The following is a 57,671-nucleotide window of genomic DNA, read 5'->3' as shown; positions in this document are numbered from 1 at the left end:
GAGATTGCAACTTTATCAATAATAGTCTGACCAAATCTATAATAACTCCTGTATATTCCCAGAATACTTTTTACCACTGAATACCCTCGCCTTTTATGAAAATAATAGTAGCTGGATTTTGTACTTTTTCTAGAGAATAGACAAAAATAAGCTGCAACAAAATATAATAAGAAATACGCTGAAAGTAATCCTAGTTTCTTAATACAAAAGACAAATATCCTGTATCCCAAAACAGAACCTCCGGATTTTCCACTCCATTCGGCAGCCATTATTAATTCTTATTTTTTAACTTATTTTTTTTTCGATCAGATCGTAAAAATTTTGAAGAGTTACTACATCTATAAAATCTTCTCCTACTAATTTCACTCCAAAATTAGCTTCAATAGCCACCACCAAATCAACAAAATCCAAGCTATCTAACTCTAGTGTTTCTGTTAAATTCGCTTCTGGTGCAATGTCATCAACCTCAACTTCGAATTCATCTATAAGAAAGTTGTTTATTTTTTCAATAATAACTTCTTTATCCATCTTCTAACTTTTAATATTTTTTTATTATTACTGCTGAATTTGTTCCCCCAAATCCAAAAGAATTTGACAAAAATACATCAATTTTTTTATCTAGAGTTTTGCTCACCAAATTTAATTGAGAAGCCTGATCATCAGGGGTTTCCAAATTAATGTTTGGAGCTACAAAGGAATGTTGCATCATCAACATAGAATAAATTACTTCACTTGCTCCAGCCATCCAGCATTCATGACCGGTCATTGATTTTGTAGAACTAACATAGGGACCATCTTCTCCAAAAACATCAAATATAGCTTTGGCTTCATTAGCATCTCCTACCGGAGTAGAGGTAGCATGCGCATTTACATAATCTATGTCAGACGTTTTAATTTCTGCCTGTTGGATAGCTTTTTTCATGGCTCTGGATGGTCCATCAACATTTGGAGTAGATATATGCTCTCCATTAGAAGAAAATCCATATCCAATAATCTCTCCGAGAATATTTGCTCCTCTTTTAATTGCTGATTCATAGCTTTCTACAACGAGTGTAGCTCCTCCTCCACTAGGCACCAGCCCATCTCTATTGGTATCAAAAGGGCGAGATGCTTTTTGAGGGTCTTTTTCATTTACAGAAAAGACGCCTAAACCGTCAAAACTTCCCATAGCAAGCTCATTTATTTCTTGAGCCCCACCACAAATGATACAGTCTTGCAGTCCGCTTTTTATAAGCTGGTAGGCCATACCTATAGCATGAGATCCACTAGCACAAGCAGCGCTAATAGTAAAATTTATCCCTTTAAGTTTAAAGATGGTAGATAGATTCATGGTTACCGAAGAGTTCATCCCTTTAAAAATGGCTCCAGAACCAACCAAGGTTGTATCTTTCTTTTCTCTAATCTTATCCACTGACTCAATAACAGATTTTGCTGTGCTATCATTACCATAAAGTATGCCAACTTCATTCTGATCCAAAAAAGATTGATCTATATTAGCATTCTTGAGTGCTTCGAGTGTAGCAACATAAGCATATGTTCCTTCTTGCCCCAAACTAATACGTTGTCTTCTAGATAATAATTTCTTCAAATTAGGTTCTTCCACCATCCCAGTTAAACAAGAACGATATCCAATTTTTTTCCTGCCTTCATCAAAGATTATTCCTGATCTCCCATTATATAGTGATTCTTTTACTTCCTCAAGGTTTTTACCTATACAAGAATATATGCCCATTCCCGTGATTACAACTCTTCTCATGTATTCAGAATTAGTTTACGAGTAAATTCCGCCATTAATATTTATAACTTCACCTGTAATATACGATGCTTTTTTAGAGGCTAAAAACGACACTACATGAGCAACTTCTTCTGCTTCTCCAAATCTATTAGCAGGAATTAGTTTTTTTAGTTCTTTTTCATCCAACTCACTAGTCATATCAGTTTTGATAAACCCCGGAGCTACGGCATTTACCGTAATATTTCTCTTAGCCACTTCTTGAGCCAGTGCTTTTGTAGCCCCTATAACTGCTCCCTTGGCCGCAGAATAATTAGTTTGCCCTGGTGTTCCTTTTAATCCAGAGACAGAAACCATATTTATGATACGACCATATCGATGAACGAGTAATTTTTGTATCAAATGATTAGTTACATTAAAAAAGCCGTGTAGGCTTGTATTGATAACATTAGTCCAATCTTCATTCTTCATCCACATGAATAATCCATCTTTTGTAATTCCCGCATTGTTAACTACAACTTCCACAATAGCATCTTTGTGACTATCATGCCATGTATCAAGTGTTGTTTTTACATCATTTTCATCGGCTACATCAAATTGCAGCAACTCTCCTTTTCCTCCTGCTGCTATTACCTGTTCTAATGTTCTGTTAGCGGCATCTATATTGCCTTTATAATTAATTAAAATCTGATAATCTGTATCTTTAGCCAACTGGATACATATAGCACTTCCTATTCCTCTGGATCCTCCAGTTATTAATGCGTATTTTTTAAGTTCTTTTTTATCTTTTTTCATGTAAATGATAATCCTACAATACTATTACTTATTCTTTAATTGCTCGATGGGGTTGAGTATAGAAAATATGTTTAAAATCCAATATACTGCAACACCTCTTAAGAGCTTATATTTTCGTTATTTATAATAAAATCTTTTACCTTATTTACATAGGGATACATTACTACATCATCTGTAAATATAGGAACTATATTTCGTATAGAATCATACATCTTTTTGGTGTTAACAGAAACCTCATCTTTTAGATCTAAATATTCAATTGCCTGAATAATAGTTATCAACTCAATTGCCACAACTTCAAACCCATTTTCAATAACTTTTTTTGTGATCATTGCGGCATTTGTTCCCATACTAACAATATCTTGATTATCATTATTATTAGGAATACTATGTACATACATTGGATTTGACAACATTTGATTCTCGGCAGTTGTGGATGTTGCAGTAAACTGTACTCCTTGCATTCCAAAATTTAATCCTAATTTGGCAAGGTTCACAAATGGTGGGAGTATATTATTCAATTTTGAGTTAAGCAAATAGTTTAATTGACGTTCTGCCAGCATTGTCATTTTGGTCACTACAATTTTTAGCTTATCCATTTCTAAAGACACGTAATCTCCATGAAAATTCCCTCCGTGATATACATGTTTCTCTTTTACGTCTATAATTGGATTATCATTTGCAGAGTTAACTTCTTCTATTAAGATTTTCTCTACATTATTTAATGTATCCAGCACAGGACCTAATACCTGCGGAACACAGCGTAGAGAATAATATTCTTGTACTTTTTCTTTAAAAACATCAACTTCGGTCTGATCATTATACAAATATTCTTCTCTTTTTCTGATCAAAGAGCTGTTTTCTAAATGCGTTCGCATTTGTTTGGCTATCTGCTGTTGCCCTATGTGCTTTTTGGCATGATTTAATTCATATGACAAATGATCATCATACGCTTTTACAATTTCATTAATGGCGCAAGATGCAGAAACCATCCAATTCAATAATCTTCGCGTATAAATTGTATTAACTAGTCCAACTCCTGTCATTACTGAAGTACCATTCATTATCGCGAGTCCTTCTCTTAATGCAACTGTTATTGGTTCTATACTTTCTTGTTCAAAAACTTCTTTGGTAGATTTTCGTTCTCCCTTATGAAACACTTCTCCTTCACCAATAAGCGTTAAAGCCAAGTGCGCTAATTGCACCAAATCTCCACTTGCTCCTACGCCTCCGTGTTCATAAATAAGAGGAGTGATTTTTTTATTAATCATAGAAATCATCACACTTACTACGGACTTATGAACTCCAGAATTCCCTAAACAAAGTGTATTCAAACGAGCTAACATTGCTGCTTTTACATACATAGAAGGGATGGGATTTCCTGTTCCAGATGCATGACTTCGAATCAAATTATACTGCAATTGATTTCTTTCTTCATCATTGATTCTATATTGAGCCATTGGTCCAAAGCCAGTATTTACCCCGTATATAATTTTGTTCTCAGAAAATTTTTTTAAAAAATCGAAACTCTCTTCTACAGTTGCTAACACACTATCGTCTATCTCAATCGATTCATCTTGAAATATGATTTTATAAAAATCTTGTATTTCTAATTTTCCTTTAAGTACTGGCATTTATATTTTCCTCAAATTTTTAATAAATAATATTTTAATAACTAAAAGTAAAATAGTTATTTTGGTTTGCAAATTTATAATAATTAAGGAGTCTATACTATAGTAGTGCTATGAATGATGAATCTATTGATGTTTTAATAGTCGGCGCAGGACCTTCCGGCTGTGTTGCTGCCTCTTATTTACACAATAATGGTTATCGCATAAAAATCGTAGAAAAGAGTCTTTTCCCCAGATTTGTTATTGGCGAAAGCCTTTTACCAAGGTGCATGGATCATTTTGAGGAGGTTGGATTACTTGATTGCTTGAAAAATATTGGCTTTGAAGTAAAATCAGGAGCTCGTTTTATAAAAGGGTCCCAAGTTTGTAATTTCGATTTCAGTAAAAAACATACCAAAGGCTGGGATTGGACCTGGCAGGTGCCACGTGCAGATTTTGACCATACGTTAGTAAAAGAACTCAAAACAAGAGGTGTAAATATTGCTTTTGAAGAAGAAGTGATTGCGGTCGATTTTGAAGATGAGATTTCTAAAACAACAATTAGAGATAAAGAAGGGAAGCACAAAGTGATTACAGCAAAGTATATTATAGATTCTAGCGGATACGGAAGAGTGCTCCCACGGTTATTAGATCTAGAAAAACCTTCTGAGCTTCCTAAACATTCTTCGATTTTTACTCATGTTAAAGATATTTACAGACCAAAAGGGAATGAGGGAACACTTATTACCTTTGATGTAATAGATACGCAAACCTGGTTGTGGGTAATCCCCTTTTCTAATGGTGTTACTAGCATAGGCTATGTTGGACCAACAGAGTTTCTAGATTCTTTTGTTGGAGATACCACAGAAAAGTTGACACAGATGCTCAGACATTCTGATTATTTTTATAAACGATTTGAAAATGTTGAATTTTTATTTGACCCTATACATATTAAGAATTATTCAAAATCTGTAAAACAGTTATACGGAAAAGGATATGTATTAACAGGAAATAGTGCTGAATTTTTAGACCCTGTATTTTCTTCTGGAGTAACATTTGCAACTGAGTCTGCTTTACTCGCGGCAAAACTAATCACTAAAGAATTACAAAAAGAGACTGTAAATTGGGAACAAGAATATACAGAACACATCAAAAACGGTGTCAATGTTTTTGCTTCATATGTAAGAGAGTGGTATACAGGAAATCTTCAAAAGTTGTTTTTTCATCGACCAGAGAATCCTCAAATAAAGAAGCAAATATGCGCTGTTTTAGCGGGTTATGTTTGGGATAAAACCAATCCTTTTGTTACCAAACATAATAGACTAATTAAAACTGTTGCACACCTTATCGATATGGAAAACGATACCATAATAGAGGATTAAAACTCAGGTATCATTTTAATTTTTTGAGTATTTTTTTTGCTGTTTCGTATTTATAGTTTCCAGGGTCTTTTATAAGTTCCTGCAATTGCTCTTTTGCATCATCTACTTGATTCATTTTTAGGTAGGCTAATGAAATGTACCAATACGCCTTAGTAGCGTCCAGAGAATCGCTATGCAGCAACGCTCTAAAACTTTGCAAAGCATCTTCATTTTTATCAAGTTCTAACTGAGAGATACCTATATATAGTACAACCTGCGAGTTTACACTACTGACCTTATCTTCTGATTGATATTTCAAAAACAAGTCTAATGCTTCCTTATATTTTTCTTGCTTAAATAATTTTTCTGCCTCTGCTAGATCAGTATTAGAATTCCTTAAGGTCAATGAAGGCAAATCACTCCAATTTTTGTACTCAGCATACAAATTTTCGCTTTCAAAATTTTTATTTAATTGAAATACTACAAACAATCCTATTACTAAAATAGCTGCAATAGATCCGACATATACAATAAACCTCCTCATTTGGTTAGAAGGTTTACTATCAAAATATTCATCTTCTACATTCTGAATACTATTTGCAATAGACCTCCCCTTTTCACTTTTTAGAAAAGTTTCGTATTCATTCACCTTTCTATTTTCAATATTAGAATCAGTAATTTCCCAATCTGCATCATCATATAAGACATTCATCTCTCGATATAGTGCTATTTCTCTTGCCAATACCGAATCTGTTGCTATTTCTTTCTCAAAAGCCCGTAACTCCTCACCTCTCATTTCTCCTCTTAGGTAGGCTTCAATTTCTTTCTCTTGATTATTCATAACTCCTTTAATTCATTATAACGAGAATCCGACTGTATAGCTTCTTTAAGCTTCTTTTTGCATTTAAAAATACGTTGACGCACCGTATTTTCAGTGGCATAATCCATTTCATCAGCTATTTTGGCATATGGTATTTTATTGAAAAAAAACTTCAATACTTTTCTACAGTTTTCAGATATCTCCTGAAGTTTTTCCTGAAAAAGTTCCCATTTTTCTTGCTCAAATGCCGCAAGTGCTATTTCTTTTTCTTCATGAATAAGATCAATAACAGCATCATTTGTTACCCTTGATTTTGACATTTTTACTTCACGTCTCCACACATTTTTGCATGTAGTAAAAAAATAACCTTCAAAACTAGATGTTATAGAAAACTCTTTTACTTGCGCTCTAACTGATAATTGTAATAATGCTTTTTGCATTACATCCTTTGCATCATCCTCTGTCCCATCATGTTTACAAACATATTTAAAAACCTTTGGGTATATCTTTTTATAAATCTCTCTAATTCCAGATTCATCACCAGTTACAAGGCTCTGTAATAAGTAATCGTCGTACTTTTGGTCAGTCATGTAGTATTAAAGTTGGAATTTTAGATTACAAAGATGATCGATGATACAAAACTAGCTAATTTTTCAGACTTGCACAGGGGGAAAAACCCTCACTTTTTAAAAACGAAAGTGACACTACTCTTTCATTTCTCAAAATTATTATTTCTATAACCTCCCTCTAATATTTGTTTTCTTCGCTTCAACAATCTACATACATCCCTAACAATTAATGAGGCATTATAAACATGAACACTAGTAGCTGGTATCTGATTTTCAGTTTACCTAAACTTTACAGGTCAAATATTTATATCGAAAAGTAGGGTAACATTTTATTTGTTTTTTGCTCCTGTTGGTAAATATTTATAAACCAAGGTGTATCAAAGCCTAAAAAAATACGCTTTGATGTATCAAAAAATTTAAACCCATGAAAAAAAAATATTCTTTACAAAAACAATGGTTGTTATGCGCGATTATTTCATTGTGCTTTGTAATCGAGTCTATCGCACAGCCTGATTATCGTTGGGCACATTCTATAAACGAAATAACATTTGGTGGTCAAGGAGTAAGTTATGGTGAAGGAATCAATATGGATACTCAAGGAAATATAATTTCTACAGGGTTTTCATTAGGAAATTTTGATTTCGATCCTAGTCCAACAAATCAAATCCCTTCTAACGGAGATAATTCGGCTAATATTTATATACAAAAGTTAGATGCTGGAGGAAATTATATTTGGCACAGGTATTACAGTAATAATAGTACTAATTTTGGTAATGCAGTAGCGACAGATAATAACGACAATATATATGTTGTAGGAACATTTTCTGCAAAATTACCATTTAGTTCAAATGTTACTATTACTTCAAATGGTTCATCAGATGCTTATGTCCTAAAATTGGACCCTAATGGAAATGTATTATGGGCTAGAAATTTTGGACTTTCCGGATATGATGAAGGAAACGACATATTCTACAACAAAAAAACTAATGAGTTGTACATCACAGGTACCTATGAAACTACTCAACTATCTTCTTCAATAACAAAAGACTCCTTTTTATACAAACTGGATCCAGTTACAGGAAATGATATTTGGGTAAGAACATATGGCAGCTACCGCAATGAAAGTGGTAATGGTGTTGCTGGAGATGACCTGGGTAATGTATACATAACCGGAACTTACTTTAAAAAATTAGATTATCGATCTTCCTCTGCGAGTACAATCAATAATTTACTAACAGCGCCATCTGGTGAAGGTTCGAATGCATTTATATTAAAAATCAATAATGCCGGAAACGTGATTTGGGCTAAAGGGATCAATAGACATACTGAAGAAAAATATCGTGGTGCCACTGGCATAGCTATCGCCATAGACGGTAATCGAAATGTCTATGTAACAGGAAATTTTAACACTACTATAGATTTTGACCCTGGTACGACAAATTTTACAGCTTCAAATCAAGGTCACAAAGACACTTACATTGTTTCTCTAACAACTTTGGGGAATTTCAGATGGTTTCAACGTATAGTTGGTAGTACTACAACTGCATATGATCGCGCAGAAACTATAGCAATAGACAATCAGAATGGTGTTCTTACTGGAGGAATAACTTCTACCGGTGGATTGTTTATTAGTCGACATGCTACAGCAAACGGAAATCTAGACTGGATTCACAAAGGAGGAGAAGGAGATGTAGGTGGAATAGTTGTTGGCACTTGTAATCAAATTTACGCAACTGGAGGACTGTATAGTAATATCGGCAATGATTTTGATCCAGATTCAAACACTACAGTCCCTTTATCTGTTGTAGGTCATACAAACGCGTTTAACCTAGCCTGGGGATCAGCAACACCTCCTGTACTAGATCCTTCGTTTACTTATGAAGTATGCAGTAGTACATTAATGGTTAGGGGAGTTAATCAACCCACAGGGGCAAATCCAAATTCTGACTGGTACCTAATAGAGTATTTCCCGGGAACGAGTACCGAAATTATTAGAGATACCATATACTGGTGGCAGCAACCTGCTCCTTATGTGTACAACACTAATCCTATTACTTTTAATTATCAATTGCAATGGGGAAAATTCTATTACGTAAAACATGGCATGTATCTGAATGATTGTTCACCATGGAAAGAAGCTAGAAAATATGGTATAAAACCAAACAACTTACCTTGCCCAGAAAACTTTATCTCTGAAGTTTCAAAGCAAAAAAACACAGAACCCACCTTATCCAATCAAAATGAAATAAAAATTTTTCCTAATCCTACAAATAGGGTATTAAATTTAAAGGTGGAAAACATAGAAATTACCTCATATTCTGTCTTAGATCTTTCAGGAAAACGTATTTTAGAAAAAAAGTATAGAGAAAATGTCATAGATGTATCTGATCTAACCTCAGGAAACTACATTCTTAAGATCAACACAGCTACCAAAACGTATTTTAAGAGATTTATAAAAAAATAAAACATATAGAGAAAAACAAGGTATGAGAACCCTGTTTTAAAATTATCCATCAAGAGGTCATCTAAAAAAACACCTTAGACGACCTCTTCAAATCAAAAAAAAAACAAAAATAACGATGTTATATGGGGTAACATTTTATTTATTTTGTGCTCCTGTTGGTAGATATTTATAAACCATAAACATCATAGCTCTTGGGGAAGAAATAATACGCTTTGATGTTTTAAAAATTTTAAAACTATGAAAACAAGTAAGGTATTAATAGGAATATGTTTGTTAACATTATGGGGGTGCTCTACAGACGAAGGGGATTTTACAGAAAAGGATACTAATCAAAGTATTGAAAAAAACACAAGTTCTGTTCCTACTCACGAAATCATTAAAAATGAAATTGTAATTCAATATAATAGGAAAAACTTAAGCGAAGAAGACAAACTGTTCATTGTAAATCAATTTGAAACTGATTACAAATTCAAAATCACAGATAGAAAAACTTGTGACTGCGACAATGACAATTTAGAACTATGGACTGTGAATTTAACAAACTCTAAGTTTGTCAAAATCGAAGAAACGATCATGAACCTAAAAGGTGATGAACCTAAAGGAGGTGTAGAAGCGAATCTAAACTTTTATTTTCAGATCAAAAATGATCCCATCTCAGGAAATCAAACTTCTACGCTAATTGAAAAAACGGTAGCTATGAATAATGATGATGCTGTAAACATTGCAATTCTGGATACGGGAATAGATTATGATTTCTTTCCAGAACCTTTTTTATACAATAGCAGTAATACAAGTGGATGCTCCAATGAAATCTCAGGTTGGGACTTTGTGAACCATGATAATGACCCTAGAGATGATAATGGTCACGGTACTATTGTTACCAAAATCATTACAAACCAATTAGACAGATACAATATTCCCTATGAGATCATGCCTGTCAAAGCTTTTGATCACAATGGTCGTGGATCATATTGGGCTAGCGTTTGTGGGATCAACCATATTGCCAAAAAACAAGATAATTTTATTGTAAATACCAGTTTTGGCTTTTATAAGTTAACCGAGCAGAATATTTTCAAAAACATTATTGATGATGCGAGTGATCGCTTGCTCATATTAGCATCAGCTGGGAATCTGGGAATCGATACCGATATTCCTGGAAATGAACATTACCCATCGGGATATAACTCTGCAAATGTGTTAACTGTTGGAGGATACACCATAAAAGATTTTTTTGGTGCACCTATACATGGAAGTCCTTATGTTAGCGGGTTGTCTCGCGCAGAAGGTTCCAACTACGGAAAATTAAACATTGATGCTCTGGCTCCTTTTGACGATCATGAAGTAAAATTAACAACATATCCAAGAAACTTAAATGACCCTATAGTAGTATTTGCCGAAGGCACTTCATTTGCTAATGCAGAAGTTACAGCAAGAGCAGCACAACTATTTAATGAGACCAACGGAACTCCTCTAGCTGTAAAAAAGAGAACATTAGACTCAGGATATAAACAATTAGGACTCAATGGCTTCATTGACGAGGGAAAAGTTATTGTAAGAAACATTATTAATTCTAGCAACCCAATACCAGTGCACTACAACAACCCTTCTAATCCGCAATAACCTTTCTAAAAAGATCAGAAAAGACTTTTTTCACAAAACATTATCAAGTACTCGATAATTCCTATTTTTGGGTATGAATTATCGAGTACTTATTTGGTGTTGTATCTTAGCAGTTTTTCCTTTATTTGGGCAAAACGAATCTTATAAAAGGTTTAAAGAAATTCTGAATTCAGATATAGAATTTGAATTAAAAGAAGATCAATCAAATACTTTTTTAAAAAAAAACATCTCAAATATATCTAAAAAAGAATTAGCCGATTGCTATCATGAATATGGAAAATGGTACTTTTTAAATAGCCAAAAAAGTAACCAAGGTCATCTCATAAAAAAAGCTATCCTTCATACTAATCATGCTGCTAGTATAAAAAAAGAAATACCTGACTTAGACTCTTATTCATTGCTTAAAACCTTGTTCAATTTGGGCTATTTTCATACCCTGAATAACAGATTTTTTGATGCGATTAACAGCTACTCAGAAATTGTAAAAATCAATAAAAGCTTAAAAAAAACTTTACAATCGTATATTGGGTTGGGTAAAGTATACATCAAAACAGGAGATATCCACAAAGGACTACACAGTTTTAATCAAGTTATCTACCTAGCAAAAAAAGATACTTTATATAGAAACAGGCTAATTGAAGGGTACCTTGGTCGTATTGATATATACTCCTTAATGGGTTATAAAAAGTACTCTGATAACATAAAAGATGATTTAACAAAAATCGACTCTACCCTTAATGTTTCAAACCTCAGCAAATATACCAAACATAAGTACAAGAATAGATTATATCAAATTGAAGGCAACCGGCTTTTAAAAACCAAACAATATCAAAAAGCCAACATTTACTTTCATAAAGTCTTAAATGGTCTACATCCTCATGACTCTATTAATCTGGCTAGAGTTCATAATAGTATTGGGGTTTCTTTCCTTCATTTAAAAAAACTCGATAGTGCTCAGCTTTACATCCAAAAATCTATTTCTCTAAACCATAAATTCACTAACGCCTATGAAAATCTAGGAGACCTACACATCCATAATCAAAAATTCATCAAAAGTCTAAAAGAGTATCAAAAAGCGATTAGCCTATCTATTTCACATAAAAAGCAAGTACAATTTGACGATTTAATAACCACAGCCGAATTAAAAGTTGCGGTTAACAAATATTATCTCTTAGGTCACCTTACTCAAAAAGCGAATTGTTGGATACAATATTACCATTATGACAACAATAAAGATCACCTATTACAGGCTTTAAAAACATTTAAAGTTGCCGATCAATTGGTAGATATTATTCGTTTTGAAAGTACAGCATATAAATCCAAACTCTTTTGGCGCGAACAAGGAGCCTCTTTATATATGAAAGCAGTAGAAACATGCTACCTGCTTAATAAACCAGAAGAAGCTTATTATTTTATGGAAAAAAATAAAGCACTTCTATTACTAGAAGATATCACTAATGAACAAGCTAAAGAAAATGCTAAACTTCCTGTAAAAATTGCTCAGCGAGAATTTGAATTAAAACAAGCAATTCACTTATCAGAAAACACCCTTAATACTGCAAAAATCTTATCTCAAAAAAATATACAATCGATAAAAGAAGAAATATACCAAAACAAACGTAATCATGAGAAGTTCGTAGATTCGATATCCCCGATATATCCAGAATACACTGCTAGTAAAAAGAAAATAGTAATACTCCCGTATTCTAAATTTACCACCCAATACATTTCGGACAAAGAAGTGGTATTACAATATATTCTTAACAAAAATCAAGGGTATGGAATACTAACCACAATGAATCAATCCATGTTTTTTGAAATTAACAAAACAAACCAACTTCACAAGGATATATCTGATATGCAAAAACAAACCTCTCAATGGTTTTCTAACCGGACACAGTTAAATGCATATCATGAGGTTTCTAATCGGGTTTTTCAAAAAATAATACCATCAGAAGTTTATAGTCTCATTAAAGAAAAAAAACTGATTATACTACCTGATTACACCTTACAACAAATTTCTTTTGATGCATTAATCACCTCTAATCAATCTCATAGTTATTTGATAAAAGATACAGAGATCAGGTATGCTTATTCGATGTCTTATCTGGATCAAAATAATCAAATTCAGAGAAATCCAAAATATGGATTTCTTGGTTTTGCCCCAATAACATTTGATTCCTCCGAACTAAGCGACCTACCCTATAGTGAACAGGAGACATCTACTATATCAACTATATTTTCAGGAGAAAAATTATTAAAAGAAGAAGCCACTAAATCTAATTTTATAGACACTATCCAACACTACAAAATAATTCACCTTTCTACTCATGCCGGTGCAGGCGACATTACTGGTCCCTGGATAGCTTTTAAAAACGAAAACATATCCCTAAATGAAATTTATGCCACCAAAAATCAATCAGATATGATTGTTCTAAGTGCTTGCAAAACCTCTGTAGGAGAACTTAAACAAGGTGAAGGTATTATGAGTCTTGCAAGAGGCTTTTTTTACTCTGGCACTAAAAGTGTTGTTTCTTCGCTATGGTCTACAAATGATAAATCTAATCAAGAATTAATGATTGATTTCTATAAAGGAATTGAACATGGAGAAACTAAAGCATCTGCCTTGCGCAATGCCAAACTAAACTACATAAACTCACATACCGGTAGCGAGTTATCCCCTTTTTACTGGGGATCCTTGATACTTATAGGGGATAATAACCCTATTAGTATACCCTCAAACCTATATTATTGGTATTGGATAGGGGTAATTACAATTTTAGGGCTAAGTACTGGTGTTATATATCTTAGAAGAAGAAAAAGAAATATACTTTTTTCATCAAAACGGGCATCTTAAATAAATAGAACTAACCATCGTATAACAAAAGTCCGCTATTTACATTTTTTATTTTTAATTCTGGGTAACTTTTCCTTTCTTTTTTACTCCCTATTCATACAGAAGCAATTGCAACTGGGTTGATCACCCTATTCTATTAAAAATTCACATGTATTGTGATCGCGAAAACCGAAAAGCGAAAGAGTAGGTACACAATTAAAATTACTAAAAAATGAAAAGCACACTAATAAAACTACTATTTATATGCATAGTATTTTTTGTAAGCTCCTGTGATAAAGAGGAATTAGAGAACGACTCAAATAAGCAAACAACATTTCTACAAAAAAACAACAATATCAATCCTGCGAACCCAGAAAATCCCTATGATGATATAGGAGTTACTCACAACAAAGCTTTATCCTATTTAATGAGTCATTACGACCTAAACAAAGCGGAAGAACTTGACTGGGACCTAAGTATGGAAATTATGAATCGCTATATGAAAGAAAATGGATTTTATAATTACGAAATGATAAACAGAAAAGTTCTGGAAGACACTTTCAAACAAAACTACACACTTACTGTTGAAGACCATAAATACAATTCTTTTATATCCCAAATGAACGAAGCCTTACTGGCATCTGACTTAAATTTTGACGACAGTAAAACATTACTTGATTTTATTGAACGAATTAAAAAAATTGAAACCCAAATAGAAGGTACAGAATTCAATACTGAATATGGTAAAAACCTAAGTTACATTTCCTTGTCAGTAGTTCGTCATTCTGCTCATTTTTGGCATCAAGTACACAATACCCCTAATTCTGGTTTCCAAGGTATTTTCAGTAAAAAAGGCGGAGATCCAGCAGCGATTGCAGCTGCAGATGGCGGTGGTGCTGTCGCTGGTTTCTGGGGAGGTGTCGTGGGAGGCTTCCACGGGGTTGTCGTAGTGTACTTTAGGGGCTATTGGGGCTTCCTGGGGAGAATTAGCACGTCAGGTAATTTATGATGGAATAACTAAATAATACGATTACAAAATGAAAAATACAACATCAATATCAGCAATTATACTAATCACTATTAGTTTCTTCTCTTGTTCCAAAGACAACGAAGAAGTATTACAAGGCAATCCAAATTCGACAAAATCTACACAAGAGATCATAGCCTCCGATTCGTTTAATGAAATAGGGCTTAAACACAATGAAGAACTTAGGTACATACTACAAAACCTACCTAAGGACATCTCTAAAGACAATGTTTTGGAAAAAACCATCAAAGTACTTTCTAAAAAATATCCTGTAGAGAATTTACAAAAACTAGATTGGTATACCGATTACAATAATGCTTCAAAAATGTTCCAGGAATTATATGATAAGGGGCTGATGAGTTATGACTTGTACGAAGTTGGTCTACGAGATTTTAGAGATCTAGATAATTTTGAGAATTATGGCTCTATAGATGATTTTATAATTTCCAGATTAGAATTAACTCATCACCTATCATCAAAGGATGATCAAAAATACAAGAACTTCCTGTCTGTTTTAAAACATTCTTTTAGGTTTTGGGATCCAAATGGAGAAAACGGAGCATCTTATCTTCACTTATCAAAATCACATTCCAAACATCTGTATGACGACCTTAGAAAAATAGTAGGTATCGCTGCTGCAGATAGTGTTAGTAATTTTGTTACTATTGATGGACAAAAGATCCCAACTTCCACATTTGATGCAGTACAATCATTTTTTTATCATGTAGATGCATATTTTTTATAGTTTAGACAAAAAAAGGCTAAGATGTACATCTTAGCCTTTTTCTAGTACTCGAGGTGGGAATCGAACCCACACTCCCGAAAGAACTGGATTTTGAATCCAGCGCGTCTACCAGTTCCGCCACTCGAGCATATTTGGATGGCAAAATTAGCAAAATATTTGTTTCATACCACCAAAATAAGTAATAAAATAAGTGATAGAGTTGAAATAAATTTTTAAATTTGCACCTTGTTTTTAAAAAATAAGTTTTAACTCATTACAATACAACATTTTACCCTATGCAAACCGGAGTTACAGAAGCCAAATTTTTTGCGTGCGGACAAAGCACAGAACTTGCAGAAAAAATAGTAGCTGCCTATGGCGCTAAATTGGGTAATGTCATAACGTCTACATATAGTGATGGAGAATTTCAGCCTTCATTCGAAGAATCTGTAAGAGGATCTAGAGTTTTTATTATTGGATCTACACATCCCAGCTCGGATCACCTTATGGAAATGTTATTGATGCTAGACGCGGCAAAAAGAGCCTCAGCAAGACATATCACAGCAGTATTACCATATTATGGTTGGGCACGTCAGGACAGAAAAGACAAGCCGAGAGTTCCTATTGCTGCAAAACTAGTCGCAAAAATGCTCGAAACTGCTGGAGCAACTAGAATTATAACAATGGATTTGCATGCAGATCAAATTCAAGGATTTTTTGAAAAACCAGTAGATCATTTATTTGCCTCTACTATTTTCTTACCATATTTACAATCATTAAAACTTGATAATCTAACTATTGCATCACCAGACATGGGTGGTTCCAAAAGAGCTTACGCATATTCTAAAGCCTTAGAAAGTGATGTAGTAATATGTTACAAACAAAGAGCAAAAGCCAATGTGATTTCACACATGGAATTGATCGGTGATGTTACAGGAAAAAACGTTGTTTTGGTAGATGACATGGTAGATACCGCCGGAACACTCACAAAAGCAGCAGATTTAATGATCGAAAGAGGAGCAAAAAGTGTTAGAGCAATCTGTACACACCCCCTTCTTTCTGGTAACGCTTATGAGCGACTAGAAAATTCGAAATTAGAAGAATTGATCATAACCGATTCTATTCCTCTAAAACAAAAAAGTAATAAAATCAGAGTAGTTAGCTGTGCAGATTTATTTGCAGATGTTATGAACAGAGTTCACAACAATAAGTCGATTAGCTCTAACTTTATAATGTAAATAATAATTAATTAAATTTTTAAAATGAAATCATTAACGATCAATGCATCTCATAGAGAAAGCGTAGGCAAGAAAGCAACAAAAGCCTTACGTAATGCTGGACAGGTACCTTGTGTTATTTATGGTGGAGACACTATTGTACACTTTGCAGCACCAGAAATTGCTTTCAACAAATTAGTGTATACTCCAGACGTTCATACCGTGGTAATAGCGTTGGATAATGGTACAAAAATAAATGCTATTTTACAGGATATTCAATTTCACCCTGTAACAGATAGAATTTTACATATTGATTTTGTTGAAATTTTTGACGACAAACCAATCACAATGGAAATCCCTTTTAAAACTGTAGGAACTTCTAGAGGAGTTCTTAATGGAGGGGTTCTTAGATACAACCTAAGACGTATTAAAGTAAAAGGTCTTGCCGCTAAGCTTCCTGATGTAATCGAAGGAGATATCTCCAAATTAAGAATCGGAAACAAACTATTAGTTACTAGTGTCGCGAGTGAGGATTACACTATCCTACATCCAGACAACACAGTAATCTGTATGGTTAAAACTTCTCGAACAGCTGTTGCTGATAGTGATGATGAAGATGAAGAAGCTGAAGGAGCAGAAGCACCAGCTGCTGAAACACCAGCTGCTGAAGCTTAATTTTGCGGTTTTAGTATAATATAAAAGCATTCTGAAATAGTAATCAGAATGCTTTTTTTTTATTTTTACATAAATTTAAAAAACACCTTGATTATAGCAGAGGTTGGACTACCTATTATAGTATTTTATAAAAATAACCTATATGCTTTCTGTCTTCAGAAAATTATTTTCAAAACAAAAAGTAGAAGAAACTCAAGAAGAGCTCATGAAAAAATTTCTTGTTGCCGGTCTAGGTAATATCGGTCCCAAATACCACAATACCCGTCATAATATCGGTTTTAGGGTTTTGGATTCTCTTGCCAAAGAAGAATCTCTTTCTTTTGAAACTAAAAAATTAGGCGACCTCACTACATACAAGCACAAAGGAAGAACAATTCTACTACTCAAACCAAACACCTATATGAACCTTAGTGGAAAAGCCATTAGGTATTGGTTAGAAAAGGAAAAAGTACCATTAGAAAATCTTTTGGTTATTACAGATGACATTAATCTTCCTTTCGGAACTATCAGGCTTAAAACCAAAGGAAGTGCTGGTGGTCATAATGGTCTTAAAGATATCGAAGCTCAATTAAACACATCAAAATATAGTAGATTTAGATTTGGAGTTGGTGATAAATTCAATAAAGGAAGGCAGGTAGACTATGTATTAGGAGAATGGAATGATGATGAAGAAAGAACGATGCCAGAACGCATAGAAAAAGGAGTAGCTCTTATCAAATCTTTTGCAACAGCAGGAATCGCCAATACAATGAATACCTTTAACGGAAAATAAAGAAATGTATCCAAACAATTTTTTATTTTTACAATTGCTTTAAATTTTGCTTCTAGAAACGAGTTATAATAACCGAATCAATGCTAATTACAACATTTATTGGCAAACTTCATCTGACAATTAAAAATAAATAAAAAGCAGATGAAACGCTATACAGACGCCAAAACATACGATAACAAAACACCATCTGTAGTTACTATAGGTACTTTTGATGGCGTACATATTGGTCATAAAAAAATTATTGAACGCCTTATTGAAAGTGCTGAAAGAAACGGGTTAGAATCAGTGATTCTTACATTTTTTCCGCACCCTAGAATGGTGTTGCAACAAGATTCTGAAATTAAACTCATCAATACCATTGATGAACGGATACAAATTTTAGAAAAAACAGGGCTTTCTTCCCTGATAATCCATCCTTTTACTAAAGAATTTTCCCGACTTACGGCAGAGGAATATGTAGAACAAATGTTGGTTGATCACCTTAATGTACGACATGTTATAATAGGATACGATCACCGTTTTGGTCGTAATCGCAACTCTAATATCACCGACCTAGCTTCTTATGGCATACAAAATGATTTTACCGTAGAAGAAATTTCTAAACAAGATATTGATGATGTTGCAGTAAGCTCTACAAAAATAAGAAAAGCTTTATCCGAGGGGAATATTATCAAAGCCAATGCATATCTTGGATATGAATTTATGTTAACCGGAAAAGTAATAAAAGGGAAAGAGTTAGGCAGAAAATTAAATTACCCAACTGCCAACTTACACATCAAAGAAGAGTATAAACTTATTCCAAAAAATGGGGTGTATGTGATACAGTCTAAAATTGATGACCGAACCTATTTTGGAATGATGAATATCGGCACAAACCCTACGGTTAATGGCACAAACCAGTCTATAGAAGCTCATTTTTTTGACGCATCTTTTAATTTATACGACAAAAAGATCCAAATCAAAATGCTAAAACGCATCAGAGATGAGAAAAAATTTGACTCTCTTGAGCAATTACAAGATGCCATGCAACAAGACGAAGATTTCTCTCGTGAATACATAAATTCTCTAGTATGATTAATCGTTGGTTATTTACCCATATAGACAATAGCCCTCTTATTGTTTTTAGAGTTTTTTTTGGATTTTTAATTGCCGCAGAAGCTATAGGCGCCATTTTTACAGGATGGGTTACCAGAGTTCTTGTAGAACCAAAATTTACTTTTAATTTTATCGGTCTTGATTTTTTGCAACCCCTACCGGGTAATGGAATGTATTTCTACTTTGCCATTATGGGAACCCTAGGATTACTAATAATGGTAGGGTTTAAATACCGCTGGAGCATGATTGGATATACTGTGATGTGGGCAGGAGTATATTTTATGCAAAAATCATCTTATAATAACCACTATTACCTCCTCTTATTATTATGTATAATAATGAGCGCGCTACCAGCAGGAAATTATTTTTCGATAGATGTAAAAAGAAATCCATTGCTTAAAGAAATTTCTATGCCCAGATGGTGCATACTACTTATTATTGCTCAACTCTGGATAGTCTACACCTATGCATCTGTAGCAAAATTTTATCCAGATTGGTTAGATTATACAGTAGCAAAAAATCTCATGGCTGGTAGAGCACATTATCCTTTTGTAGGAGATATTCTTCAAGGGCATTGGGCGCATGTAACTGTTACCTATTTTGGGATTTTATTTGACCTCCTTATCGTACCTCTTTTACTATGGAAAAGAACACGGTTCGCAGCATTTTGTATTAGTATATTTTTCCATCTTTTTAACTCTATAGTTTTTCAAATAGGAATATTCCCTTACCTATCGCTCGCCTTTAGTGTGTTTTTCTTTTCTAAAGAAAGAATTCATCATCTATTTATGAAAAAGAAAGAATTCTATACCAAAAATGAACTCATCCTACCTTCATATCACAAATTACTATTCCCTGCACTAGTAGTATGGCTTTCTATACAGATAGTACTACCTATTCGTCATTGGATCATTCCTGGAGATGTTCTATGGACAGAAGAAGGACATAGACTGAGTTGGCGCATGATGCTTAGAGGCAGATCTGGCAACACTAATTTCTATATTGTTGACAATAATGATCCTAAAGCTCAACGAAAAATAATAAACAAAAAAGACTACCTCTCCAAAAAGCAAATTCGACTAGTTTCCTCAAGACCAGATGGAATATGGCAATTTGCGCAACATCTTAAACAACAATACTCAACTAACGGAAAAGATATTGCTGTGTATGTAAAAAGCAGAGTATCTGTTAATGGGGAAAAATACAAAACACTTATCGACCCCGAAGTTGATCTCGCAAGTGTACCCTGGAATTACTTTACTACCAATCCCTGGGTGATCAAATATGAAAAAACAGAGTAATACAACTCTTTTAAAAGTTTCAAAAAGTTATTTTAACTGATACCAGTTCGTATTTGCTATGCTCAAAAAATTATCAAATGAGAATTATCATGTATTGTTTTTGTATAAACAAGAATAAAATACAGGAATTTTTACTAATCTATAGTATTTCATTGTAAAACCTTATGTAGTTTTGTATGGTTTAAAATCAAGGGAATACGATTTCAACATGAATTACACATTGTAATTCACACCTATACATGACTTTGGTCTCATCAAAATTATCAAAATGCATCGATATTTAACGAAAGGAATTTTTAGCATACTCATATTGTCCACAATCATGTTGTATAGTCAGGATAATAGAGAAACTATTTCATATTCTGCTTTTGGTATTACACCCAACACTGTACCACTGAGTTTATATAGAAAACTTAAGAATAGCCCTGATGCTAATACCACTTTACAGCTTATTGAAAAAATCGCCCAAATTCATACACTTGCCGGCAATACTGATTCAATAACCTACTACGGAGAACTTTTAAAATCAGAAACCCTTAAAGAAAATGTAGCAGACAAACAATTGTATCTTTCTAAAGCCAATAATATTATTGGTTGGGGAAAACTTAAAAATGGGCTCTTTGATGGCGCTATGAAGCACTTTCTTGAAGGGATCTCTAATTCTTCTATTACAGAAATGCATATGATGCACTATAAGCATCAACTAGGACTGGGAGTAGTATATTTGGAACAAAAAGAATATGATACTGCATTACCGATTTTTGAATCTTGTGTTACAGAATCTTTGGATATCGAAACGGTTATTCTTGCCAAAAAATTTTTAGGAGATATCTATCTAGACCAACAAGATACAGAAAAAGCCACATCGTATTATTTGGACGTTCTTAAAAACATACCCACCGATGTCCCCAACAAAATTAATATGGAGGTACAGATCAACCTTGGCATAATAGAGCTTTTTCATGATCGAACTATAAAAGCAATGGAGTATTTTGTACCCGTAAAAGAAAAAGCTCAAGAAAACCATTTTTATGACTTATACATTGATGCTGTATACCAAATTGGAAGAGTGTATTTTAAATTAGAACAATATGATGCCGCAGAAATAATACTAAACACTGCATATATCAATGCAGTACAATGGAATAGATTAGAGCTACAAAGAAAAGTAATCCAAATGCTCAAAAATCTATATGCCTCTAGAAAAAAATATAAAAATGCCTATGCATTAATGACCCAATATGTAGACATTACTCAACAGATTAACACAAAACAAAACAAAAAAATTGTAAAGGAGCTAGAAGTAAAATACCAAACACTTGAAAAAGAAAAAGAAATACTATCCCTTAAAGAAGAGCAAATTATAAAAGAAAGTGAGCTTCAAAGGCAACGCACGATAAAGAAAGCTTTTTTGATAGGTTTTCTCGTTGTACTCCTGCCAATAATTGGTCTTCTGGTTTTGTATTTTCAAAAACTAAAAACTCAAGTGGCTTTAAACAAATCTCAGGAAGAAGTAAATACACAAAAAGTATACGGTCTAATGAAAGACCAGGAGTTAAACTTGATCAAAGCAACTATGGATGGTCAGGACAAAGAAAGACAGCGTCTTGCTCGCGAACTACACGATAGTGTTGGAGGTAATCTAGCTAGTATAAAATTACAACTTTCTAATACAGACAAAACCGATCAACAACAGATTAATATCATTAAACAGGTAGATGAAACCTACAATCAGGTAAGGGATTTTTCACATAACCTCATCCCAAAAAAATTTCAGAAAAACCCAATAACTCCTTTAGTAAAAGAGTATATTAATAATGTAACCAATGGTAGCGATCAACAGATATCATTTCACCCTTATCCCGAAAATGAGGTTGATCAAATTAGCCCAGCCCTTACTGAAGAACTGTTTAAAATCATACAGGAGTTATTGACCAATTGCCTAAAACATGCAAAAGCGCAAAATATCGACATCTACCTCAATCATCATAATGACTCTCTACAATTGCTTTTTGAAGATGACGGAGTAGGTTTTGAGACAAGCAAAGCCGTCGAAGGAATCGGTTTTAAAAATATAAAAGCCCGCTTAAAATCTTTATCCGGAGAAATGTTTGTCGACTCTGCTCTTAATCGAGGCACGGTTATAAGCATAGATATACCTATGCAAGAAACAACCATTAAGGAATAATCGCTTAAGAAGAGGTGCACTCTTTTGAATTATTTGCATCTGAAGCCTTTTTCATAATAGCTTTTAATCGCTCGGCACGTTGTAATTTTTCTTTTCGTAACTTATCTTTCTTACGTTTCATTAATTTGGCATGTTTTGCCTTATTCTGCGTATTTTTTTCCTTTCCTTTTTTTGCCATTGCTATATTATAAATAGATTCTTAGATCATATAGGAATCATCGTATAATTTTGGATCTACTAACACAAAGTTAACCAATCCGTCCACTCCACTTTTTTAATATGTGGTTTATATCATATTTCACCTCTGATCTAATCTCTCTTTTACCTTTTCCTTGTCCAAAACGAGTATCATAATCTGTTTCTGCATGTCTTATATGTGCCTCTACAGCCAAATCAATCATTTTTGCATCAAACTGTTTGGCATTGGCAGTACGCCCCACTCTACCGCTGTATTTTTCGCAGGCATGTTTTGCAATATCAAACTCTCTATCTCTAGGGCAATTAGGGTACCTCCTTCTTATTGCTTTGGCAAATTCAATCTTATACTCTCTATCTTTTATCTCCCGAACAATAGCCGCTTTCTTATTTTTTACATCTCGTGCAGCCTGATCTTTTTCACACTCCAACCGAGCTTTTTCAATCGCGCTTTCTTCGACTAGCTGTCCCTGTCGTTCAAACCGTTTTCTACGTTGATTCCATGCTAACACAATTGCACAAAGAGTTGAGTGTTTTTTTGATCGCCGGGTCATTGCTGCATTTCCAGGAGGTAACATTACGTATCCCACAAAAGGAGAACAGCTAAAACATGTACCCTTATGACCCTCGCTTTCAGCGACATAAGACTTCCCTTTAGGAATTCGCTTCCCACAGGTTATACATTTAAGCTTTTCTTTTTTGGTAAGAAAGATATTTTGAGCCGTTGCTGCCACTTTTATGTTTTTTGAAAAAGCAAAAATACTCGTTATCGTATTACTATAAAATTAAAAAAACAGATTCTAAGAACACAAACTACTGCTAAGGCTTTATAGCGTAGACAATGACTTTTTCATATTCTTCAAAAATCATAAGTAATTTTCTTAAAATTCGCTATAGAACTATACATACAAACCTCACTTTTCTTTACATTTGTTTCCTCAATACAATTAGGGATAACAATGACATCATTTTTCTTGATCTTCCAGAACTTTTAGAAAGGGATTCGAGATCAAAAAAATATAACAAATACCCCTGAAACCACACAAAAAAGATATCATGTTAGTAGTACAAAACATCATAGCAAACAAAGAAGCATATATAAAGGCTTTGGCAAAACGTAATTTTGACGGTGCTCCTGTTTTAGAAAAAGTAATTGCCCTCGATGAAGATCGTCGTGCCACCCAAGCTAAACTAGATAACACTCTGGCTGATTCTAATAAATTCTCTAAAGAAATAGGGATGTTGTTTAAAAATGGTGAACAACAAAAAGCAAACTTGCTAAAGGAGAAAACTGCACAGCTTAAAGAAAATTCTAAACAGCTATCAACAGAACTTGGTGACATCCAGGAAAAGCTGATAGAAGTATTATATACCATCCCCAATATCCCTCATGATTCTGTTCCTAATGGGCAGAGTGACGAGGATAACGAAGAAATCTTTCGTGAAGGTGATATTCCTACTTTGGATACAGATGCTTTACCACACTGGGAACTTGCCAAAAAATATGACATTATCGATTTTGAGTTGGGTGTAAAAATAACTGGCGCAGGATTCCCTGTATATAAAGGAAAAGGAGCACGATTACAACGTGCCTTGATCAACTACTTTTTGGATAAAAATACAGAAGCAGGGTATAAAGAATTTCAGGTTCCACATTTAGTAAACGAAACTTCTGGTTATGGTACTGGACAGCTACCAGATAAAGAAGGACAGATGTATCATGTAACTGGTGATGATCTTTATCTAATACCAACAGCCGAGGTTCCTGTAACTAATATGTTTAGAGATGAATTGGTTACAGAAAATGAACTCCCAATTTGTTGTACAGGATACACTCCCTGTTTTAGAAGAGAGGCTGGTTCTTATGGTGCTCATGTGCGTGGATTAAATCGCCTACATCAGTTTGATAAAGTAGAGATTGTGCGTGTCGAAAAACCTGAAAACTCATATCAAGCTCTTGATGGCATGGTAGAACATGTAAAAGATATTCTTAGAGATCTTAAATTACCCTACCGTATTTTACGTCTTTGTGGTGGCGACATAGGATTTACCTCTGCATTAACATTTGATTTTGAGGTTTTCTCTACAGCGCAAGACCGCTGGCTGGAGATAAGCTCTGTATCAAACTTCGAATCTTACCAAGCGAATCGCCTTAAGCTACGTTTTAAAGATACTAATGGAAAAAACCAACTAGCGCATACGCTAAATGGTAGCTCATTAGCACTGCCAAGAGTTCTTGCTGGTATTTTAGAAAATTATCAAACCCCAAAAGGAATTAAAATTCCTGATGTACTAGTTCCTTACTGTGGCTTTGAATACATAGATTAAGGAATCCATAACACACTACTAAGGCGCATTTTGCTATATTTACAAAAAACTTGCAAAAATGCGCTTTATCTTTTTATATATTGCTTTGTTATTTACTTTTTCGACTATTGCGCAGTCGGAGCAGCTAGCCAAAAATTATATACAACAAGGACAATATGAAAAAGCACTTTCTGTCTACAAAAAGCTATATACCAAAAATCCAAATCGAATTAACTATTTACTAGGTTTGGTAGAATCACACCAACAACTGGAACAATTTGGCAAAGCAGAAAATATTTTAAAAGAGAGAGCAGAAAGAGCTCCAAATAACGCACAGATTCTTGTAGAATTAGGACATCACTACGATCTTCAGGGAAAAACAGAACAAGCACGTTTATATTACGACAAAGCAATTGAAACATATAACTCTAATAGTGTAAATCATGCTTATACATTAGCTCAGACCTTTGAAAAATATAGCTTATTAGATGAAGCTGCGATAATCTACGAAAAAGGAATGAAAGATAACCCTGGTGCTAACTTTAATGTACAGTTAGCCAAAATCTATGGAGAACAGGGAAAGCTAGAAAAAATGTACGATAGCTACTTGGCATTATTACAATTACAACCAAATTATATTAGCGTAGTACAACGTAATTTTGGTGATTACATAACCGATGACCCCACAAACGAAGCTAATATTATTTTCAGAAAATTATTGATAAAAAAACTTCAGCAAAATCCTAATATCTTGTACAATGAAATGCTTAGCTGGCTCTTTGTACAACAAAAAGAATTCAAAAAGGCATTTATCCAAGAAAAAGCCATTTACAAACGAAAACAAGAAGGTCCTGAAGGCATAATTGATTTGGCTCGAATAGCTATTTCTGAAAAAGACATCAAATCAGCAACAGAGATTCTCAACTATATTCTCGAAACGACAGCATCAAAAGATATGAAGCTTACTGCCCACAAAATTATCTTGAAAGCAAGGGTAGATAATGCTAACAAAAAAGAATACAAAACTATCGTAGAGCAATATAATACTGTGTTTAATGAATACGGAAAATCAAGAGAAACCATTAGTTTACAAATTGATTATTCTCACTTTCTTGCATTTAATCAAGATAAAAAACAAGAAGCAATTAGCTTCTTAAAAGATATACTCGATAGAGAACGCTTATCTCGTTTTCAATCCTCTCGAATAAAGATGAAAATTGCTGATATTTTAGTTTTGGATCAAAAATTTAACCAGGCTTTGATATACTATACACAAGTACAGAATGCGCTAAAAAACAATTTTCTGGCTCAGGATGCAAGGTTTAAAGTTGCCAAAACAAGCTATTACAAAGGTGACTTTGCCTGGGCTCAAACACAACTAGATGTACTTAAATCCTCTACATCACAATTAATCGCCAATGATGCAATGGAGTTAAGCCTGATTATAAGTGACAATTCTCAAGAGGATTCTACACAAACAGCCTTAAAGATTTTTGCTAAAGCCGATTTACTAGGATTTCAGAACAAAAATCAAGAAGCTATTACGATGTACGAAAGAATTCTAACACAGCACAAAGGTGAAAAAATAGAAGATGAAGCTTTTTTAAGACAAGCAAAACTACTTGAAAAAGAAAAACAGTATGAAAGAGCCAAAGTCAACTATCTAAAAATCATTGAATTTTATAACGATGATATCCTTGTAGACGATGCTTACTATTGGTTAGCAGAATTATATGTAAACGAACTAGGGGAACCCAAAAAGGCTAAAGAATTATATGAAAAGATAATTTTTAATCATGCAGATAGTATTTTCTTTGTTGAAGCCCGAAAAAAATTCAGGGCTCTTCGTGGAGATGCTATAAATTAAACAGTTACTAATACTACTTAGTTTATTACCTTTGCCGACTAAATAATTTTAGATATAAATTCTGCTTCTTACTATCACAAAAACCGTAGATCGCAATGTACATATATAATGTAACTATAAATATTGAAGAAACTATTCATGATGAATGGCTAAATTGGATGAATGAAGAACATATCCCTGATATGCTAGCCACAGGAAAGTTTAGCAAAGCATTAATGACCAAGGTATTGATAGAAGAAGAAATGGGCGGTATAACCTATTCTGTGCAGTACACTACTAATAGTAAAGAGACTTTACAAAAATATTATGATCAAGATGCTGATCAACTTAGAGCAAAATCCAATCGCTTTGCAGGTAAATTTGTGGCATTCAGAACCGAACTTGAAATTGTAAGTGAACAGAATGGCTAAATCTCAAAAACATAAAAAAAACGCTAACCATTCTCATCATTCAGAAAAAACTGCTGTAAAAGCAAAGAAACATCTAGGGCAACATTTTCTTAAAGATGAAAACATTGCTAAAAAAATTGGAGATACTCTTACTGTAAATGGTTACAAAAACGTAATTGAAATTGGTCCAGGAATGGGAGTTCTCACGAAGTATATCCTTCAAAAAAATGTTGATTTGATAGCCATGGATCTCGATAGTGAATCTATTGATTACCTAAACACTAACTTTCAACTTGAACATAATGAGGTTTTAAGAGGAAATACTACATTTCGAGTCCTGGAAGCAGATTTTCTTAAATTTGATTTAAACACTCTCTTCCCCCAACAAGAATTTGCCATAACAGGTAATTTCCCATACAATATATCTACTCAAATTGTTTTTAAAACATTAGAGCACAAAGATCGAATACCAGAATTCACAGGGATGTTTCAAAAAGAAGTGGCTCAGCGTATCTGTGAAAAATCCGGAAGCAAAACCTATGGTATTCTCTCGGTACTTACACAAGCATTTTATGACGCTGAATACCTATTCACGGTACCTCCCGAGGTTTTTAATCCACCACCCAAGGTTGATAGTGGTGTTCTAAGATTAATTCGAAAAAAGGAAACCACACTTCCTTGTGATGAAAAATTGTTTTTTAGGGTTGTAAAAACCTCCTTTGGACAACGGCGAAAAACATTAAGAAATAGTCTTAAAACTTTTGATTTAAATGAAGAAATCAGAGCGTTAGAAATTCTATCAAAACGCCCCGAACAATTATCTGTAGATCAATTTATAGAACTTACTGAATTAATAGAAAAATCAACAGAAAAAGGGATTTAACACAGTCGTAAAGCTCAATTAAATTCTTTGGTTATCTTTGTGGGCGTTTGCGCAAGGGATCACTAAATCAATAGGCATATGCAATTTCAGGTATCAAATGAGTTTATCCAACAGATAAAACACCTTATTAAATCAGAAGGTGACACTAGTCTTCAGGATATGCTTAGCGAAATACATTTTGCCGATGTTGCCGAAATCATTAGTGAACTCAACCTATCTGAGGCGACATACCTTATCAAATTACTGGATAGCGAAAAAACCTCTGAGGCTCTAATGGAGTTGGAAGAAGATTTTCGTGAACGTATTTTGGAAAATCTTTCGGTCAAAGAAATTGCTGAAGAGCTAGAGGAGATGGACAGTGATGATGCAGCGGATGTTGTAGCTGAGCTTCCTAATGATCGTGCAGAAAAAGTAATTGCCGAAATTGAAGATGAAAAACGTGCCGAGGAGATCAAAGAGTTACTTTCTTATGATGAAGATACTGCAGGTGGTCTTATGGCAAAAGAATTGGTAAAGGTAAAAGAGACCTGGACAGTAGCAGGCTGTGTTAGAGAAATGAGACGCCAGGCAGAAAATGTAACTCGTGTCCACTCAATTTATGTTGTTGATAAACAAGGAAAATTAAAAGGACGCTTATCATTAAAAGATTTGCTAACAGCTCCGGCAAAAACCCATATTAGTGACGTATACATCCCTAATGTAGATTATGTAGACGTAGATACAGAAGGTGAAGAAGTAGCACGTGTAATGCAAAAATATGATCTGGAAGCTATTCCCGTTGTTGATCACGAAGGCATATTAGTAGGTCGTGTTACCATTGATGATATCGTTGACTTTATAAAAGATGAAGCCGAAAAAGACTATCAATTAGCAGCAGGTATCTCACAAGATGTAGAGGCAGATGACAATATATGGGAGCTTACCCGAGCTCGTTTACCCTGGTTAATTTTAGGACTTTTTGGAGGACTGGGAAGTGTATTTATAATGGAAGGCTATGAAGAAGCTCTAGCAAAATATAAAGAACTCTTTTTCTTTACGCCTCTTATTGCAGCCATGGCAGGAAATGTTGGCGTTCAATCCTCTGCTATTATTGTACAAGGTCTAGCAAACGATGTTGTAAAAGGAAGCCTTTTTAACCGATTACTTAAAGAAATAAGCCTTAGCCTAATTAGTGGAGTAACATTAGGGATTCTAGTAATAATCTTTGGTTTTTTTAATGGTATGGAATTTCTATTTAGCTTTACTATAGCTATCTCTATGCTTTTTGTTATTATAGTAGCTGCACTAATCGGCACTTTTGTACCTATAATACTTGATAAAAGAGGAATTGACCCTGCAATTGCTACAGGTCCTTTTATTACCACGAGTAATGATATTTTTGGAATCTTTTTGTTTTTCTCTATTGCTAAACTTATTTTAAGTTTTTAGAGTAAATAATTATACTGCCGTCTTGAGCGCAATCCAAAGACATTGGCATAAATACTTATGAGTTTTGACTACGCTCAATATGACAGAATACACTAAAAAATTGTTTGATAGCTAAACATCTTCAAAACAATTTAGCAATCATGTACTTGAGGACACGCAAAGTAATCTTCACAATACTTTGGTCCTGTCACTGCTCCACTACAAGAGCAACCACATAGGGAAAGATCTACTCCCGCTTGTCCTTTAATTTTACTTTGATTTTCTCTAGAAAGCACATTTGCCCCTTTGATTTTTGAAAGATTCATTTTCATGTAATTATAATTTAAAGGTTAATAGTTTTAAAATTATAATTATTTTTACTTGTAAAGAACAACTTTAACCTTTTTAAGATTTTTTTTAGACAATCTAGCTCTAAAACTACAACTTATTGACTACAACTAATTTATCAGTAATTTAGTTGATTTTTTCACCTAGCAAATAACAAAACCTATGAAGCCTGAAATTTTCGAATATCATTTTTCAGTTCCAAAATCGGCTATAGATGATATGAACCACGTGAATAATGTAGTATACCTACAATGGGTGCAAGATATTGCAAAAAAGCATTGGCAATCAAAAACAAATGAGGACATAAGAAATAAATATGTATGGGTAGTACTTAATCATTACATAGAGTACCACTACCCTTCTTATGAAAATGACGAGATCACTATTCAAACATGGATCGATGGGCACAAAGGAGTACGCAGTGAGCGCCATACCAAAATCATAAACACAACTATACAAAAAGTACTTGTTTCTGCAAAAACTAATTGGTGTCTTCTAAATAAAGAGACATTCAAACCAACTAGAATTACAGATGAAATAAGCGCATTATTTTTTTAAAATTTTGCTAGTAAATTCAAAATAGCGCAATTTCAGAATAAATATTTGTTTCACCCCTTTAAGGTTTTTTATAATCCTACCTCTATTTCTTAAAACATAGATTATAACAAGATTTTTCTATTTTCAAGTTAAATACTCTTAAAAACATCTCGATATCTCCCAAAGACACAGGTACCTAATCTTTTATTAGTTAATTTTGAAATTCAATATAATAAATATGAAAATACTTCACCTAGATACTAATCATCCTTTACTCCTTAATCAATTACAACAATTAGGCTTTCAGAATGATGAGGATTACACTACTAATAAAAAAGAGGTTGAATCCAAGATACATAATTATGATGGCATCATCATACGTAGTCGTTTTGCAATTGACAAAGCATTTCTTGCCAAAGCCAAAAACCTAAAATTCATTGGCAGAGTCGGTGCCGGATTAGAAAATATTGACATCCAATATGCAGAAACTTCTGGGATTAAACTATTTAATGCTCCAGAAGGTAACCGCAATGCTGTAGGAGAGCATGCATTAGGAATGATTTTATCACTCTTCAACAAATTGAATATTGGTGATCAGAGTGTTCGAAATGGGCAGTGGCTTCGAGAAGAACATCGTGGGATTGAACTCGATGGTAAAACTGTAGGGATAATCGGATACGGAAATATGGGAAGAGCCTTTGCCAAAAAACTTAGAGGTTTTGCTGTAGAAGTTATTTGCTATGATATAAAAAAAGATGTAGAAAACATTGATGCCACACAAGTAGAACTCGATGAGCTTTTTGAAAAAACTGACATATTAAGTCTTCATACACCCGAAACTCCACAAACTATAGGTATGATTAATTCAAAATTTATCAATAAGTTTAAAAAACCATTTTGGTTAATCAATACTGCCCGCGGAAAAAGTGTGGTTACATCTGACCTGGTCAAAGCAATTAATGACAAAAAGATTCTAGGTGCAGGTTTAGACGTCTTAGAATATGAAAAATCCTCTTTCGAAAATTTATTTACATCAGAAAAAGGTATCCCTGAAGCATTAGCAGCATTACTTAAAATGGATACAGTAATAGTAAGTCCTCATGTAGCAGGATGGACCATCGAATCCAAAGAAAAATTAGCGCAAACCATTGTAGATAAAATTAAATCAGAGTTTTGTTAAAAAATATTTTCACTTCTTTAATAACCAAATACACAAATGATCAAGAGGTATTGGAGTTACTATGGGTAGATATTTCCAAAACTCATAGCCAGAAAAACAGGCACTACCATAATCTATCTCATTTAGAAAATCTATTCCAAAATTTAATTATGGTTCAGGATAAAATTAAAGATTGGGATATAGTACTATTTGCTCTTTTTTATCACGATTATGTCTATAATGCACGCAAACAAAATAACGAGGAAAAAAGTGCTCAAAAAGCAGTAGAGGTATTAAACTCCTTATCCATTGATAAAAATCGTGTTGCCCTTTGTTCTGATATAATACTGGCTACTAAGGGGCATCATATTTCTGAGAATCAGGATGTAAATTATTTTACTGATGCCGATCTTTCTATATTAGGAAGTGATTGGAAATACTATGAAGCATATTTCAAAAATGTAAGAAAAGAATATAAATACTATCCAGATTTTATATATAATAATGGTCGTATTAAGGTATTAAATCACTTTATCGATATGCCAGCTATATTTAAAACCAATTATTTCAATCAAAACTTAGAAGTTAAAGCCAAAAGAAACCTTCAACAAGAAATCGATTTACTTTCTAAATAAATTTCAGTTTTATTACATTTATAGAGTGAGGAAAACCATTTTTATTTTTGCTGCTCTAGTAATTGCAATATTAGCTCTTTTTCAGCTAAGCAAATACAGTATCATAGCTGGAGATTCATCTATAGAAACTGTAATCGCTATCATCGCTATAGTGTTTTTTATAATTGGAGTAATCATAAACAAGAGAGTCCTACATTCGAAGAAAGCCTCACTTCCTGAAATAGATCATCAAAAAATCAAAGTATTAGGGCTAAGCAAACGCGAATATGAGGTTTTATGTCAGGTTGCTATAGGCCTATCAAATAAAGAGATAGCAGAAAAGCTTTTTGTTTCAGAAAGTACTATAAAAACTCATGTTTCTAGTGTATTGGTTAAACTAGATGCCAAACGACGTACCCAAGCCATACAAATCGCAAAAGAACTACAAATCATACCACATTAGTATGATTTTTAGCTAAATCCTTCAAATTTCATACTTTAGTATGAGTGATTTTTTATGATTCGGATCTAGTTTTGGATTATATCTTTAAATAATTATATCATATGAAAAACACAATTTTGCGTTACGGAATTTATAGTGCTATTAGCATATGCTTACTTGCACTTCTGAGCTGGTTTCTTGGAAAAAAACTAGATTACTCTATTCAAGAGATAATAGGATATGCAGGCATTATAGTATCTCTTCTTTTTGTTTTCTTTGGGATAAAACACTATAGAGATAAAGAAAATAATGGGCTGGTTTCTTTTGGAAAAGCTTTTTTGATTGGAATACTAATTACCCTATTTGCCTCACTAGCCTTTGGACTACTGGATATTGTTTATAACAAACTTATTAATCCAGATTTTGTATCAGAATACTATGCCCATTATGCCGAAAAAATGAAGTCTTCTCTTCCTCCTTCAGAGTTTCAGATTAAACTAAAAGAGCTAGAGGCTCAAAAAGAATTGTTTTCTAATGCATATATGAGTTTTCTACTTATGGCTGTAACCGTATTTATCATTGGATTTATAATTTCTCTAATTTCGGCATTCATATTACAACGTAAACCTGAGTGAATATAATAACAAAACATATTCTTTAACAATGCAATATGACGCCAAAACACCCGATGAATACATAAATGCAATTCCTAAGGAAAGACAAGAAGTAATGGGCATTCTTAGAAAAGTAATAAAAGACAACCTTCCAAAAGGGTTTTCTGAAGAAATTAGCTATGGCATGATCGGATATGTTGTACCTCATAGTATCTATCCCGATGGCTATCACTGTGACTCTAAACTACCGCTACCTTTTATGAATATTGCTTCGCAAAAGAATTTCATCGCCGTTTATCATAGTGGTATTTATGCAGACAAAACATTAATGGATTGGTTTGTTACTGAATACCCTAAGCATGTTAAAACAAAACTTGACATGGGCAAAAGTTGTATACGATTCAAAAAAATAGAGCAAATACCTATGGAGCTTATTGGGCAGTTAGCAACAAAAATGACTCCAAAAAAATGGATAGAAATTTATGAATCTAATGTAAAAAAGAAATAGAGGTTTTACACAACCATTAATAGTATATATAACAATATAATTTATGAAACGAGTAACTGGAATTGGAGGTGTGTTTTTTAAAACTACAGATCCACAAAAAACAAAAGATTGGTACAGAGACCACCTCGGGTTTAACACGGATGAGTACGGATGCACATTCTGGTGGAAAGACAAAGAAGGTAATGATTGTTCAACTCAGTGGAGTCCTTTTAAAGATGACACAAAGTATTTTACTCCCAGCAAAAAGGATTTTATGATGAATTTTAGGGTAGAAAACCTCACCAAACTTTTGGAAGTTCTTAAAAAGGAAGGGGTGACTGTTATAGACAAAATAGAAGAATATGAATATGGTAAATTTGGATGGATTATAGATCCCGAAGGTAATAAAATAGAACTTTGGGAACCAATTGATAAAGCTTTCTTGTAAAACACATGAATTAAGATCAATAAAAAAGGTTGGCATATGCCAACCTTTTTTGTATTGTAATAAAGTTCTTCTCTATTCTGAAGCACCAGCTTTTGGATCAGGACCATATTGGTTATCACCTTTTGTTCCTTCAGTAAATGCAAGAATTAAATTGTAGATCGGTATTAGCATGTACCACCAATCCTTATCTACATCATGCATTCTGCGCACAGCAACTGCAATACTAGGTATGAGTGTTGCCAAGAAATAAATACCACCAAGTGTTGCCAAAAGACCAATCTCTAAAACTGTCCCAAGAATAACCAGTCCATACATAATAACAGTATTAAACAAAACAAACATCCAATACTCCTTACGCCTGGCTCTTCCCGAAAATCCTACGTAGTTCTTTAAAGCTTTTAAGTACCAATTCATATAGGTTTATTTATTAGTTAGTATTCTCAAATATAACGATAAATATGATTGATTAAAAGCGAGTTATTGCATAGAGATTTTGCGTACCGAAAACAATATGATTAATATTCTTACTCATCTTTCAATCTTTAATTGATATTTTTTCGTAATTTTCTCCAAACTAATAATCATTTTTCAACAACTATGAGTCAAGAAGAAAATAACTTAGGAGACGATATAAAAAAAGGAGTAGAAAATGCAGCCGACGCTGCAAAAGATTTTGCCGAAGAAGCTAAGGAAGCTGCAAGTGATTTTGCTGAAGAAGCTAAAGAAATTGTTAGCTCTACCGAAAACAAAAAAATGCTAGCGGGTATCCTAGGGATCTTATTAGGAGGTTTTGGGATACATAAGTTTATGTTAGGATACACTAAAGAAGGTATAATACAAATTGTTATAACTTTTGTTACTTGTGGTATTGGTTCATTTATTGGTTTAATTGAAGGTATTATCTACCTTACTAAATCAGATGATGAATTCTATCAAACTTATCAAGTCGGTAAAAAGCCTTGGTTCTAGATTAATAAAAAAATCAGAATTCAAAATTCTGATTTTTTTATTAATCTTATTATCGTAATATTGCAATATTATAATAACAGGTATGGGAATAACCAAAACACAAATATTTGATCAGCAACAAAATGAGTTGGCTCAGTTTTTTAAAATACTAGGGCATCCGGCACGTATTGCTATTCTTCAATATATCAGCAAACAAGATACTTGCATCTGCAATGACCTTGTAGAAGAGATAGGATTAGCTCAGGCAACAATATCCCAGCACCTTAAAGAACTCAAAAGCATTGGATTGCTAAAAGGGGAAATAGAAGGTAAAAGCATATGTTACTGTATCGATATTGATCGATGGAATGTTTTACAAAAAAACCTTAACTCATTTTTCAACAACACCAAAATGAACTGTTGTTAATTAATACAATTTTAAAATCTATGAATACATCAGACTTTATATCACTATTAGCAGAACATCAGGATAAATCCTTATTATTTGAATACGCTCCCGGGATGTTAGCAGGAACCAACTACCATATTACCGAAGTAAAACATATCACGGTAGATGCAGTAGATTGTGGTGCTGGTACCGACTTTTGGAAAGAAACTATAATTCAGCTTTGGGAAAGTCCAAAGGAGCTAGGAAAAACAGATTATATGAGCACCTATAAAGCCCTGGGGATACTAAGAAAAGTGGGGACGATGAAAGCATATGAAATGGATGCCGTAGTAAAAATAGAATATGGCAATTCAATGTTTCATACTGCTCAATTACATATCGCTGATTTTGAAATTAAAGAAAAGCAATTGATCATGAAATTAACTGTAAACCCTACCGATTGTAAAGCAAAAGAGGTTTGTGGTATTCCAGAAACAAATGAAACAAACACCTGTGCTCCGGGTAGCGGCTGCTGTTAATGAATGGATAAAACAATACAAATAACACATTTTACAGAAAAAGACTGGCCATACATATCTGCTATTTACCAGGAAGGGATCGATACAGAAAAAGCCACTTTTGAAACAAAAGTTCCAACCTGGGATACATTTAACAATTCGCATATAAAATTATGCAGAATTAAAGCTATTATTAATGAGGCTATAGTAGGTTGGGCAGCTCTATCACCTGCCTCAAAAAGAGAAGTATATAAGGGTGTTGCCGAAATTAGCATTTATATAACATCAAAATATAGAGGTTTTGGTATAGGAAAACTACTTTTATCCCAATTGATTAAAGAAAGTGAAAACAATGGATTCTGGACATTACAAGCAGGTATATTTAGTAGTAACAAAGCTAGCATAGAGCTACATAAACATTTAGGTTTTAGAGAAATAGGATATAGAGAAAAAATTGCACGATTAAACAACAACTGGTATGACAATACCATATTAGAACGTAGAAGTAAAAAAATAATATAACCACACACCACATTATGAACATTTTAGTACTATGCACAGGTAATTCTTGCCGAAGTCAAATGGCAGAAGGATATTTGAAGTATTTTGTAAAAGACAATGCTATTGTCTACAGTGCAGGAGTTGAAACACATGGGGTAAACCCAAAAGCAATTGCAATCATGCAAGAAGACGGCATTGATATCTCAAGCCATACTTCTAATAACTTGGATGAATACATAGATATTAAATTTGAATATATCATCACTGTATGTGACAATGCCAAAGAAAGGTGCCCTTTTTTCCCCGGCAAAGCAAAGCGCCTACACTACAACTTCTTTGACCCTTCAAAAGTAGAAGGTACAAATGAAGAGATTCATGCCGCATTCGCAAAAACAAGAAATCAAATTAAAGAATATTGCAAAGACTTTGTAGAGAAAAATATATCTCATCAAACACAGATTTAATGATTTTATAGATTCCAGAGTAAACTCTAATACTCTGGAATCTTTTTATTTATTTACAGTCTTTAAATCATTTCTTAAAGTTATCTATAATACCTTACTTTTCTACTTTAAAACCAGGTTTTACATAATTCTCTGGGATATTCTCTGGTGGTACCGTTAACACACTGCCATCTCGAATAGCCTGATAATGGGGGGATAATATTTCGATTCCTGCATTATGAAGTTCATTCTTTAAATTCTCATGCAACATTGAATAAATTATGGCAGATTTTTCGGGATTTTTGGTATATGCGTTGATTTCATAGTTTACATAAAAATCATCCAGGCTTTTAATCAGGACAAATGGCAGGGGGTCTTTCAAAATCAAATCTGTTTTTTTTGCACCTTCTATCAATGCTTTCAATACACTATTGCTAGAAACATCATACCCAATAGTAACCGAAGTATGCAAAATAATCCCAACATCATCAATAGCGTTTTTACTAAAATTAACAATATGATTTCCCAGAATAGAAGAATTAGGAATTGTAATATCCAAATTCTTAATTGTTTTTACCCTTGTTACCAATAGGCTTCGATCTGTAATATCACCTATCGTCTCTCCAATCTGAACACGATCTCCTACTTTAAACGGTCTCATATAAGTTATTACAATACCAGCTACGATATTAGAAATTGCTGATGTAGAGCCTAATGAAAATAGTACCCCAAAGAAAATAGAAACACCTTTAAAAGCAGGAGAATCGGAACCTGGGATATAGGGGAAAATTATAATCACTGCAAAAGCAATTATAATAACCCTTAGAAGATTAAAAGTTGGTCTTGCCCAATCTGCATGAAATCCATCTAACCTAACCGCTTCTTGTTCTAATTCACTAGTAACATATTTTAAAAATCGTAACAAATATTTAGTGATAAAGAAAATTACAATAATAAAGAACAAATTAGGAATAAAACCAATAAGCCCATCATAGAGAAACAATAAAGGTTTTTTTATATACCCCAAAACAGTATCTGCATATACTTTGGTCTGAGGAACCAGACTAAACATAAAGGGGAGATACAAAATCAAAAAAGTAATACTGATCGTTATTCTAAATAATCGAATTATTACTTTTAGAATATGACGTTCTCTTCTAGGAGTGATAAATCTAAAAAACTGAATTGCTTTATTACTGCTAAAAAAAATATTCGTCTCCAGAGTACTAGCTTTTTTTTGAAGCCATCTAAAAACTCTTCGTATTAAGTAAAAAAAGAGAATAATTCCGACAAGAGCAATCGCAAAATATATGTATTCAACAACCATAACTTAATTAATTAAAGTCTTTTTAAAAACACTTCTTAAGTTACTTTAATTTTTGTTTTTTAAGAATAAAAACAAAAAAAAATTTAAAACCTATAACTTGATATTACATGAGAATGTAGATTTACTTATCCCCATTTTTAAAGTACTTCTGTTCTAACTCTGCCTGAAATTCTTCCATTACAGGTTTTACGGTACTTTCAGGAAGATCAGCTATGCGAATATACATCAAGCCATCAACAGCATTATTAAATAACGGATCTACATTAAACGCCACTACTTTAGCATTTTGCTTAATATATTTTTTAATCAAAACGGGTATACGTAGACTTCCTGGCTCTACTTCATCAATAATTTTATCAAATTTGTTGAGATCACTTTTACTTTCATCAAACACAAAATCTTTATCCGCATCTTTTAGTTTTACCTTAAATTCTTTCTTCGGTCTAACATATTGAGCAACATAAGGATCATAATAATGAGATTTCATAAACTCTATCATTAATGATTTAGTAAAATTGCTAAACTTATTACTGATACTAACTCCACCAATTAAGTATTTATGATCAGGAAATCTAAGAGTACAATGAACTATTCCTTTCCAAAGTAAAAACAATGGCATAGGACGTTGCTGATATTCTTTAATAATAAAAGCTCTACCCATCTCTATGGATTCGCTCATCATTTTATGTAATTCTGGTTCAAATCTAAATAAATCCTGAAGGTAAAACCCATCTACACCCCTACTTGCATATATCTCTGAGCCCATACCCATACGATATGCTCCTACCATTTTTTTTGCTCCATTATCCCACAAAAACATATGATGATAATACTCATCAAAAGGATCCAAGTCTAATGAATTATTAGTTCCTTCTCCTATTTCTCTGAAGGTAATCTCCCGTAATCTTCCTATTTCATGAACTACATTGGGAATATGCTTTTTCTTGGCAAGAAAAACCTCGTAATTTTTACTGATTAATAATCGCTTGTCATTTTCTCTACAATACTGCAATTCGGTCTCTATTGCATTGATATTTCCTTCTAGAGCTATTTCTTTTGGAGACTTTGGTAATTTTAAATTTTGTGGAATTGATTCTCTCAAGGTTTTTTTCTCGAAAGGATTAGCTAACATATACGTTTTCTTTCTCAAAAAATTGGTAAAATCCTCAAGGTTTGTATATTCTTCCTGATCTTTTACAGAAACCGGATTACCAATTCGCACTTTAATTACTCTGTTTTCCTGAGAAAAAAGTTCACTTGGTAATTTAGCAGTTCTCAAAGTATCGCTTATAGACGCAAGACGATAAAACAATCTACTGTTACGAGCATGAAAATATATCGGTATTACAGGCACCTTTGCTTTTTGAACTAACCGCATTGCGCTGGGTGACCATGGTCTATCAACATAATTCTGCCCTTCCTTAATAGTGGATACTTCTCCTGCCGGAAAAATACCCAGAGGTTTCCCGTCCTTAAGATGTAATATCGCGTTTTTAAGCCCTTTGAGGCTAGATTTCACATCTTTTCTTTCTTCAAAAGGGTTTACCGGCATCACATACGGCTCTATAGGCTTAAAACTATGTAGCAAAAAGTTTGCTATAATTTTATAATCTGATCGATGATTTAGCATTAATTTCAGCAACAATCCCCCATCAATACCACCGAGAGGATGATTTGACAAAGTAATAAAAGCACCATCTTTTGGCAAGCGTTTTAAATCCTCTTCGGGGATTTCAAACTTAACACCATATAGATCCAGAGTAGTACTGATATACTCTACTCCTTCTAAATGGCTAAGTTTATCATACTGTCTATTTATTTTTGAAATTCTGGTAACTTTTAAGATCAACCAACCCATAAAGGTGCCGATAAAACCAAATTTATCCAGTTTGAGCCCGGTGGCTACTTCTCTTGCTGTGACTATGGGCATTAATTATAATTTGTGCTAGCATACAAATATAGCAAAATCATTGAATTGGCTTTCTTTTTATCTCGAAACCATTTGATAAGTTTCTCTGGTAATTTGCTTTAACAAAATTTCTTTTCCTTTTTCTAAAGACATAATTGCATCATCTGTAAAGTGCCTAACAGTAAACAAGGAAACATTTGTATTATAAGTAACCCTAAATTTTGCCTTAAGTTTCTTTAGAAGTTCTTCAAAATGACCAAATTTATCGTCTAAACATACAGAAAAACTTATCGCAGAGTTTTGAATAAGGTCAACTTTAATATGGTATTGATGAAGAAGACTAAACACATGACTTATACTATCTTCTACAATGAATGAAAAATCCAAAGATGAAAGTGATAATAAAATTTGATTTCTCTTTACAATATAGCAGGGAAGATGTGGATCCAGCGGCTGTCCTTTTTTAACAGAAGTTCCTTCGTTTTCAGGATTTAGAAACGATTTAACATACAAAGGTATTTCTTTGCGTTGTAATGGCTGGATCGTTTTTGGGTGAATTACTGATGCACCGTAGAAGGCAAGTTCAATAGCTTCTTCATAAGAAATATGTGATAACAATTGAGTTTTATCAAAAACCCTTGGATCAGCATTGAGTATTCCTGGTACGTCTTTCCATATACTTACACTATTTGCATTCAAGCAATATGCAAAAATCCCAGCTGTATAATCACTACCTTCCCTTCCTAGAGTCGTGGTAAAATTATCTTCATCAGACCCAATAAATCCTTGGGTAATGCTAAGTTTACTCTTGTTTACTTTTTCTAATATAATACGTTGAGTCTCGTCCCAATTTACTTCGGCATCCCTGTACACATTATCTGTTTTTATAAAATCCCGAGCATCTAACCAATCATTTTCATATCCACTATGATTCAAATATTCACTCACAATTGTCGTAGAGATCAACTCCCCATAGCCAACAATCTGGTCATAGATATAATTATATCGAGTAGATTTATTTCTATCGAGTGTTGTTTTCATATCTAAAAACAGCACTTCTATTTTTTTAAAAATCGGATGTTGCTTATTTTCAAAAAGCGCTTCTAGGATTTGGCTATGATACTTTTTCAGATCACTAATCAATGCATTGAGATCATCAGCTTCAGAAAGATATGCTTCAACAATCTTTTCTATTGCATTGGTTGTTTTTCCCATAGCAGAGATAACAACTACAAGGCTAGAGGCTCCTGTTTTCTCAAGTACTGCAAGAACATTTTTTACTCCATCAGCATCCTTTACAGAAGCTCCTCCAAATTTAAAAACTCTCATTAACCAGGTTTTTTTAAACACTATACTACAAGATATTCAGATTTTTTATAACTCTGCAACAAACTTATTTACTCCTTCTTTATCCATCTGAACCAGATACCAATCTTTCAAAAGTTTTGCACCACTTTTTTCATAAAAATTAATTGCAGGAGTATTCCAGTCCAAAACAACCCATTCTACCCTACGCACTCCTTTTGATTGTGCATATTTTAACACCTCTGCATATAATGCACTGCCTAAACCGGTTCCTCTCATAGACTCTTTTACAATAAGATCCTCGAGGTGAATGGATCTTCCTTGCCAGGTAGAAAATCGATAGTACACCAGCGCTATACCAACTATTTCATTCTGTACTTCAGCGACAAAACAATGAAACAGCGGCTGATCCCCAAATCCCTCTTTAACCAGATCTTCAACAGTTATCTCAACTGCATCTGGTTCTTTTTCATAAATAGCAAGTTCTCGAATCAATTTCAGTACCTGATCCATATCCTGCTCTTTGGCATCTCGAATTATATATTTCATCTAAAGAAAAGTTTGTCAAAATTAAAGAATCTGTATCAGAAATTAATCATTTTTTTCCATGTTATACTTTTAGGTTATGTATTTTTATTATTCTTCAGGAAGTTTAAGAATTTAAATTCCCGAAAACGTTATAGTTACTTAAAAAATAATACTTTTGCACCAAATAAAACTCACTATAAATGGCAAGAAAAAATCAAACTCTAGGGGAATTTATTATTGAAAATCAAAAACATTTTCCATATGCTAGTGGAGAGCTTTCTCGTTTGATCAACTCGATTCGATTAGCTGCAAAAATGGTAAATCACGAGGTTAACAAAGCTGGCTTAGTTGATATTACAGGTGCTATTGGCGAAACCAATGTGCAAGGAGAAGATCAGCAAAAACTTGACGTTTTGGCTAACGAAACCTTTATCAACACTCTAACCAATAGAGAAATTGTATGTGGTATTGCTTCTGAAGAAAATGATGATTTTATTACTATAAAAGGTCAAAAAAATGACCATCGCAATAATTATGTAGTTCTAATGGATCCTTTGGATGGTAGTTCTAATATCGATGTCAATGTTTCGGTTGGAACAATTTTCTCTGTCTATCGTAGAGTAACTCCAACAGGAACTCCTGTAACCTTAGATGATTTTTTACAGCCAGGTAACTTACAAGTAGCAGCAGGGTATATTATTTACGGAACCTCTACAATGCTTGTTTACACTACAGGTCATGGTGTAAATGGTTTTACATTAAACCCTGCACTAGGAACATACTACTTATCGCATCCCAATATGACCTTTCCAGAAAATGGGAATATATACTCTGTAAACGAAGGTAATTATGTTCATTTCCCGCAAGGAGTTAAAGACTACATCAAATACTGTCAGGAAGAAAAAGAAGATCGCCCGTACACCTCTAGATATATAGGTTCATTGGTTAGTGATATTCATCGCAATATGATTAAAGGAGGAATATATTTGTACCCTAGCACTTCTAAATCTCCCAACGGAAAGCTTCGCCTACTATATGAGTGCAATCCTATGGCTTTTATCACAGAACAAGCTGGAGGAAAAGCAAGCGATGGACATAGACGAATCATGGATATAAAGCCATCCGAATTACACGAACGAACACCTTTTATCTGTGGCAGTAAAAATATGGTAGAAAAAGCGGAGTCATTCATGTAGTTATTCTTGATACAATTATTTTAATTGTATTTTTATAATAATGTATACCCCAAAATAGATTGAGGCTAAACATGTAACGTAATCCTTTGTCAAAATAAAGACAGTTACCATGCTAGATTTAACATAATCCGTTATTATCCTTTATTTTTAACGTTTTTATGTTAATTTTACGTAAGTTCACAATTAAGAATCTAACACACAAACAAAATGGCTAAAGAAAATAAAGCTGTTGAAGAAAAAGTTTCTGATGATCCTTCTTCAAAAATAGAAGCAATAAAAAACCTGATCTTTGGAGAAAATATTGCTGCTTATAATTCGGAGTTTGAAAAAGTAAAAAATGATATTGCTTTAAAAAAGAAAGAACTTGAAGATTTTATAGATGATACTCGCAAAGAACTGAATCAATCTATTGACAATTTAAGTACCGATATAAATATCAGAATTACCGAATTAGAAGATAATTTAACTGATAAAACCGAAGTACTAGAAGCTAAAAAAGTAGATAAAAAGGTACTAGGAGATCTCCTTATCAATCTTGGTGAAAAAATCAACCAAAAATAATCCAATCTATCCAAAATTATGGAAGAGCAGGATAAACTTAAAATTCTTAAAAAACTTCTTCTTTCCGAAGAAAAAGAGTTTGCCGATTCCATTGCTCAAAAAGTCGAAGATCTTACCAAAATTGTTCATCAAAAGGAAGAACTCTCCCACAAAGTTGATCCTATCATAGATGATAAACTAGATGAGTTTATACAAGAAATCCCCACAACCTTGGGCCCTACTATTACCGAAGCTCTTAAAGAAGAAATTAAAAACTCTCAAGATGCAGTAGTAGAAGCATTGTTTCCAATTATTGGAAAGATGATCAAAAAATATATCGCTCACGAAATGAAATTGTTGAGCGAAAATATAAGTAAAAAAACAAAACAAGCGTTTTCTTTTAAAAATTGGTTTCGTAGAACCAAAGCAAAGGTTCAAGGAATTAGCCAAGGAGATCTGGTCTTAAGCGATTATGCCAAACCCAGATTAATTCAATTGTTTGTTATCGAAAAAAACTCAGGCATATTACTCGCAGATTTTAGCCCACTATCAGATGACACCATAGACAAAGAGATGGTTGCTGGTATGCTTACTGCTATAAAAAGTTTTGTAGAAGATGCTTTTCAAGGTGGAGATCAAAATCTAGAGCTTATAGAATATGAGTTATATACAATCCATATTCAAAATTTTTATTCGTATTATGTAGCTGCAGTGATTTCTGGAGCTTATAATATGATGTTCAAAGAAGTTTTGGAAGATCAGATTATAGATTTTGCCAAAAACCATATTTCCAACAAAGAATTAAAAAACAGTACCCTTTTTACTAAAAAACTAAAAAAATATTTCGCAGATGAAATTGTCTAAGAAAGTAGTGCTTATAGGACACTTTGGTGTCGGAAAAACGTCCCTTTTCAGGCGTTTTATGGACAACGAATTTTCAGAAGAATACAAAGTTACATTAGGAGTTCAAATAAAAAAGAAAGTAATTGAGCTACCTGACGGAAGAGAACTATCCATGATTATTTGGGATACCGAAGGTCATTCTAACAGTATTGAAGATACCCGAAAATCATACCTTCTAGGATCTCATGCATTTATATATGTCTTTGATGTAACTAGAGAAGAAACATACGCAACCCTGCATAAAGACCTTGAATACCTTAAAAAAAATCACGCCAAAGTCCCTGCCAAAATACTTGGAAATAAACTGGATTTGGTCAACGAAAAAGAAATTGCCCAGCATCTTACATCACAAGAGATCCATTTTGATTGTTTGACAAGTGCTAAAACAAATAAAAATGTTCAAAATTTCTTTTCCGAACTGGCGAAAGAAATAACAAAGTGAGTATGACAAAGCATCAGGACGACCATTTGCATTTTAATCCACAAGTACAAATTATCAAGATTTCTTATGATGGCACCATAAAAGAAACAGACAATAATTTCTTTAACTGGAAAAAAAATACTTCTGTTTTTGACGCCCATCCCTTTTTTGAGATCTTAAGAGAGCTTGAAAGGAACAACGATACCGATAAAAAAGCACTAAATTTTCCTTGTATACATTTAGAAGATAGTGAAGTAGCAAAAATTTGTGATGTAACATTTACTATAGAAAAAAAAGAAATCACCATTATTCTTTTTGACTATACCACAAAGTACAAAGACTTAAATCAGATAGCGCAACAAAAAAACGAATCCATTCTACTATCCAAACAACTTGAACTCAAAAACAAGTATTTACTGGAAAAAGAAGAATTTAAAAATAGTTTTATTGCAAATATTAACCACGAAATAAGAACTCCTCTCACAAGTATATTGGGCTTTGTAGAAGTTCTTGAAAAAACGAAATTAACTTTTGAACAAGAAGAACTTGCACGAATTATAAAGAGAGAAAGTCTACACCTTAATTCCCTTATAGATGACATGATTGATCTATCAAAGATTGAATCAGGAAAACTTAAGGTTGTTGAAGAACGCTTTTCTTTTCAGAATTTGATTGATGGATTTAGAGAGTCTTATTCTAAAGTTGCCGAAGAAAAACAAATCACTTTTGAGACAACTATAGACCCTAGCATACAAGAATATCTAATTGGAGACAGAACTCGAGTCTATCAAATCATAAATAATATTCTTACCAATGCTTTTAAGTTTACAGAAGAGGGAAAGATTACTTTTTCGATAACCAAAAACTATCAACGAACCAACAAAACTAGTCTTAATTTTAAAATTGAAGATACCGGTATTGGTATTATGCAAGAGAATATACCTCACCTATTCGAACGATTTACTCGATTTGATACCGATAAGCGAGTTTCAGGAACGGGGCTTGGGCTTGCTATAGTTAAAAACCTAGTGGATCTTTTAAATGGTGAAATAAAAGTAAATAGTGAACCAGAAAAAGGAACAACTTTTAACATTAAACTTCCTTTTAAGTTCGAGGTTATAAAAACTGCTCCAAAACGAAAAAAGAAGAAATACACACTACCTAAAAGTAAAAACAAATTTAGAATCTTAGTCGTAGAAGATGAAGAGATAACACAATATCTCATTATGAAAATACTAATTTCTACCGGTAACTTTTTTGTTGATATTGCTATTAATGGTCAAGAAGCTATCAATTATATCGAACGCCGCAAATACGATTTGATCTTAATGGATCTTACCGTTTCGAAAATAGACGGCTATCAGGCCACGCACATGATTAGGAATAATTATGGTGACAAATTTATATCCGAAGTACCTATTATAGGTTTTTCTGGAAAAGCTAACGAAACAGCAAAAGACAAATGTATAAGAGCTGGAATGGATGATTTTATTGCCAAGCCTTTTGAGCAAGAAGAGTTAATCTACAAAATCACAAAACAGATAGCAAAAAAGGCTGCCGATTAGGCAACCTTTTTTTTATATCGAAAACAATAATAGTTATTTACTATTATTTATTCATGTTTTTAATTTCATCGGCAAAAGTGTCTCCGTCCACTCCTTCATCTACTAGATTTAATGCTTTATCTACAACGTATTTCACATTTTCTGATCTAAATCCTAAACCAACACTTAATCTTTCTAATAAGACTACCTGACCTTCTCCTTTAACATGATCTGCATATACCATTTTTGCTAAATCATGTAATCGCTCCAATCTACTATCGTAACTCGTTGGAGGATTTACAGGGTGACTATTATAATCTTTTAAAATCTCTTTATAATCATTTTCAGAAATATCCAGTCTTCTGGCTAATCTATCCAAAAAGGCTCTCTCCTCGTCAGTAATCACCTCATCACTCATCGCTACTTTTACAATTGCTGCAAAATGATCTTGATTTCTCTTCTGAAATCCACTATCAAATAAATCAGATATTGACATCATGTATTTTTATTTATTTTGCCGCAAATATAACTAATCTACACGCCTTTTAAAATTTAAAACCGCCCTTTTTTAGAGTAAAACACGCTTTGCATTATCATAAGTACTTATAAAGGCTTCAAAATTTATTTCTAAGTATACTATTACACCATTTTATTATCCAGAGACATATCTTCCGTACTTGATTTTTCTAACCAAATAGACAATTGTTCCGGATAAAACTACACAAATTCCTGTCACCAAAGGAATACTTATTACAGGAGTGGTTAACTCCCAATTAACACCTATCTTATCTAAAAGTGATAGTATCAAAACATGAACCAAATAAATCCCAAAACTATGATCACTTATAAATGAAATTATTCTTACAACAACCTTATTTCCAACAATATATGTTTTAAAAAACAAAAAGACACCAATCGAAACCATTAGTATATTAGGAGTTAGGTATCCATAAAAATATTCGTGGAACAGGTTTTCTTGATCTGATATATAGTACGTGCCGTATATTGTAATTGCTACACCTACAACAATTAACATAATTGGCACATACAATCTTGTCATAGTAGTATTACTCAAATAATACCCTAAAACTATATATCCAATAAATCCTGTAAAATTAATCAATGTAATTTGGGGTAAATAATTTCGAAAAACAGGAACTCCATAGGTAATTGTGACCCCCCATATTAGAAGAAAGTACAACACTTCTTTCCTAGACGAATATTTTATCCATTTCCTTAAAACGGGAATAAACAAATACAGCCCAAGTAATGTATATACAAACCATAAATGATATTCGCTTCCTTGAAAAAGACCTTTTATCACTTTTCGAAAAAACTCATATAGTGTAAAAGAATTATCTCCAACAAAAAAAGTATGATAACAGATGTATATCAAACTCCAAAATACCAGAGGAGGAATTATCCTTAAAAATCTTTTTATCAAAAAATCTTTAAGGATATAGTCTTTACTTAACAACAAAGCTCCTGTAAGCATAAAAAAAACGGGGACACAAAATCTAACGATACTGTCATAAACATTACCAACCCACCATATTTCATTAGAAACCTCTCCAAATTTATATAAAATAGGAGCAGACACATGAACTATAACCACTGCAATAGTCGCTATTGCTCTTGTATTATCTAACCATACTTGTTTGTCCTTCATAATTAATTCTAAACTATGATTAATTTGAACAATTCTAAAAACACTCTCTTATTTTAACACAATGATTCTTGCAGAATTACAAAAGAAACTATCTCACCAACTCAGTCATAACACCAATAATTTATCCAATCACGCTACTAAGTCTAAACATTGGTAAATACATGGCAATAAGAATCACGCCAACGATAACCCCTACAAATAAGGTCAATATTGGATTAAGTACATTAGAGATTACTTGTGATTGATATTTTACCTGCTGATTATATTGTTCATTCAATTTCTGAAAAATAAACTCTGTTTGATTCGTTTCCTCAGCCACACGAACCATAGCAATCATTTTTTTATCAAAAATCGGGCTTTTGGCAAAAGAAGCACTTAATGCATCTCCTGCCAAAACCATTTGCTTCGTCTTATGTAACCCTTGCTGAAGAGGGTAAAAACTAATCATGTTTTTTACCAAGTCAATACTTTCTACCATAGGAACCTTTGCCGATGTTAACAAAGAAATTGCCTGAGTGAATTGTGCCATATAGATTTTTCGGAAATAATTTCCCAGGATGGGAATTTTCAATTGCACACTCCCTAATATTTTGCGGTACCATTGCTTTTTGGAAACAAAGAAAAACACTCCAATACAAATGACAATTGCTCCAAACAACAAAGCCCCATGGTCACTTATAAAATTAGAGAAATTAATAATCCCTTTTGTAACCCCTGGTAGATCTACATTGTTTTGTTTAAATATATCTACAAACATTGGTACAACATAACGAAGCATAAAAGCAATAACTATCATAGCGGTACACATCACAATAATTGGATAGGTAAGTGCTGCAACTATCTCTCTTTTCAACTCATTTTTACGTTTAAAAAAGTCACTAAGTTCTAGAGTGATTTGTGCTAACTCCCCTGTTTGCTCTCCAATTCTTATAGCATAATACTCATAATCAGTAAAATTTTTGTCATTCTTAAGGATTTCAGAAAAAGGAGTTCCAGTAACCAATTGAGAAAGCATGGATTTCATTAATTTCTGATCTTTTTCTTTTTTTTGAGTATCTGATAATAATTCCAAACCGCTTCTAAGATCAATCCCTGATTTTAAAAGCACACTAAGTTCTGCATACCATTGCTCCTTCTTTTTGGTATTAAATGCATTTCCGAATAAGGTAATCTCCTTGGTTAATATCGATGAAATATCAAAAGAGCTTTCCCTTGTATCTTTCTTTTTGGTATTTGAAATTTTTATCCCCATGCTTCAGAAATGTATTGTAGGATCATTATGTTTAAATACAAAAATGCGATGTAATTCTCTGGTATTATCAAAAGTTAATTTTATAGCGTCAACGTTTCCTGCATTTACAGCTTTTCCTTCAAAATAAAACTCTTTTTCTTTTATCGTTATTGGATAGGTATGAATTACTGTGGTAATACTATCCTTAAAGAATTGGTAGCTTCGCTCATCTATAGGAGAAAAAACTTCTAATGTATTTTCTATCGGGTCCCATGTTGCAGAAGTGAATTTATTAAAATCTATCGTTAATGCTGTTTCAAATGATTGTATTTGTTCTTTATATTCATAATTTTCACTAATACTTCTCATATTATTTTGAACTACTGTTAATACCGAAAATGCCAAGCCCGCCACTATAGCCGAGATAACAATAACTACCATAACCTCGGTAAGGGTAAAGGCTCTTATTTTATAGTTCGGTTTTATCATTTTATAAACAGTTTTTTTCTGTTTTCGATATTGTTTTTAGTATAAGATAAAATAGCAACATCTTCAGTTGATGTAATTACAATCTCCCACCCATCAAAATCTTCTGCATATGGTAACTTTACTTTTTGATGAATAAAAAGATATTCCAACTCTTTTACCCGGTTTTCTATAGCACTATGATCTTGTTTTATCTGATTATTAAAAATATTATTAAAGCTTAAACTAGCAATCATAAATACAATAATAATCAATACAGAAGCAGTAAGTACTTCTATTAAGGTAGCGGCTCTTATTTTTTTTAGTACAACCATTTTGCAATAGTATTTTTAGAATTTACAAAAGGTAATCCAGCATAATCTACCACAGGATTTATTAAGATTTTACCATTATAAATATGATTGAGATATACAGAACCAGACTGCCGAGCTATATATTGACGTGCATATAAAGAACCTAGTACTTTTCCCTGAAAATCTATATTTCCTTGACAATAGGTCTCTCCTACAATCTCTACATTAGGTGCTATCTCCAAGTTTGTTTTAAGACGTCTTTTAGCCTTTTTATCTTTGTTTTTATTCAAATACACTATCACTCCTTCTATCATCGTTCCTTCTTCAATCATAAAATCTGGTTTATCATTTTGCAACTGATTATTCTGTGAGTTACTATAAACAACCTTTTGATCCAAAAGTATCATCGCAGAAGGGTAAGACAGGTGACACCTCTTACCAACTTTAATCTTCTTAGTAGCAATCCCTTGAAAACTGCCGTTTACTCCATTTTTTATAATGATTTCGGGAGCGATTAAAACTACATCCATTAATTGAGTTTGAGATCCAACAACAATTTTTGTTCTCGATTGGATGACTATATTCCCTGTTATTTTTTCATCTTCCAGAAAAATTGGGTCGGCATTATAAATAACGTGAACAGGATCATGAAATGAATTTTTAAGCTCTTTTTTCAGTGCCATGGACTCACCTTTATCGATTAGCACCCCTTGCGCCAGTCCTTCTAAATATGTTATCCAATCTGGTTCTAACTCCGGAAGTATTGTTTTGCTTTTGAGTACACGACCATAATGCAAAGCACTACCCTGATAATAATTCCCCGAAATATTTCCTGCCTTAATCCCCTGTTTAGGGAGGTAACTGTTACCTTCTAATCGGGTATTACCTACAACGACCAAGGGAGAATTAGTCTCTTCTAAGTATAAATTCGGCGTTGTCTCCGATATCTTTACTCCTGTAAAGACCACTCTAGCTACTTTTCTATCATGCACACCAATTTCTGTATACTGTTTTAACCAAGCTCCATGATATCCTGACATTTCTTTTATTGTTCCGAGATTCTGTACAGTAACAATTGTATCTCCTGTTACAACACCATTATTCAAAGATTCAAATATCCTTGTATTGGATTGTTCAAAAGCTTGTACTAACTCTTTAGATTTGATCCTGAAAAAAGAGTGAACATGCGTGAGCAATAAAAAAGCACCTAACAATAATGCCACTAATACCGAAATGAGTATGGCAAATTGCATAGCCTGTGCTTTTATTTTTGAAAAAAACCTCAATTCACTATTTTAAATTCTTTAATTTTTCCTTTGTAACGCATTCTTATTGAACTCGAAAAGGCTTTCTGCAATGTTACCTCAGAAATGGTTTGTTTTAATTTTATAAGCTGATCATTACCATTGATCTCTATCAAATAAATCGCATTAGCATTACCATGACCAGACACAACCCCTTTGTACCTAATCGTGGGCCAAACCAAAGGGTTCTTTTTCACTATCTTTTTTGATTTGCTTACTTTCTTTTTAGGTCTATACAGAGTTCCTAAAAAGGGATCTCTCTCTACAGCGTCTAAAATAAATTTTTCGCGCTCTTTGGCTTCGATTGGAGCTACTGATATATCTCTTGTATCTACAACAACGGGGTCCTCATCAGAAAATGCTCCCACTACCTGAAAGATAATAGCTCCCCAGATAACCGCCACCAATGGTAATAAAACATATAAACCTTTTTTACCTTTTAGCATGGTTTTTTAATTTATCGTAAAACGTAATACATCACTAGATTCACTCTGATTACCAGCTTGATCAAATGCTTTTAAAAACCAATAATAGGTAGTACCAGCTTCAAGATCAATGTCAGAAGGTGATGTCACCTTGTCTTTGGTAGCAAGCTGTGTTAACTGTTGATCTTTATAAATATAAATACTATCAAATTCTGCGGTTCCTTCTACAACCTCTCTTGTCCAACTAAAAGTTACTGTAGTTGCTGATTGTGATGCATCATTAACAGGAGCTGTAGCCACAGGCTTCTTAGGATTTTTACTATCTACAGTCAATGTTCTTGTGGTATAGAGGGTACTTTGGGTATTATTTTCTGCACGTACCTGCCATTTGGTTACTCCTTCAGGAAAAGTAATAGAGAGTGAAGAGTTCGTAGTGGTTTTATCACTAATAACCTCATCGCTTTCGTTTAATAATTGTACTCTATAAAGTGTAGCATCAGTAACTGCTTGCCATTGTAGATTTGCAGCTGTGGCATTTATAATTCCATTATTTTGTGGAGCTATTAGTAGCACCTCTCTAGCAGAAAAATCTTCACTTTCGATCACAGTAAAACTTGCTGTAGTGTATGAGGTATTAGACCCAGAATTCTGTGCTCTCACTCTCCATTGATATCCATTTTTAACCAAAGTAGTATTAAAACTTGTAGTGGTTACAGTGGTATCAACCACAACCTGAGAGGCATTCTCAAAATTAGGTTGCGCTAATTGCAAACGATACTCTGTAGCCTGATCTACAGCTTCCCAGCTAAAAGTCACCGAGGTATTTTCTACTGTTGCTCCTTCAGAAGGGGCAATCAGAATCGTTTTTGCTTCTGTTAGGTCCTCTTCAAAAAGAACCTCTTCGCAGCCCATAAAAACTATAAAAAGAACTCCTAAATATATTTTGATTGTTTTCATCTCTAAAGTTTAAAATAATTCATTTTCCCTTTTGCTTTTTCTGCATCTCGATAAGCATTTTTTGAGCAAGAGGTTTTTTCATCAATAATATCTACCATCTTTATTTGTTTTCTATCATTTTCTCCCCAGCAGAAAAAAGATAATTCGTAAGCAAAAATTGTAGTTTCGGCAAAACTAATCGTTTTGTAAAGCTTCCCTTCTTTAACAAGAGATATCTGATATTGCTTATAAGAGCTATCGCTCAAAAAAATTGCCTCTGCATTATTGATTTCTTGTATAAGCACTTTGGGTAACGCTAAAGACACTAAAGTAACAATAGCTGCTTCTTTTTGGCTTTTCAGATAAGTCAAAGTTTGCACATTATAATCCTTTTGCAACTCTTCAATAGTACCAACCCGGTCTAATATCTCTAAGGTTAAAAATCTGGGCTTACTCTCTAGAGAATCTACATATTTTATCCCTTGTGAATTATCCTTATCAGCCTTTAAATAGGTATTAAAAGTCATTTTATTAAAATCTACAGAAGTACTGTTTACTCTAACTAGTTTTTTATATTCTGGTATGGCTAAAACCTGAAATTCTGAACTATACACATCCTCTTCATGCAATCCTATGACTCCTAGAGCGACGGGATTTTTAGCAGCGGTATGCATTACCTCTTTATTTATTTTTACACTATGACATCCTATACAACAAAACGCCAAAATTATTGTAAAACAGTATATTTTATATTTCATGATATCGTTCTTCTTCTATTTATAGTATTAATTGAGACGTTGTAGTAACACCCTGCATTGTAAGTATGTCGCTCCTGTCCTAAAATTTTTCTTTTTTTCAAAATGTACCTGAACAATGTTTCCAAAACTATATTGTTGTTCTAATGCATATATCACCTCTATCAACGCTTTATAATCGCCTTGCAAAACAAAATCATAGGTGGTAGTCTCTTCTTTTGTTGCTTCATCATCATAAATATGTGGCTCTTCAAATGCAATAACCTTAATTTTTGATGTATTAGACAAAGTGTTTAACGTTTTCAAGAGGTTATGTTGCAAAGAGCTTCCCTCGACATTGTTTTTTGCCAAAATAGCTTCTAACTGCTGTTCCTTTTTTGTCAATGCCGCTAACTGCATAGGTGCGGCCAGGTACTTTTCTTTTTCATACTCTAATTTGGACACTTCAGAATGTATCGCAAATGTTTTAGCAAAACCAAAACGGTACGCAACAAATAGCACACATAACAGACCGACAATCAACACTATATTTTTAGTTTTTTGTTCCATCTGATTTAATTCTTAATGTTAATTCAAAATCGGATATGTTTCTTTTATCCAAACCATATTGTATTATAGTAACTGTATCTACAAATGACAATCCTTCTATTCCCCTTAACCAGATCGTAAAATCTGATTTATCGGTTGATTTACCTGTTACAGATACTATCTTATCCTTAAGCAGTATTGCTTTATCTTTTCTGATAGGCTTTGTTAAAGGTTGATACACAAATGATGTTAACACTATTGTAGAAGGCTGTATTTGTACAATTTTATTAATGTAATTAGAGCTTTTAGAAAAACCTGTAGTTAATATACTTTGTACCAGCGCTTCCTTAGTCTTTACTTCAGATTGTTTCTTCGTAATTTGATCTTTTTGAGTTGTATATACCTGAAGTTCTTCTTGTAGCCCTTGCCATTTTTTATAATTCGAATTGAATACAAAAAAGTTAATCAGTAATGCAATCAAAAGAAAGCCTATTCCTATCTGTAACGTGTTTTTAAAAAACCTAGATTCTGCATATTGCTTATATAACTCCTGGTTTTTAGTTTCCAGATTCCCCGAAATTGTATTATCACCCATCACTGTATCCAAAGCTATCGCCAATGGCAAGGTATGTCTTGATGTAAAAACAAGCCCTTCAATACTGTATTGTTCTTCGGTATTTATTGTGCTAGTTGTTATAGAAACTACTTCACTATTACTATAATGTACTTCTGCCCCTTGACTTTTTAAACTCTCACCATTACCATACTCTGATAATGCTGTCATTTTTAATGCCCCCAAAGAAATAGAAGTAACTTTGAATCCTTCTTTTTGAAATTCTTCGATAAGGGTATCGATATGTTTTTTTCTACAGACCGCAATAAAAGATTTTTCTGTGGTACGTAGTATCTGATAATAAAAATCATTAAGATTAAGGTTAGGAAAAGCTTCTGCTACTATCTCTGCATCGGTTCCTATATGGGCAACTTCTTTAGACAATATTTTGTCATCGGTAATCACCAAACTTAATTCGGAAGTTTTCAAAAACTTAGATAATTCATTATAATGCTTTACTGCAAAAGTTTGAGTTATATCAAGCTCTCCCTTTTTTTGCATGAGTTCAAGCCCCAGAAATATAGGTTCTCCATTATGATGTGAATGCTCTAATGTCACTAGTGTTTTCCCAAAGGGATTATATGTTGATAAAAAATCCCTCATTAATAAAACACTGTAGGTTTAATAATTACGTTCAGTTTTTTCTTAGAATCTTCTCTCTTTCGTTTACTAAATAGCCATTTTAAAACAGGGATACGAGACAGTAACGGAACTCCCGACCCCGAGTCGTTCTTTACTTTTTGCTCTATTCCACCTAGAATTGCTACATCATTGGCTCGCATTCTCATAATCGACGAAAACCTACGACTATTAATATCGGGGGGAGCATTCTCGGCAATACGATCTCCACTAAAACTAGATTGAATCACTTGTATATCCAAAGTGATCTGCCCGTCACCCGATACAAAAGGTTTAAATTCTAATGCCAGTTCTGCATCAATAGGAAGATAATTCACTACTTCTGAAGTTTGCGGAATCTGCGACCCAAAAAAGTTCTGATTTGTTACTGCATAATAGGTAGTTTGCCCACTAGACAAATATGCCTTATGCCCATTTAGAGTACTTAGCTTGGGAGTAGATAATATTTTTACATTACCATTGGTTTCCATCGCTTTGATATCCATATAAAAATTTGGCACTACGTTTCCTAAATTTAAGGATCCAAAGCCATCAAAACCGCCGATCACTCTATTTATTGTTGTTGCTCCCAATGTAATATTAGCATTAGGAAAGGTTGTCCCCTCTGTAGTAACAGGCTCTTTACCGATACCAAACTCCACTCCTGTTTCTACAGTAGCCGAACGGTTGACCTCTAGGATCATTACTTCAATTAATATTAACGGAACTGGTTTATCAATATATTTTATAAACTTTTTAAATTTTTCTACCCTAGTACCAGAACCACTGACAATAAAACTATTGAGTTCGGTATCTACTTTTATATCTAATCCAGCAGTAACAGTTATAGGAAAAATATCTGAAATAGAACTTGTCTGTGTTCCATTAGAAGAGGATGAACTTGTATTTCTAAAAGAAGAACTACGTTGATTTCTATTAATCCCATTTTGATTAATCCCGGCACTTGATCCTCCAGAGAAATAGTTAATCCCTCCTGTTGCAAAATTAGAAGACCCTCCCCCGGAGCCAGAGTAATTTGCATCTCCTAACATCACTATAGAACGATGCATCATCTGTACCATTTCAATTTTTTTGAGAGACAATTGATCTTCTGTACCAAAATAATAGACATTCCCTTCTCTTTTAAAAGTAAATGCTTTTGATGTGGTTACTGCATTGTTTTGTACATTTTGCTGTCCGTTAAAATTATTGGTATTCCCTTGATTAGATGTATTGCTTTGACCCGAAGTCATATTGCTTTCAAAAATTTTCACCAATAATGCATCAAAAGAAATGGATTCTGCTTTTACAGTAACTTTACCAGCATTTTCTAGCGGAGAGGCAGTAAACACATCTAGGTTTAGATCTTCTGACAAGGTATAAATTACATTAGACACTGGTGTATCTCTTAAATCTACGGAGACTACTTTTGCTAGTGTATCTATTACTTTATACGAGAAATTAGATCGGCGTAGTCGATATCCTGTTGATCCGTTTCCTGAGTTTCCGGCTTGAGGAAAAGCGGCAAATTCATAAAACCCATCTTTTGTCTTATTATAATCCAGGTTATTAGCTTCTGCCAGTTTTTTCATTGCAATATCAAATGGGACATTGCTGATAAACAAATTTAATGTTTTGTTATTGAGCTCTGGAGTGAACAATAAATTCTTACCTGAAGCTTCTGTTATTTTTCGAAAAACCTTTGGTAAAGGATCATTATTTAAATCTGTTGATAGTGTAGTGCTAAGAACATCATACGCTACCAATATTTCTTTTTCTGTAGGAACAACCGCAGGTGGCACATAAGGTTTAATAGATAATATATTACCCGTAAATGCA

The 57,671-nt window shown here is 33.3% G+C and carries 61 protein-coding genes and 1 tRNA gene (2 of these 62 running past the window's edge); 34 read left to right on the top strand and 28 right to left on the bottom strand.

All coding sequences use genetic code 11. The features are described from left to right. The 5 genes from C1X07_RS09445 to C1X07_RS09425 all read right to left on the bottom strand — a co-directional run. Positions 1-269: the 5' end (the start) of an LpxL/LpxP family acyltransferase gene (locus C1X07_RS09445; protein WP_103069765.1), read on the bottom strand. It extends 613 nt beyond the left edge of the window; only the first 269 of its 882 coding nucleotides appear in the window; the start codon lies at positions 267-269; its stop codon lies off the left edge, out of view. Positions 270-285: 16 nt separating this feature from the next. Further along, on the bottom strand, positions 286-528 hold the full coding sequence (locus C1X07_RS09440; RefSeq protein ID WP_103069764.1) for an acyl carrier protein: 243 nt from the start codon (positions 526-528) through the stop codon (positions 286-288). 10 nt (positions 529-538) lie between these two features. Beyond that, complete coding sequence (locus tag C1X07_RS09435; RefSeq protein WP_103069763.1) at positions 539-1,756, bottom strand: beta-ketoacyl-[acyl-carrier-protein] synthase family protein; 1,218 nt, start codon at positions 1,754-1,756, stop codon at positions 539-541. Positions 1,757-1,771: 15 nt separating this feature from the next. Beyond that, the gene (gene fabG / locus C1X07_RS09430) at positions 1,772-2,527 is read right to left on the bottom strand and encodes a 3-oxoacyl-ACP reductase FabG (RefSeq protein WP_103069762.1); all 756 of its coding nucleotides are present in this window, start codon (positions 2,525-2,527) and stop codon (positions 1,772-1,774) included. A 98-nt stretch (positions 2,528-2,625) separates the two neighbouring features. After that, on the bottom strand, positions 2,626-4,161 hold the full coding sequence (locus tag C1X07_RS09425; protein ID WP_103069761.1) for an HAL/PAL/TAL family ammonia-lyase: 1,536 nt from the start codon (positions 4,159-4,161) through the stop codon (positions 2,626-2,628). A gap of 110 nt (positions 4,162-4,271) precedes the next feature. Between C1X07_RS09425 and C1X07_RS09420 the strand changes: the two genes are divergently transcribed. Beyond that, positions 4,272-5,519: an NAD(P)/FAD-dependent oxidoreductase gene (locus tag C1X07_RS09420; RefSeq protein WP_103069760.1), complete on the top strand. Its 1,248-nt coding sequence runs from the start codon at positions 4,272-4,274 to the stop codon at positions 5,517-5,519. A gap of 10 nt (positions 5,520-5,529) precedes the next feature. On the opposite strand, the gene C1X07_RS09415 is transcribed toward C1X07_RS09420, so the two are convergent. Both C1X07_RS09415 and C1X07_RS09410 read right to left on the bottom strand, forming a co-directional pair. Beyond that, positions 5,530-6,339, bottom strand: a complete 810-nt coding sequence (locus C1X07_RS09415) for a tetratricopeptide repeat protein (protein ID WP_103069759.1) — start codon at positions 6,337-6,339, stop codon at positions 5,530-5,532. Continuing rightward, complete coding sequence (locus C1X07_RS09410) at positions 6,336-6,908, bottom strand: RNA polymerase sigma factor (RefSeq protein ID WP_103069758.1); 573 nt, start codon at positions 6,906-6,908, stop codon at positions 6,336-6,338. Before C1X07_RS09410 ends, C1X07_RS09415 begins: the two co-directional genes overlap by 4 nt. Before the next feature lie 403 nt (positions 6,909-7,311). On the opposite strand from C1X07_RS09410, the gene C1X07_RS09405 reads away from it, so the two are divergent. From C1X07_RS09405 to C1X07_RS09385, 5 genes are all read left to right on the top strand, one after another. Further along, on the top strand, positions 7,312-9,351 hold the full coding sequence (locus C1X07_RS09405; protein ID WP_103069757.1) for a T9SS type A sorting domain-containing protein: 2,040 nt from the start codon (positions 7,312-7,314) through the stop codon (positions 9,349-9,351). Positions 9,352-9,588: 237 nt separating this feature from the next. After that, entirely contained in the window at positions 9,589-10,971 is a 1,383-nt protein-coding gene (locus tag C1X07_RS09400; RefSeq protein ID WP_103069756.1) for a S8 family peptidase, read from the top strand. A gap of 73 nt (positions 10,972-11,044) precedes the next feature. Next, positions 11,045-13,828 (top strand): CHAT domain-containing protein, encoded by a 2,784-nt coding sequence (locus C1X07_RS09395; RefSeq protein WP_103069755.1) that lies wholly within the window; start codon positions 11,045-11,047, stop codon positions 13,826-13,828. A 211-nt stretch (positions 13,829-14,039) separates the two neighbouring features. Then, positions 14,040-14,816: a hypothetical protein gene (locus C1X07_RS09390; RefSeq protein ID WP_103069754.1), complete on the top strand. Its 777-nt coding sequence runs from the start codon at positions 14,040-14,042 to the stop codon at positions 14,814-14,816. A 28-nt stretch (positions 14,817-14,844) separates the two neighbouring features. Beyond that, the gene (locus C1X07_RS09385) at positions 14,845-15,579 is read left to right on the top strand and encodes a hypothetical protein (protein WP_103069753.1); all 735 of its coding nucleotides are present in this window, start codon (positions 14,845-14,847) and stop codon (positions 15,577-15,579) included. A gap of 45 nt (positions 15,580-15,624) precedes the next feature. Here the strand turns inward: C1X07_RS09385 and C1X07_RS09380 are convergent. Continuing rightward, positions 15,625-15,706: transfer RNA gene (locus C1X07_RS09380), tRNA-Leu, on the bottom strand. Positions 15,707-15,854: 148 nt separating this feature from the next. Here C1X07_RS09380 and C1X07_RS09375 point away from each other — a divergent pair. From C1X07_RS09375 to C1X07_RS09350, 6 genes are all read left to right on the top strand, one after another. Next, positions 15,855-16,796 carry a ribose-phosphate pyrophosphokinase gene (locus C1X07_RS09375; RefSeq protein WP_103069752.1) on the top strand — a complete coding sequence of 314 codons (942 nt, stop codon included), beginning with the start codon at positions 15,855-15,857 and terminating at the stop codon, positions 16,794-16,796. A 24-nt stretch (positions 16,797-16,820) separates the two neighbouring features. Then, complete coding sequence (locus C1X07_RS09370) at positions 16,821-17,450, top strand: 50S ribosomal protein L25/general stress protein Ctc (protein WP_103069751.1); 630 nt, start codon at positions 16,821-16,823, stop codon at positions 17,448-17,450. Between the two features lie 142 nt (positions 17,451-17,592). Then, a complete protein-coding gene (pth, locus tag C1X07_RS09365; protein ID WP_103069750.1) occupies positions 17,593-18,222 on the top strand; it encodes an aminoacyl-tRNA hydrolase in 630 nt (209 codons plus the stop codon). Positions 18,223-18,363: 141 nt separating this feature from the next. Continuing rightward, the gene (locus tag C1X07_RS09360) at positions 18,364-19,296 is read left to right on the top strand and encodes a bifunctional riboflavin kinase/FAD synthetase (RefSeq protein ID WP_103069749.1); all 933 of its coding nucleotides are present in this window, start codon (positions 18,364-18,366) and stop codon (positions 19,294-19,296) included. Further along, complete coding sequence (locus C1X07_RS09355) at positions 19,293-20,618, top strand: HTTM domain-containing protein (protein ID WP_103069748.1); 1,326 nt, start codon at positions 19,293-19,295, stop codon at positions 20,616-20,618. The genes C1X07_RS09360 and C1X07_RS09355 overlap by 4 nt, the downstream gene beginning before the upstream one ends. 268 nt (positions 20,619-20,886) lie before the next feature. Further along, complete coding sequence (locus C1X07_RS09350) at positions 20,887-22,806, top strand: histidine kinase (RefSeq protein WP_103069747.1); 1,920 nt, start codon at positions 20,887-20,889, stop codon at positions 22,804-22,806. A gap of 4 nt (positions 22,807-22,810) precedes the next feature. Here the strand turns inward: C1X07_RS09350 and C1X07_RS25005 are convergent, their stop codons facing one another. After that, positions 22,811-22,984, bottom strand: a complete 174-nt coding sequence (locus C1X07_RS25005; protein ID WP_164914129.1) for a hypothetical protein — start codon at positions 22,982-22,984, stop codon at positions 22,811-22,813. Between the two features lie 70 nt (positions 22,985-23,054). Then, the gene (locus tag C1X07_RS09345) at positions 23,055-23,735 is read right to left on the bottom strand and encodes a DUF2293 domain-containing protein (protein ID WP_103069746.1); all 681 of its coding nucleotides are present in this window, start codon (positions 23,733-23,735) and stop codon (positions 23,055-23,057) included. A 322-nt stretch (positions 23,736-24,057) separates the two neighbouring features. Between C1X07_RS09345 and serS the strand changes: the two genes are divergently transcribed. The 5 genes from serS to mgtE all read left to right on the top strand — a co-directional run bounded on the left by serS (position 24,058) and on the right by mgtE (position 29,875). Then, positions 24,058-25,329 (top strand): serine--tRNA ligase, encoded by a 1,272-nt coding sequence (gene serS / locus C1X07_RS09340; protein ID WP_103069745.1) that lies wholly within the window; start codon positions 24,058-24,060, stop codon positions 25,327-25,329. 58 nt (positions 25,330-25,387) lie between these two features. Further along, entirely contained in the window at positions 25,388-27,175 is a 1,788-nt protein-coding gene (locus tag C1X07_RS09335) for a tetratricopeptide repeat protein (RefSeq protein ID WP_103069744.1), read from the top strand. A gap of 95 nt (positions 27,176-27,270) precedes the next feature. Continuing rightward, a complete protein-coding gene (locus tag C1X07_RS09330) occupies positions 27,271-27,585 on the top strand; it encodes a DUF4286 family protein (RefSeq protein WP_103069743.1) in 315 nt (104 codons plus the stop codon). Beyond that, positions 27,578-28,447, top strand: a complete 870-nt coding sequence (gene rsmA, locus C1X07_RS09325) for a 16S rRNA (adenine(1518)-N(6)/adenine(1519)-N(6))-dimethyltransferase RsmA (protein ID WP_103069742.1) — start codon at positions 27,578-27,580, stop codon at positions 28,445-28,447. The genes C1X07_RS09330 and rsmA overlap by 8 nt, the downstream gene beginning before the upstream one ends. Positions 28,448-28,525: 78 nt before the next feature. After that, a complete protein-coding gene (gene mgtE / locus C1X07_RS09320) occupies positions 28,526-29,875 on the top strand; it encodes a magnesium transporter (RefSeq protein ID WP_103069741.1) in 1,350 nt (449 codons plus the stop codon). Positions 29,876-30,006: 131 nt separating this feature from the next. Here mgtE and C1X07_RS09315 read toward each other — a convergent pair whose 3' ends face one another. Continuing rightward, positions 30,007-30,186, bottom strand: coding sequence for a hypothetical protein (locus C1X07_RS09315; RefSeq protein ID WP_103069740.1), 180 nt, complete (start codon positions 30,184-30,186; stop codon positions 30,007-30,009). A gap of 178 nt (positions 30,187-30,364) precedes the next feature. Here C1X07_RS09315 and C1X07_RS09310 point away from each other — a divergent pair, with 178 nt between their 5' ends. From C1X07_RS09310 to C1X07_RS09280, 7 genes are all read left to right on the top strand, one after another. Continuing rightward, a complete protein-coding gene (locus tag C1X07_RS09310) occupies positions 30,365-30,760 on the top strand; it encodes an acyl-CoA thioesterase (protein ID WP_103069739.1) in 396 nt (131 codons plus the stop codon). Positions 30,761-30,977: 217 nt separating this feature from the next. Continuing rightward, a complete protein-coding gene (locus tag C1X07_RS09305) occupies positions 30,978-31,919 on the top strand; it encodes a 2-hydroxyacid dehydrogenase (protein ID WP_103069738.1) in 942 nt (313 codons plus the stop codon). Continuing rightward, a complete protein-coding gene (locus C1X07_RS09300; RefSeq protein ID WP_103069737.1) occupies positions 31,913-32,533 on the top strand; it encodes an HD domain-containing protein in 621 nt (206 codons plus the stop codon). Before C1X07_RS09305 ends, C1X07_RS09300 begins: the two co-directional genes overlap by 7 nt. Positions 32,534-32,558: 25 nt before the next feature. Further along, on the top strand, positions 32,559-32,975 hold the full coding sequence (locus C1X07_RS25440; RefSeq protein ID WP_103069736.1) for a response regulator transcription factor: 417 nt from the start codon (positions 32,559-32,561) through the stop codon (positions 32,973-32,975). Between the two features lie 101 nt (positions 32,976-33,076). Then, on the top strand, positions 33,077-33,589 hold the full coding sequence (locus C1X07_RS09290; protein WP_103069735.1) for a DUF4199 domain-containing protein: 513 nt from the start codon (positions 33,077-33,079) through the stop codon (positions 33,587-33,589). 28 nt (positions 33,590-33,617) lie between these two features. Continuing rightward, entirely contained in the window at positions 33,618-34,076 is a 459-nt protein-coding gene (locus C1X07_RS09285; RefSeq protein ID WP_103069734.1) for a DUF1801 domain-containing protein, read from the top strand. A 43-nt stretch (positions 34,077-34,119) separates the two neighbouring features. Next, positions 34,120-34,503 carry a VOC family protein gene (locus C1X07_RS09280; RefSeq protein WP_103069733.1) on the top strand — a complete coding sequence of 128 codons (384 nt, stop codon included), beginning with the start codon at positions 34,120-34,122 and terminating at the stop codon, positions 34,501-34,503. Between the two features lie 72 nt (positions 34,504-34,575). On the opposite strand, the gene C1X07_RS09275 is transcribed toward C1X07_RS09280, so the two are convergent. Then, positions 34,576-34,917: a DUF805 domain-containing protein gene (locus C1X07_RS09275; RefSeq protein WP_103069732.1), complete on the bottom strand. Its 342-nt coding sequence runs from the start codon at positions 34,915-34,917 to the stop codon at positions 34,576-34,578. Between the two features lie 183 nt (positions 34,918-35,100). Between C1X07_RS09275 and C1X07_RS09270 the strand changes: the two genes are divergently transcribed. From C1X07_RS09270 to C1X07_RS09250, 5 genes are all read left to right on the top strand, one after another. After that, positions 35,101-35,472, top strand: a complete 372-nt coding sequence (locus tag C1X07_RS09270) for an NINE protein (protein ID WP_103069731.1) — start codon at positions 35,101-35,103, stop codon at positions 35,470-35,472. A gap of 82 nt (positions 35,473-35,554) precedes the next feature. Beyond that, the gene (locus tag C1X07_RS09265; protein ID WP_103069730.1) at positions 35,555-35,878 is read left to right on the top strand and encodes an ArsR/SmtB family transcription factor; all 324 of its coding nucleotides are present in this window, start codon (positions 35,555-35,557) and stop codon (positions 35,876-35,878) included. 20 nt (positions 35,879-35,898) lie between these two features. Continuing rightward, positions 35,899-36,378: a DUF6428 family protein gene (locus C1X07_RS09260; protein WP_103070003.1), complete on the top strand. Its 480-nt coding sequence runs from the start codon at positions 35,899-35,901 to the stop codon at positions 36,376-36,378. 3 nt (positions 36,379-36,381) lie between these two features. Beyond that, positions 36,382-36,879: a GNAT family N-acetyltransferase gene (locus C1X07_RS09255; RefSeq protein ID WP_103069729.1), complete on the top strand. Its 498-nt coding sequence runs from the start codon at positions 36,382-36,384 to the stop codon at positions 36,877-36,879. Between the two features lie 14 nt (positions 36,880-36,893). Continuing rightward, positions 36,894-37,322 (top strand): arsenate reductase ArsC, encoded by a 429-nt coding sequence (locus C1X07_RS09250; RefSeq protein ID WP_103069728.1) that lies wholly within the window; start codon positions 36,894-36,896, stop codon positions 37,320-37,322. A 94-nt stretch (positions 37,323-37,416) separates the two neighbouring features. Here the strand turns inward: C1X07_RS09250 and C1X07_RS09245 are convergent, their stop codons facing one another. From C1X07_RS09245 to C1X07_RS09230, 4 genes are all read right to left on the bottom strand, one after another. After that, entirely contained in the window at positions 37,417-38,628 is a 1,212-nt protein-coding gene (locus tag C1X07_RS09245) for a mechanosensitive ion channel family protein (RefSeq protein ID WP_103069727.1), read from the bottom strand. Between the two features lie 121 nt (positions 38,629-38,749). Beyond that, positions 38,750-40,558 carry a GNAT family N-acyltransferase gene (locus C1X07_RS09240; RefSeq protein WP_103069726.1) on the bottom strand — a complete coding sequence of 603 codons (1,809 nt, stop codon included), beginning with the start codon at positions 40,556-40,558 and terminating at the stop codon, positions 38,750-38,752. A gap of 57 nt (positions 40,559-40,615) precedes the next feature. Beyond that, positions 40,616-41,866 (bottom strand): aspartate kinase, encoded by a 1,251-nt coding sequence (locus C1X07_RS09235; RefSeq protein ID WP_103069725.1) that lies wholly within the window; start codon positions 41,864-41,866, stop codon positions 40,616-40,618. 45 nt (positions 41,867-41,911) lie between these two features. Next, positions 41,912-42,391: a GNAT family N-acetyltransferase gene (locus C1X07_RS09230; RefSeq protein ID WP_103069724.1), complete on the bottom strand. Its 480-nt coding sequence runs from the start codon at positions 42,389-42,391 to the stop codon at positions 41,912-41,914. Between the two features lie 179 nt (positions 42,392-42,570). On the opposite strand from C1X07_RS09230, the gene fbp reads away from it, so the two are divergent. The 5 genes from fbp to C1X07_RS09205 all read left to right on the top strand — a co-directional run bounded on the left by fbp (position 42,571) and on the right by C1X07_RS09205 (position 46,995). Then, positions 42,571-43,566 carry a class 1 fructose-bisphosphatase gene (gene fbp / locus C1X07_RS09225; RefSeq protein ID WP_103069723.1) on the top strand — a complete coding sequence of 332 codons (996 nt, stop codon included), beginning with the start codon at positions 42,571-42,573 and terminating at the stop codon, positions 43,564-43,566. A gap of 207 nt (positions 43,567-43,773) precedes the next feature. Continuing rightward, positions 43,774-44,127 carry a fructose 1,6-bisphosphatase gene (locus C1X07_RS09220; RefSeq protein WP_103069722.1) on the top strand — a complete coding sequence of 118 codons (354 nt, stop codon included), beginning with the start codon at positions 43,774-43,776 and terminating at the stop codon, positions 44,125-44,127. Between the two features lie 18 nt (positions 44,128-44,145). Beyond that, positions 44,146-44,970: a cell envelope biogenesis protein OmpA gene (locus C1X07_RS09215; RefSeq protein ID WP_103069721.1), complete on the top strand. Its 825-nt coding sequence runs from the start codon at positions 44,146-44,148 to the stop codon at positions 44,968-44,970. Continuing rightward, the gene (locus C1X07_RS09210; RefSeq protein WP_103069720.1) at positions 44,957-45,451 is read left to right on the top strand and encodes a Rab family GTPase; all 495 of its coding nucleotides are present in this window, start codon (positions 44,957-44,959) and stop codon (positions 45,449-45,451) included. Before C1X07_RS09215 ends, C1X07_RS09210 begins: the two co-directional genes overlap by 14 nt. A 2-nt stretch (positions 45,452-45,453) precedes the next feature. Continuing rightward, complete coding sequence (locus tag C1X07_RS09205; RefSeq protein WP_103069719.1) at positions 45,454-46,995, top strand: ATP-binding protein; 1,542 nt, start codon at positions 45,454-45,456, stop codon at positions 46,993-46,995. Between the two features lie 43 nt (positions 46,996-47,038). Here C1X07_RS09205 and C1X07_RS09200 read toward each other — a convergent pair whose 3' ends face one another. The 12 genes from C1X07_RS09200 to C1X07_RS09145 form a co-directional block, all read right to left on the bottom strand. After that, the gene (locus C1X07_RS09200) at positions 47,039-47,470 is read right to left on the bottom strand and encodes a tellurite resistance TerB family protein (protein WP_103069718.1); all 432 of its coding nucleotides are present in this window, start codon (positions 47,468-47,470) and stop codon (positions 47,039-47,041) included. 156 nt (positions 47,471-47,626) lie between these two features. Further along, positions 47,627-48,643 carry an acyltransferase gene (locus C1X07_RS09195; RefSeq protein ID WP_103069717.1) on the bottom strand — a complete coding sequence of 339 codons (1,017 nt, stop codon included), beginning with the start codon at positions 48,641-48,643 and terminating at the stop codon, positions 47,627-47,629. A gap of 121 nt (positions 48,644-48,764) precedes the next feature. Further along, positions 48,765-49,895 carry a type II secretion system F family protein gene (locus tag C1X07_RS09190; protein WP_103069716.1) on the bottom strand — a complete coding sequence of 377 codons (1,131 nt, stop codon included), beginning with the start codon at positions 49,893-49,895 and terminating at the stop codon, positions 48,765-48,767. A gap of 3 nt (positions 49,896-49,898) precedes the next feature. Then, entirely contained in the window at positions 49,899-50,363 is a 465-nt protein-coding gene (locus C1X07_RS09185) for a PulJ/GspJ family protein (protein WP_103069715.1), read from the bottom strand. After that, on the bottom strand, positions 50,360-50,674 hold the full coding sequence (locus tag C1X07_RS09180) for a hypothetical protein (RefSeq protein ID WP_103069714.1): 315 nt from the start codon (positions 50,672-50,674) through the stop codon (positions 50,360-50,362). The genes C1X07_RS09185 and C1X07_RS09180 overlap by 4 nt, the downstream gene beginning before the upstream one ends. Continuing rightward, entirely contained in the window at positions 50,662-51,906 is a 1,245-nt protein-coding gene (locus tag C1X07_RS09175) for a hypothetical protein (protein ID WP_128755233.1), read from the bottom strand. Before C1X07_RS09175 ends, C1X07_RS09180 begins: the two co-directional genes overlap by 13 nt. 29 nt (positions 51,907-51,935) lie before the next feature. Continuing rightward, positions 51,936-52,403, bottom strand: a complete 468-nt coding sequence (locus tag C1X07_RS09170; protein WP_103069712.1) for a hypothetical protein — start codon at positions 52,401-52,403, stop codon at positions 51,936-51,938. A 6-nt stretch (positions 52,404-52,409) separates the two neighbouring features. Next, complete coding sequence (locus tag C1X07_RS09165; protein ID WP_103069711.1) at positions 52,410-53,339, bottom strand: fibronectin type III domain-containing protein; 930 nt, start codon at positions 53,337-53,339, stop codon at positions 52,410-52,412. Between the two features lie 2 nt (positions 53,340-53,341). Then, complete coding sequence (locus C1X07_RS09160) at positions 53,342-54,076, bottom strand: hypothetical protein (protein ID WP_103069710.1); 735 nt, start codon at positions 54,074-54,076, stop codon at positions 53,342-53,344. Positions 54,077-54,103: 27 nt separating this feature from the next. After that, on the bottom strand, positions 54,104-54,622 hold the full coding sequence (locus C1X07_RS09155; RefSeq protein ID WP_103069709.1) for a hypothetical protein: 519 nt from the start codon (positions 54,620-54,622) through the stop codon (positions 54,104-54,106). Further along, positions 54,606-55,817 (bottom strand): hypothetical protein, encoded by a 1,212-nt coding sequence (locus tag C1X07_RS09150; RefSeq protein ID WP_103069708.1) that lies wholly within the window; start codon positions 55,815-55,817, stop codon positions 54,606-54,608. Before C1X07_RS09150 ends, C1X07_RS09155 begins: the two co-directional genes overlap by 17 nt. After that, positions 55,817-57,671: the 3' portion of a type II secretion system protein GspD gene (locus C1X07_RS09145; RefSeq protein ID WP_241507223.1), read on the bottom strand. Its footprint extends 413 nt past the window's final position; the window shows 1,855 of its 2,268 coding nt (coding positions 414-2,268); the start codon falls outside the window, past its right edge; the stop codon is at positions 55,817-55,819. The genes C1X07_RS09150 and C1X07_RS09145 overlap by 1 nt, the downstream gene beginning before the upstream one ends.

The organism is Aquimarina sediminis, from assembly GCF_002895435.1.
Classification (GTDB): Bacteria; Bacteroidota; Bacteroidia; order Flavobacteriales; family Flavobacteriaceae; genus Aquimarina; species Aquimarina sediminis.
Note: the sequence above shows the minus strand (reverse complement) of the source record. Positions and strands in the feature narration are given on the sequence as shown.

Excerpts from the sequence above, each read along its gene's own strand:
- C1X07_RS09215 (WP_103069721.1), top strand. The coding sequence starts at position 44,146 with ATGGAAGAGCAGGATAAACTTAAAATTCTTAAAAAACTTCTTCTTTCC.
- C1X07_RS09390 (WP_103069754.1), top strand. The coding sequence starts at position 14,040 with ATGAAAAGCACACTAATAAAACTACTATTTATATGCATAGTATTTTTT.
- C1X07_RS09195 (WP_103069717.1), bottom strand. The coding sequence starts at position 48,643 with ATGAAGGACAAACAAGTATGGTTAGATAATACAAGAGCAATAGCGACT.
- C1X07_RS09240 (WP_103069726.1), bottom strand. The coding sequence starts at position 40,558 with ATGCCCATAGTCACAGCAAGAGAAGTAGCCACCGGGCTCAAACTGGAT.
- C1X07_RS09250 (WP_103069728.1), top strand. The coding sequence starts at position 36,894 with ATGAACATTTTAGTACTATGCACAGGTAATTCTTGCCGAAGTCAAATG.
- C1X07_RS09265 (WP_103069730.1), top strand. The coding sequence starts at position 35,555 with ATGGGAATAACCAAAACACAAATATTTGATCAGCAACAAAATGAGTTG.
- C1X07_RS09290 (WP_103069735.1), top strand. The coding sequence starts at position 33,077 with ATGAAAAACACAATTTTGCGTTACGGAATTTATAGTGCTATTAGCATA.
- C1X07_RS09435 (WP_103069763.1), bottom strand. The coding sequence starts at position 1,756 with ATGAGAAGAGTTGTAATCACGGGAATGGGCATATATTCTTGTATAGGT.
- C1X07_RS09330 (WP_103069743.1), top strand. The coding sequence starts at position 27,271 with ATGTACATATATAATGTAACTATAAATATTGAAGAAACTATTCATGAT.
- C1X07_RS09370 (WP_103069751.1), top strand. The coding sequence starts at position 16,821 with ATGAAATCATTAACGATCAATGCATCTCATAGAGAAAGCGTAGGCAAG.
- C1X07_RS09170 (WP_103069712.1), bottom strand. The coding sequence starts at position 52,403 with ATGCTAAAAGGTAAAAAAGGTTTATATGTTTTATTACCATTGGTGGCG.
- C1X07_RS09420 (WP_103069760.1), top strand. The coding sequence starts at position 4,272 with ATGAATGATGAATCTATTGATGTTTTAATAGTCGGCGCAGGACCTTCC.
- C1X07_RS09180 (WP_103069714.1), bottom strand. The coding sequence starts at position 50,674 with ATGGTTGTACTAAAAAAAATAAGAGCCGCTACCTTAATAGAAGTACTT.
- C1X07_RS09235 (WP_103069725.1), bottom strand. The coding sequence starts at position 41,866 with ATGAGAGTTTTTAAATTTGGAGGAGCTTCTGTAAAGGATGCTGATGGA.
- C1X07_RS09410 (WP_103069758.1), bottom strand. The coding sequence starts at position 6,908 with ATGACTGACCAAAAGTACGACGATTACTTATTACAGAGCCTTGTAACT.
- C1X07_RS09405 (WP_103069757.1), top strand. The coding sequence starts at position 7,312 with ATGAAAAAAAAATATTCTTTACAAAAACAATGGTTGTTATGCGCGATT.
- serS (WP_103069745.1), top strand. The coding sequence starts at position 24,058 with ATGTTAGTAGTACAAAACATCATAGCAAACAAAGAAGCATATATAAAG.
- C1X07_RS09285 (WP_103069734.1), top strand. The coding sequence starts at position 33,618 with ATGCAATATGACGCCAAAACACCCGATGAATACATAAATGCAATTCCT.
- C1X07_RS09220 (WP_103069722.1), top strand. The coding sequence starts at position 43,774 with ATGGCTAAAGAAAATAAAGCTGTTGAAGAAAAAGTTTCTGATGATCCT.
- C1X07_RS09360 (WP_103069749.1), top strand. The coding sequence starts at position 18,364 with ATGAAACGCTATACAGACGCCAAAACATACGATAACAAAACACCATCT.
- C1X07_RS09200 (WP_103069718.1), bottom strand. The coding sequence starts at position 47,470 with ATGTCAATATCTGATTTATTTGATAGTGGATTTCAGAAGAGAAATCAA.
- C1X07_RS09305 (WP_103069738.1), top strand. The coding sequence starts at position 30,978 with ATGAAAATACTTCACCTAGATACTAATCATCCTTTACTCCTTAATCAA.
- C1X07_RS09310 (WP_103069739.1), top strand. The coding sequence starts at position 30,365 with ATGAAGCCTGAAATTTTCGAATATCATTTTTCAGTTCCAAAATCGGCT.
- fabG (WP_103069762.1), bottom strand. The coding sequence starts at position 2,527 with ATGAAAAAAGATAAAAAAGAACTTAAAAAATACGCATTAATAACTGGA.
- C1X07_RS09355 (WP_103069748.1), top strand. The coding sequence starts at position 19,293 with ATGATTAATCGTTGGTTATTTACCCATATAGACAATAGCCCTCTTATT.
- C1X07_RS09255 (WP_103069729.1), top strand. The coding sequence starts at position 36,382 with ATGGATAAAACAATACAAATAACACATTTTACAGAAAAAGACTGGCCA.
- C1X07_RS09425 (WP_103069761.1), bottom strand. The coding sequence starts at position 4,161 with ATGCCAGTACTTAAAGGAAAATTAGAAATACAAGATTTTTATAAAATC.
- C1X07_RS09400 (WP_103069756.1), top strand. The coding sequence starts at position 9,589 with ATGAAAACAAGTAAGGTATTAATAGGAATATGTTTGTTAACATTATGG.
- fbp (WP_103069723.1), top strand. The coding sequence starts at position 42,571 with ATGGCAAGAAAAAATCAAACTCTAGGGGAATTTATTATTGAAAATCAA.
- C1X07_RS09150 (WP_103069708.1), bottom strand. The coding sequence starts at position 55,817 with ATGAGGGATTTTTTATCAACATATAATCCCTTTGGGAAAACACTAGTG.
- C1X07_RS09230 (WP_103069724.1), bottom strand. The coding sequence starts at position 42,391 with ATGAAATATATAATTCGAGATGCCAAAGAGCAGGATATGGATCAGGTA.
- C1X07_RS09395 (WP_103069755.1), top strand. The coding sequence starts at position 11,045 with ATGAATTATCGAGTACTTATTTGGTGTTGTATCTTAGCAGTTTTTCCT.
- C1X07_RS09260 (WP_103070003.1), top strand. The coding sequence starts at position 35,899 with ATGAATACATCAGACTTTATATCACTATTAGCAGAACATCAGGATAAA.
- C1X07_RS09185 (WP_103069715.1), bottom strand. The coding sequence starts at position 50,363 with ATGATAAAACCGAACTATAAAATAAGAGCCTTTACCCTTACCGAGGTT.
- C1X07_RS09190 (WP_103069716.1), bottom strand. The coding sequence starts at position 49,895 with ATGGGGATAAAAATTTCAAATACCAAAAAGAAAGATACAAGGGAAAGC.
- C1X07_RS09165 (WP_103069711.1), bottom strand. The coding sequence starts at position 53,339 with ATGAAAACAATCAAAATATATTTAGGAGTTCTTTTTATAGTTTTTATG.
- C1X07_RS09275 (WP_103069732.1), bottom strand. The coding sequence starts at position 34,917 with ATGAATTGGTACTTAAAAGCTTTAAAGAACTACGTAGGATTTTCGGGA.
- C1X07_RS09335 (WP_103069744.1), top strand. The coding sequence starts at position 25,388 with ATGCGCTTTATCTTTTTATATATTGCTTTGTTATTTACTTTTTCGACT.
- C1X07_RS09245 (WP_103069727.1), bottom strand. The coding sequence starts at position 38,628 with ATGGTTGTTGAATACATATATTTTGCGATTGCTCTTGTCGGAATTATT.
- C1X07_RS09155 (WP_103069709.1), bottom strand. The coding sequence starts at position 54,622 with ATGGAACAAAAAACTAAAAATATAGTGTTGATTGTCGGTCTGTTATGT.
- mgtE (WP_103069741.1), top strand. The coding sequence starts at position 28,526 with ATGCAATTTCAGGTATCAAATGAGTTTATCCAACAGATAAAACACCTT.
- C1X07_RS09350 (WP_103069747.1), top strand. The coding sequence starts at position 20,887 with ATGCATCGATATTTAACGAAAGGAATTTTTAGCATACTCATATTGTCC.
- C1X07_RS09280 (WP_103069733.1), top strand. The coding sequence starts at position 34,120 with ATGAAACGAGTAACTGGAATTGGAGGTGTGTTTTTTAAAACTACAGAT.
- C1X07_RS09440 (WP_103069764.1), bottom strand. The coding sequence starts at position 528 with ATGGATAAAGAAGTTATTATTGAAAAAATAAACAACTTTCTTATAGAT.
- C1X07_RS09210 (WP_103069720.1), top strand. The coding sequence starts at position 44,957 with ATGAAATTGTCTAAGAAAGTAGTGCTTATAGGACACTTTGGTGTCGGA.
- C1X07_RS09385 (WP_103069753.1), top strand. The coding sequence starts at position 14,845 with ATGAAAAATACAACATCAATATCAGCAATTATACTAATCACTATTAGT.
- C1X07_RS09205 (WP_103069719.1), top strand. The coding sequence starts at position 45,454 with ATGACAAAGCATCAGGACGACCATTTGCATTTTAATCCACAAGTACAA.
- C1X07_RS09415 (WP_103069759.1), bottom strand. The coding sequence starts at position 6,339 with ATGAATAATCAAGAGAAAGAAATTGAAGCCTACCTAAGAGGAGAAATG.
- C1X07_RS25005 (WP_164914129.1), bottom strand. The coding sequence starts at position 22,984 with ATGGCAAAAAAAGGAAAGGAAAAAAATACGCAGAATAAGGCAAAACAT.
- pth (WP_103069750.1), top strand. The coding sequence starts at position 17,593 with ATGCTTTCTGTCTTCAGAAAATTATTTTCAAAACAAAAAGTAGAAGAA.
- C1X07_RS09375 (WP_103069752.1), top strand. The coding sequence starts at position 15,855 with ATGCAAACCGGAGTTACAGAAGCCAAATTTTTTGCGTGCGGACAAAGC.
- rsmA (WP_103069742.1), top strand. The coding sequence starts at position 27,578 with ATGGCTAAATCTCAAAAACATAAAAAAAACGCTAACCATTCTCATCAT.
- C1X07_RS09270 (WP_103069731.1), top strand. The coding sequence starts at position 35,101 with ATGAGTCAAGAAGAAAATAACTTAGGAGACGATATAAAAAAAGGAGTA.
- C1X07_RS09175 (WP_128755233.1), bottom strand. The coding sequence starts at position 51,906 with ATGCAATTTGCCATACTCATTTCGGTATTAGTGGCATTATTGTTAGGT.
- C1X07_RS09315 (WP_103069740.1), bottom strand. The coding sequence starts at position 30,186 with ATGAAAATGAATCTTTCAAAAATCAAAGGGGCAAATGTGCTTTCTAGA.
- C1X07_RS09160 (WP_103069710.1), bottom strand. The coding sequence starts at position 54,076 with ATGAAATATAAAATATACTGTTTTACAATAATTTTGGCGTTTTGTTGT.